Annotated in this window: 46 protein-coding genes; 22 read left to right on the top strand and 24 right to left on the bottom strand. The window is 71.3% G+C overall.

All coding sequences use genetic code 11. The features are described from left to right. Nucleotides 1–55 precede the first annotated feature (55 nt). From AB0B85_RS27785 to AB0B85_RS27770, 4 genes are all read right to left on the bottom strand, one after another. Nucleotides 56–1216, bottom strand: coding sequence for a zinc-binding dehydrogenase (locus tag AB0B85_RS27785; protein ID WP_357411912.1), 1161 nt, complete (start codon nt 1214–1216; stop codon nt 56–58). Continuing rightward, entirely contained in the window at nt 1213–2667 is a 1455-nt protein-coding gene (locus AB0B85_RS27780; protein WP_357411911.1) for an aldehyde dehydrogenase family protein, read from the bottom strand. The genes AB0B85_RS27785 and AB0B85_RS27780 overlap by 4 nt, the downstream gene beginning before the upstream one ends. Before the next feature lie 92 nt (nt 2668–2759). Further along, nucleotides 2760–3416: a TetR/AcrR family transcriptional regulator C-terminal domain-containing protein gene (locus AB0B85_RS27775; RefSeq protein ID WP_357411910.1), complete on the bottom strand. Its 657-nt coding sequence runs from the start codon at nt 3414–3416 to the stop codon at nt 2760–2762. 2 nt (nt 3417–3418) lie between these two features. Next, nucleotides 3419–4870 (bottom strand): hypothetical protein, encoded by a 1452-nt coding sequence (locus AB0B85_RS27770; protein WP_357411909.1) that lies wholly within the window; start codon nt 4868–4870, stop codon nt 3419–3421. Between the two features lie 152 nt (nt 4871–5022). Between AB0B85_RS27770 and AB0B85_RS27765 the strand changes: the two genes are divergently transcribed. Beyond that, the gene (locus AB0B85_RS27765) at nt 5023–6195 is read left to right on the top strand and encodes an acyl-CoA dehydrogenase family protein (RefSeq protein WP_357411908.1); all 1173 of its coding nucleotides are present in this window, start codon (nt 5023–5025) and stop codon (nt 6193–6195) included. 7 nt (nt 6196–6202) lie between these two features. Here AB0B85_RS27765 and AB0B85_RS27760 read toward each other — a convergent pair whose 3' ends face one another. Next, nucleotides 6203–7240 carry an aminotransferase class V-fold PLP-dependent enzyme gene (locus AB0B85_RS27760; RefSeq protein WP_357411907.1) on the bottom strand — a complete coding sequence of 346 codons (1038 nt, stop codon included), beginning with the start codon at nt 7238–7240 and terminating at the stop codon, nt 6203–6205. A 170-nt stretch (nt 7241–7410) separates the two neighbouring features. Further along, nucleotides 7411–9600 carry an FUSC family protein gene (locus AB0B85_RS27755; RefSeq protein WP_357411906.1) on the bottom strand — a complete coding sequence of 730 codons (2190 nt, stop codon included), beginning with the start codon at nt 9598–9600 and terminating at the stop codon, nt 7411–7413. Nucleotides 9601–9764: 164 nt separating this feature from the next. Here AB0B85_RS27755 and AB0B85_RS27750 point away from each other — a divergent pair, with 164 nt between their 5' ends. Then, the gene (locus AB0B85_RS27750) at nt 9765–10637 is read left to right on the top strand and encodes a DUF4231 domain-containing protein (protein WP_357411905.1); all 873 of its coding nucleotides are present in this window, start codon (nt 9765–9767) and stop codon (nt 10635–10637) included. A 3-nt stretch (nt 10638–10640) separates the two neighbouring features. Here AB0B85_RS27750 and AB0B85_RS27745 read toward each other — a convergent pair whose 3' ends face one another. The 3 genes from AB0B85_RS27745 to AB0B85_RS27735 form a co-directional block, all read right to left on the bottom strand. Continuing rightward, complete coding sequence (locus AB0B85_RS27745; RefSeq protein WP_357411904.1) at nt 10641–12467, bottom strand: alpha-galactosidase; 1827 nt, start codon at nt 12465–12467, stop codon at nt 10641–10643. A 216-nt stretch (nt 12468–12683) separates the two neighbouring features. Then, on the bottom strand, nt 12684–17777 hold the full coding sequence (locus AB0B85_RS27740) for a phospholipase A2 (protein WP_357411903.1): 5094 nt from the start codon (nt 17775–17777) through the stop codon (nt 12684–12686). Nucleotides 17778–18398: 621 nt separating this feature from the next. After that, nucleotides 18399–19790 (bottom strand): cation:dicarboxylase symporter family transporter, encoded by a 1392-nt coding sequence (locus tag AB0B85_RS27735; RefSeq protein ID WP_357411902.1) that lies wholly within the window; start codon nt 19788–19790, stop codon nt 18399–18401. Between the two features lie 99 nt (nt 19791–19889). On the opposite strand from AB0B85_RS27735, the gene AB0B85_RS27730 reads away from it, so the two are divergent. The 3 genes from AB0B85_RS27730 (at nt 19890) to abc-f (ending at nt 24138) form a co-directional block, all read left to right on the top strand. Continuing rightward, nucleotides 19890–21476: a sensor histidine kinase gene (locus AB0B85_RS27730; protein WP_357411901.1), complete on the top strand. Its 1587-nt coding sequence runs from the start codon at nt 19890–19892 to the stop codon at nt 21474–21476. Beyond that, entirely contained in the window at nt 21473–22168 is a 696-nt protein-coding gene (locus tag AB0B85_RS27725) for a response regulator (protein ID WP_357411900.1), read from the top strand. The genes AB0B85_RS27730 and AB0B85_RS27725 overlap by 4 nt, the downstream gene beginning before the upstream one ends. A gap of 332 nt (nt 22169–22500) precedes the next feature. Continuing rightward, nucleotides 22501–24138: a ribosomal protection-like ABC-F family protein gene (gene abc-f / locus AB0B85_RS27720; protein WP_357411899.1), complete on the top strand. Its 1638-nt coding sequence runs from the start codon at nt 22501–22503 to the stop codon at nt 24136–24138. A gap of 141 nt (nt 24139–24279) precedes the next feature. Here abc-f and dnaE read toward each other — a convergent pair whose 3' ends face one another. Further along, on the bottom strand, nt 24280–27810 hold the full coding sequence (gene dnaE / locus AB0B85_RS27715) for a DNA polymerase III subunit alpha (protein WP_357411898.1): 3531 nt from the start codon (nt 27808–27810) through the stop codon (nt 24280–24282). 315 nt (nt 27811–28125) lie between these two features. Here dnaE and AB0B85_RS27710 point away from each other — a divergent pair, with 315 nt between their 5' ends. After that, nucleotides 28126–29547 (top strand): hypothetical protein, encoded by a 1422-nt coding sequence (locus AB0B85_RS27710; protein WP_357411897.1) that lies wholly within the window; start codon nt 28126–28128, stop codon nt 29545–29547. Between the two features lie 89 nt (nt 29548–29636). Here the strand turns inward: AB0B85_RS27710 and AB0B85_RS27705 are convergent, their stop codons facing one another. Next, complete coding sequence (locus AB0B85_RS27705) at nt 29637–30011, bottom strand: hypothetical protein (protein WP_357411896.1); 375 nt, start codon at nt 30009–30011, stop codon at nt 29637–29639. A 169-nt stretch (nt 30012–30180) separates the two neighbouring features. Between AB0B85_RS27705 and AB0B85_RS27700 the strand changes: the two genes are divergently transcribed. The 3 genes from AB0B85_RS27700 to AB0B85_RS27690 all read left to right on the top strand — a co-directional run bounded on the left by AB0B85_RS27700 (nt 30181) and on the right by AB0B85_RS27690 (nt 32054). Continuing rightward, nucleotides 30181–30801, top strand: a complete 621-nt coding sequence (locus AB0B85_RS27700) for an L-threonylcarbamoyladenylate synthase (RefSeq protein ID WP_357411895.1) — start codon at nt 30181–30183, stop codon at nt 30799–30801. Nucleotides 30802–30899: 98 nt separating this feature from the next. Continuing rightward, the gene (locus AB0B85_RS27695; RefSeq protein WP_357411894.1) at nt 30900–31445 is read left to right on the top strand and encodes an RNA polymerase sigma factor; all 546 of its coding nucleotides are present in this window, start codon (nt 30900–30902) and stop codon (nt 31443–31445) included. Nucleotides 31446–31463: 18 nt separating this feature from the next. Further along, entirely contained in the window at nt 31464–32054 is a 591-nt protein-coding gene (locus AB0B85_RS27690; RefSeq protein WP_357411893.1) for a hypothetical protein, read from the top strand. Nucleotides 32055–32144: 90 nt separating this feature from the next. Here AB0B85_RS27690 and AB0B85_RS27685 read toward each other — a convergent pair whose 3' ends face one another. Then, nucleotides 32145–33530, bottom strand: a complete 1386-nt coding sequence (locus tag AB0B85_RS27685; protein ID WP_357411892.1) for a serine/threonine-protein kinase — start codon at nt 33528–33530, stop codon at nt 32145–32147. Between the two features lie 131 nt (nt 33531–33661). Here AB0B85_RS27685 and AB0B85_RS27680 point away from each other — a divergent pair, with 131 nt between their 5' ends. The 7 genes from AB0B85_RS27680 to AB0B85_RS27650 all read left to right on the top strand — a co-directional run bounded on the left by AB0B85_RS27680 (nt 33662) and on the right by AB0B85_RS27650 (nt 39886). Beyond that, nucleotides 33662–34261 carry a hypothetical protein gene (locus AB0B85_RS27680; protein ID WP_357411891.1) on the top strand — a complete coding sequence of 200 codons (600 nt, stop codon included), beginning with the start codon at nt 33662–33664 and terminating at the stop codon, nt 34259–34261. A gap of 116 nt (nt 34262–34377) precedes the next feature. Next, entirely contained in the window at nt 34378–34719 is a 342-nt protein-coding gene (locus AB0B85_RS27675) for a PadR family transcriptional regulator (protein WP_357411890.1), read from the top strand. Further along, nucleotides 34716–35666, top strand: a complete 951-nt coding sequence (locus AB0B85_RS27670; RefSeq protein ID WP_357411889.1) for a permease prefix domain 1-containing protein — start codon at nt 34716–34718, stop codon at nt 35664–35666. The genes AB0B85_RS27675 and AB0B85_RS27670 overlap by 4 nt, the downstream gene beginning before the upstream one ends. Before the next feature lie 119 nt (nt 35667–35785). Continuing rightward, nucleotides 35786–37138 (top strand): sensor histidine kinase, encoded by a 1353-nt coding sequence (locus AB0B85_RS27665; RefSeq protein WP_357411888.1) that lies wholly within the window; start codon nt 35786–35788, stop codon nt 37136–37138. After that, nucleotides 37135–37854, top strand: a complete 720-nt coding sequence (locus tag AB0B85_RS27660) for a response regulator transcription factor (protein ID WP_357411887.1) — start codon at nt 37135–37137, stop codon at nt 37852–37854. The genes AB0B85_RS27665 and AB0B85_RS27660 overlap by 4 nt, the downstream gene beginning before the upstream one ends. An 80-nt stretch (nt 37855–37934) precedes the next feature. Then, nucleotides 37935–38828 carry an ATP-binding cassette domain-containing protein gene (locus AB0B85_RS27655; RefSeq protein WP_357411886.1) on the top strand — a complete coding sequence of 298 codons (894 nt, stop codon included), beginning with the start codon at nt 37935–37937 and terminating at the stop codon, nt 38826–38828. Beyond that, nucleotides 38825–39886 (top strand): ABC transporter permease, encoded by a 1062-nt coding sequence (locus AB0B85_RS27650; protein ID WP_357411885.1) that lies wholly within the window; start codon nt 38825–38827, stop codon nt 39884–39886. Before AB0B85_RS27655 ends, AB0B85_RS27650 begins: the two co-directional genes overlap by 4 nt. Nucleotides 39887–39944: 58 nt before the next feature. Here AB0B85_RS27650 and AB0B85_RS27645 read toward each other — a convergent pair whose 3' ends face one another. After that, nucleotides 39945–40589, bottom strand: a complete 645-nt coding sequence (locus AB0B85_RS27645; protein ID WP_357411884.1) for a DUF402 domain-containing protein — start codon at nt 40587–40589, stop codon at nt 39945–39947. Nucleotides 40590–40754: 165 nt separating this feature from the next. On the opposite strand from AB0B85_RS27645, the gene AB0B85_RS27640 reads away from it, so the two are divergent. Further along, nucleotides 40755–41252, top strand: coding sequence for a hypothetical protein (locus AB0B85_RS27640; RefSeq protein WP_357411883.1), 498 nt, complete (start codon nt 40755–40757; stop codon nt 41250–41252). A 48-nt stretch (nt 41253–41300) separates the two neighbouring features. Here the strand turns inward: AB0B85_RS27640 and AB0B85_RS27635 are convergent, their stop codons facing one another. After that, the gene (locus AB0B85_RS27635) at nt 41301–42053 is read right to left on the bottom strand and encodes a YebC/PmpR family DNA-binding transcriptional regulator (RefSeq protein ID WP_357411882.1); all 753 of its coding nucleotides are present in this window, start codon (nt 42051–42053) and stop codon (nt 41301–41303) included. 289 nt (nt 42054–42342) lie between these two features. After that, nucleotides 42343–43029 (bottom strand): NADPH-dependent FMN reductase, encoded by a 687-nt coding sequence (locus tag AB0B85_RS27630; RefSeq protein ID WP_357411881.1) that lies wholly within the window; start codon nt 43027–43029, stop codon nt 42343–42345. Nucleotides 43030–43130: 101 nt separating this feature from the next. Between AB0B85_RS27630 and AB0B85_RS27625 the strand changes: the two genes are divergently transcribed. Next, nucleotides 43131–43985: a helix-turn-helix transcriptional regulator gene (locus AB0B85_RS27625; protein WP_357411880.1), complete on the top strand. Its 855-nt coding sequence runs from the start codon at nt 43131–43133 to the stop codon at nt 43983–43985. 7 nt (nt 43986–43992) lie between these two features. Here AB0B85_RS27625 and pdxT read toward each other — a convergent pair whose 3' ends face one another. The 6 genes from pdxT to pgsA all read right to left on the bottom strand — a co-directional run bounded on the left by pdxT (nt 43993) and on the right by pgsA (nt 49082). Further along, the gene (gene pdxT, locus AB0B85_RS27620; RefSeq protein WP_357411879.1) at nt 43993–44598 is read right to left on the bottom strand and encodes a pyridoxal 5'-phosphate synthase glutaminase subunit PdxT; all 606 of its coding nucleotides are present in this window, start codon (nt 44596–44598) and stop codon (nt 43993–43995) included. A gap of 7 nt (nt 44599–44605) precedes the next feature. Next, entirely contained in the window at nt 44606–45523 is a 918-nt protein-coding gene (gene pdxS / locus AB0B85_RS27615; RefSeq protein WP_357411878.1) for a pyridoxal 5'-phosphate synthase lyase subunit PdxS, read from the bottom strand. A gap of 160 nt (nt 45524–45683) precedes the next feature. Beyond that, entirely contained in the window at nt 45684–46187 is a 504-nt protein-coding gene (locus AB0B85_RS27610; protein ID WP_357411877.1) for a hypothetical protein, read from the bottom strand. An 84-nt stretch (nt 46188–46271) separates the two neighbouring features. Beyond that, nucleotides 46272–47432, bottom strand: a complete 1161-nt coding sequence (locus AB0B85_RS27605; RefSeq protein WP_357411876.1) for a glycosyltransferase family 4 protein — start codon at nt 47430–47432, stop codon at nt 46272–46274. 50 nt (nt 47433–47482) lie between these two features. Then, nucleotides 47483–48421 carry a phosphatidylinositol mannoside acyltransferase gene (locus tag AB0B85_RS27600; RefSeq protein WP_357411875.1) on the bottom strand — a complete coding sequence of 313 codons (939 nt, stop codon included), beginning with the start codon at nt 48419–48421 and terminating at the stop codon, nt 47483–47485. A gap of 31 nt (nt 48422–48452) precedes the next feature. After that, nucleotides 48453–49082, bottom strand: coding sequence for a phosphatidylinositol phosphate synthase (gene pgsA / locus AB0B85_RS27595; RefSeq protein WP_357411874.1), 630 nt, complete (start codon nt 49080–49082; stop codon nt 48453–48455). A 249-nt stretch (nt 49083–49331) separates the two neighbouring features. Here pgsA and AB0B85_RS27590 point away from each other — a divergent pair, with 249 nt between their 5' ends. Further along, nucleotides 49332–51485 (top strand): elongation factor G-like protein EF-G2, encoded by a 2154-nt coding sequence (locus AB0B85_RS27590; protein ID WP_357411873.1) that lies wholly within the window; start codon nt 49332–49334, stop codon nt 51483–51485. 192 nt (nt 51486–51677) lie between these two features. Here AB0B85_RS27590 and AB0B85_RS27585 read toward each other — a convergent pair whose 3' ends face one another. Continuing rightward, nucleotides 51678–52736 carry an aldo/keto reductase gene (locus AB0B85_RS27585; RefSeq protein WP_357411872.1) on the bottom strand — a complete coding sequence of 353 codons (1059 nt, stop codon included), beginning with the start codon at nt 52734–52736 and terminating at the stop codon, nt 51678–51680. Nucleotides 52737–52833: 97 nt separating this feature from the next. Here AB0B85_RS27585 and AB0B85_RS27580 point away from each other — a divergent pair, with 97 nt between their 5' ends. After that, complete coding sequence (locus tag AB0B85_RS27580) at nt 52834–53316, top strand: hypothetical protein (protein WP_357411871.1); 483 nt, start codon at nt 52834–52836, stop codon at nt 53314–53316. A gap of 34 nt (nt 53317–53350) precedes the next feature. Here AB0B85_RS27580 and AB0B85_RS27575 read toward each other — a convergent pair whose 3' ends face one another. Beyond that, nucleotides 53351–53863, bottom strand: coding sequence for an HIT domain-containing protein (locus AB0B85_RS27575; RefSeq protein ID WP_357411919.1), 513 nt, complete (start codon nt 53861–53863; stop codon nt 53351–53353). 177 nt (nt 53864–54040) lie between these two features. Between AB0B85_RS27575 and AB0B85_RS27570 the strand changes: the two genes are divergently transcribed. Beyond that, nucleotides 54041–54769 (top strand): D-Ala-D-Ala carboxypeptidase family metallohydrolase, encoded by a 729-nt coding sequence (locus AB0B85_RS27570; protein WP_357411870.1) that lies wholly within the window; start codon nt 54041–54043, stop codon nt 54767–54769. 126 nt (nt 54770–54895) lie between these two features. Here the strand turns inward: AB0B85_RS27570 and thrS are convergent, their stop codons facing one another. Continuing rightward, nucleotides 54896–56905, bottom strand: coding sequence for a threonine--tRNA ligase (thrS, locus tag AB0B85_RS27565; protein WP_357411869.1), 2010 nt, complete (start codon nt 56903–56905; stop codon nt 54896–54898). 176 nt (nt 56906–57081) lie between these two features. Here thrS and AB0B85_RS27560 point away from each other — a divergent pair. After that, nucleotides 57082–57671 (top strand): DUF1775 domain-containing protein (locus AB0B85_RS27560; RefSeq protein ID WP_357411868.1); only part of this gene is annotated, 590 nt, incomplete at its 3' end.

Below are 57671 nucleotides of genomic sequence, written 5' to 3'. Positions count from 1 at the left end.
GTCCGGAGTCAGCCCAGGGCACCTGGCCAAGCCCGCCACGTGTCCCACGCCCGGCTCAGTCCAGAGTGACCACCCAGCGGGCGCCCTCGCCCCGGGCCAGCCGCGCGAACGCCGTGGGCGCGTCGTCGAGCGAAACCGTGCCGCTGACCAACGCGCGCAGATCAAGCGCGCCATCGGCCAGCTCGGCAGCCAGCGCCGGCACCTCCCGGTCCGGGTCGGACGAGCCGTACACCGAGGAACGCAGGGTGCGGGCGGAGTGGAAGATGTCGAGCGCGCCGAGGCTGACCATGTCGTCCTTGGCGCCCATCCCGACCACTGTCACCACTCCCCCACGTCGGGTCAGCCGCCAGGCGGCGCGGATGGTGGCGGCGCGGCCGACGCACTCGAAGGCGTGGTCCACGCCCCGGCCCTCGGTGCGCGCCCGCACCTCCTTGGAGAGCCGGTCGTCGGAGAGCAGGAAGTCGGTCGCCCCGGCGGCGAGCGCCAGGTCCCGTTTGGCCTCGGCGACGTCGACGGCGAGGATCGTGGTGGCGCCGGCCCGGCGGGCGGCGGTGAGCACGGCGAGCCCGACCCCGCCGAGCCCGATCACCGCCACCGAGTCGCCGGACGCCACCCGGGCCGTGTTGTGGACCGCGCCGACACCGGTGAGCACCGCGCAGCCCAGCAGCGCGGCCCGCTCCGGTGGCAGACCTGCGGGGATCGGGATGACGGCGTTCTCGGGCACCACCACCGCCTCGGCAAGCGCGCCGAGGCCGAGGGTCAGGTGCAGCGGGAGGCCGTCGTCGGTCTCGCCGCGCGGCACCGTCGGCGCGGTGGTGTCGGCGCAGAGCCACGGCTCGCCGTTGCGGCACCACCAGCAGGCCCGACAGGCCGGTGCCCAGTTGAGCACCACCGGGGTGCCGACCCGCAGGGCACTGCCCGGCCCGACCTCGGCGATCACGCCGGTCGCCTCGTGCCCGAGCACCAACGGGAACCTCGCGGCGATGGTGCCGTTCACCATGGACAGGTCGGAGTGGCAGACGCCGGCGGCCCGGATCGTCACCCGGACCTCGCCGGGGCCGGGCGCGGACAGCCGGATCCGCTCGATTCGCAGCTCGGCGCCGGCCCCGCGCGCGACAAGCGCGCGGACCGTGACCGGCTCGCCGCCGCCCGGCCCGGCCGGGTTCGGCGCGGCGGGGCGCGGCGGCCCGGCCGGGAACGACTCGGGGGCGCTCATCGCTGGATCGCCTTCAGCTCGCAGAACTCGGCGAGCCCGTGCACGCCCAGCTCCCGGCCCAGGCCGGACTGCTTGTAGCCGCCGAACGGGGCGAGCGGATTGAACGGGGCGCCGTTGATGTCGACAGCGCCGGTGCGCAGCCGCCGGGCCACCGCGAGCGCGGCCTCGGTGTCGGCGGACCAGACCGCCCCGGCCAGCCCGTAGCGCGAGTTGTTGGCGATGGCGACCGCCTCGTCGGTGTCGTCGAACGGGAGGACGGCGAGGACCGGGCCGAAGACCTCCTCCTGGGCGAGCGCGCTGTCGGGGTGCACGTCGGCGAAGACGGTCGGGGCGACGAAGTGCCCCTGGGCCGGCACCGGGGCCTCGGGCCCGCCGACGACCAGCCGGGCGCCGTCGGCGAGGGCTCGGTCGATGTGGCCGCGTACCCGCTCGGCCTGCGCGGCGGAGACCAACGGGCCGAGGCGGGTGACGGGGTCGAACGGGTCGCCGAGCCGGTAGCCGGCCACCGCCGCGGCGACCAGGTCGAGTGCTTCGGCGTACCGGTCGCGGTGCACGAGCATCCGGGTCCACGCGGTGCAGGTCTGCCCGGAGTTGAGCAGGGCGTTGCCGACGCCCACCTTGACCGCGGTGGCCAGGTCGGCGTCGGCGAGGATCACGTTCGCGGACTTGCCGCCCAGCTCCAGCGCGACCCGGGCGATCCGGTCGGCGGCGACCCGCATGATCCGCGCGCCGGTGGCGGTGGACCCGGTGAACGAGACGAGGTCGACGTCGGGGTGTGCGGCCAGGGCCTCGCCGACCACCGGCCCGGTGCCGGGGACCAGGTTGAGCACCCCCGGCGGCAGCCCGGCCTCGGTGACCGCGTCGAAGAGCAGGTACGCGGTCAACGGGGTCAGCTCGCTGGGCTTGAGCACCACAGTGCAGCCGGCGGCCAGCGCGGGGGCCAGCTTCGCCAGCACCTGGTGCAGGGGGTAGTTCCACGGGGTGATCGCGCCGACCACGCCGATCGGCTCGCGGACCACGAGGGAGTTGCCGATGCTCTCCTCGACCGGCGGGCGCGCCGCGAGCGTGACGTGGTCGCGCAGGACGGTCAGTGGCAGCCCGACCTGCACCCGGGTGGCGAGCTTGAGCGGTGCGCCCAGCTCGACGGCGATGGTGCGGGCCAGGTCGTCGGCGCGGGCGGCGAGCGCGGTGTGCAGCCGGTCGAGGTGCGCGGAACGCTCGGCGGGAGCGGTAGCGGCCCAGCCGGGGAAGGCGGCGCGGGCCGCGGCGACGGCACGATCCACGTCGGCCGGGGTGCCGGCCGGCACCTGCCCGACAGGTGCGCCGGTGCTCGGATTCTCCACATCGAGCAACTCGGTCCCGGCGGGAGAGGTCCACTCGCCGCCGATGTGCAGGTGACGCCGGAGGCGCAGGGTGTCGGGCAACTGCGACGGCGGGGCGGCGAGGTCCATGGCGTCCCTTCGGGGGTGGGCGACGGGTGGGGGCGACGGGTGGGGGCGACGGATCGCGGCGGACGATGAAACTAGCGCTGGGAGTTTGGACGCTACCCGCTCGGCCGGGCGGACTCCACCGGCTCGACGGTGCGGGCGTACTCGGCGGCCAGGCCGTGCAGCAACGCGTCCAGGCCGAGGGCGAAGGCGCCCTCGTCCACGCTCTGCTGGTGCTCGGCGAGCCGGTGCGCGTCACGCAGGTGCGGGTAGTGCGCGGCGTACAGCTCGGGGTCCTCCACGAAACCGCGCGCGAACGAGCCGAGCGCCGACCCGGCCACGAAGTAACGCAGGGCGGCGCCGATGTGGGTGGCCCGGGCGGGCGGCCAACCGGCGCGGACCAGGCCGCCGTAGACCGCGTCGGCCATGGCGAGGGCGGCCGGCCGACGGCCCGGTCCCTGCGCCAGGTACGGCACGATGTTCGGGTGCGCGGTGAGCGCCCGCCGGTACGACCAGGCCCAGTCGCGCAGCGCGGTGGCCCAGTCCCGGCCGGCGAAGCCACTGGTGTCGACCGCGCCGGTGACAGTGTCGGCGACCGCGTCGAGGATCTCGTCCTTGGTGGCGAAGTGGTTGTAGAGCGAAGGGCCCTGCACACCCAGGGCGGCGGCGAGTCGGCGGGTGGAGAGCGCGCCGAGCCCGTCGGCGTCGATCAGCGCGAGCGCCGTCTCGACGATCCGGTCGCGGTTGAGCAGAGCCCGTCGGGGGCGCGGCACGGTCAGCCCTCCCCGGTCGATGGTGTCACAGTGACGCCCGCACCCGGGACCCCCGCCTCGGCGAGGATCCCCTCGATCATTTCGATGGGCAGCTTGCGGTTACCGGCTGCCGCGCCGGCTGTGGCGGGATCATCCAGCAACTCGGCCACCCGGTCGGGGCCGAGGCGGGGATCGGCGGCTGTCCAGGCCCGAACCCCGTCGTCTGGATCGCGGCTGAGTCGGTCGATGAGTTCCGCAGGGGCGTCCGGGTCGTACCTGACGAGCCTGCGTGCCCGAGGGTCGGCCGAGTCGGCCAGCCGGGCCAGCCCGACACGCGGGAAGTTCGGCCGCTGGATCAGCATGCCCGCGGTGATCACCCGTGCTTGCAGGTAGGTGGCGAGCAGCACCTCCCCCGGAACCGCGTCGTGGTTCTCGCAGAGCAGCAGCCGGACCGCGAAGTCCTCGTCGGCGGCGAGTCGCGCGACCTGATCCGGCCGCAGGTGCCGGCTGTACGCGGCGCTGCGCCGCAGCCCGACGTGGGCCGAGCGGACGGCCTCGTCGAGCGCCTCGGGGTCGTCGAGGTGGGCGAGCACCCAGCGGGCCGGGGAGATCCGGTCGGTGGGACGCACGCGGTAGTCGATGGCTCCACGTTCGGCCTCGGTCAACCCCGGACGCACTGACAGCCGCAGCCGGACCTTCGGCTCGGGATCGACGGCCAGGGCGTCGACGAGGTCCGGGGGGAGGTGCGGGTTCTCGGCCACCGCCGCGCGCACCATCGGGTCCTCGTGGCGGGCCAGCCGTTCGGCCGACGCCCGGTCCAGGGGCGCGTCGACGGCCACGGCGGCCAGGTGCCAGCCATCGGACCACGTGGTGTCGAGCACACCGGGCAGCAGGCCGGGCCGCCGCCGGCAGGCGTGCCGGGCCACCACCCGGCGGACGCCCTCGTCCGGGTCGGCGAGCAGCCGGTCGGTGACCTCCTCCGGCGGGTCGGCCCACCGGGCGTACGCGGTGCTCCGCACCACCGGGTCGGGGTCGTCGGCCAGCCGGGCCCGGACCTGCTCCGGGCACTGCCGGGAGTCAGCCAGCGCCTCCCGGACCCGCCGAACGGGATCCGCGGCGAGGCGGGCGTACGCCGCTTCGGGCAGCGGGTCGGGCGTGCCGCGGAAGAGATCCGGACCGGCGGCGAGCGAGGTGCGGATCGTCGGCTCGGGGTCGTCGACCAGCAGGGCACGCTGCTCCCCGGTGGCGGATCCACAGTCCGCCAGGGTCAGCCGGAGCTGCCTGTCCGGATGCGCCGCCACCGCGCGGCAGACCTCGTCGGGCAACGCCCCGCGGAAGATCAGGACTGCCAGACCGGCCGGGCGGTGATCAAGCATCCGCACCAGCAGGTCCGGCGGCGTCGCCGGGTTGCCGGCGATGCCGCGTACCCGTTCCCGGACCAGCTCCAACAAGCCGTCCTCCCTCGTCGGAATCACCTGTTCGCGCACCCTATCCGGAACCACCTGCGGTCACCGCCTCACCACGGGTGGCGGAGAAGGGTCTGGACGGATGAAAACTTACACCGCTAGTTTATGAATGACCGCTGTGCCCGCAGCGGCGCACCGTCACGCACAACCAAGGGGGAACCGTGGACTTCGCACTGTCCGACGAGGAACGCGCCGTCCGGGACACCGTGCGCGCGTTCGTGACCCGCGAGGTGATGCCCCTGGAAGCCGAGGTGCTCCGCCGGGAACGGGCGCACCAACCGGGCCTGGACCACTCCGAGGTACGCGAACTGCAACGCAAGGCGCGCAAGTTCGGCTTCTGGGGCCTGGCCACCCCCGAGGAGTACGGCGGGATGAACCTGCCGGCCGTACTCCAGTCGTTGATCTGGACCGAGCTGGGCCGCACGTTCGTGCCGTTCCGCTTCGGCGGCGAGGCGGACAACATCCTGTTCCACGCCACCGAGGAGCAGAAACAGGAGTTCCTCATCCCGACGATCGAGGGCGAGCGGCGGTCCTGTTTCGCGATCACCGAACCGGGCGCCGGCTCGGACGCGGCCAACATCCGGCTCTCCGCCCGCCGCGACGGCGACGACTGGATCCTCGACGGCGAGAAGACCTTCATCACCGGTGGCCACGACGCCGACTTCGCCATCGTGGTCGCGGTGACCGACCGGGAGAAGGGCGCCCGCAACGGCGGGGCCACCGCGTTCCTGGTGGACCGGTCGATGGGTTGGCGGTCGGAGTTCATCCAGACCATGGGTGAGGGCGGGCCGGCGTCGCTCATCTTCGACGGCGTACGCGTGCCGCACCGCAACATCCTCGGCGAGGTCGGGCAGGGCTTCACGCTGGGCATGGAGTGGATCGGCAAGGGCCGATACACCATCCCGTCACACGCCATCGGCATCGCCGAGCGGGTCCTGCAGATGGCCATCGACCACGCCAACACCCGGGAGACGTTCGGCACGAAGATCGGCACCAACCAGGCCATCCAGTGGATGATCGCCGACTCGGAGACCGAGCTGGAGGCGGCCCGCTGGCTGGTGCTGCGCTCGGCGTGGACCGTCGATCAGGGCCTCGACCCGCGGCACGCGTCGTCGATGGGCAAGCTCTACGGCGCCGGGATGGTCAACCGGGTGGTCGACCGGGCGCTCCAGATCCACGGCGGCATGGGCTACACCCGGGAGCTGCCCATCGAGCGCTGGTACCGGCAGGTCCGGCTCTACCGGATCTTCGAGGGCACCGACGAGATGCAGCGGCTGATCATCTCGCGGGACCTGCTGCGCGGCTACACGAAGATCGGTGGTCACCTCGCCTGATCGGGGGTCACCCCGTCAACGCCGTCAACGCGTCGTCCACGTCGGCCTCGGTGGAGTAGACGTGGAACGAGGCGCGGACCCGCCCGGCGCGGACCGCCGCGCGGATGCCGGCCGCCGCCAGGCGCTGCTCCGCGTCCGGCACGTCCACGCTGACGATGGCGCTCTCCCCCGGCGGCCGGCCCAGCCCGGTCAGGAACCGGTTGGCAAGTGCCACGTTGTGCGCCCGGATCGCCGGCACGCCGATCTCGGCGACCACCTCCATCGCGGGCGCCGCGCCGACCCAGCTGAACCAGGCCGGTGAGATGTCGAACCGGCGGGCGTCGTCGGCCAGCCGCAACGGCGGGCCGTAGTAGGAGGCGTGCGGGTCGCGGCCCGCGTACCAGCCGGCGGCGTCCGGGCGCAGCCGGTCGCGCAGCGCCGGGGCCAGATAGGCGTACGCGGTGCCGCGCGGGTTCATCAGCCACTTGTAGCCCCCGACGGCCACCACGTCGGCCCGGCTCCCGTCGAACGGCAGCCAGCCGCACGCCTGGGTCGCGTCCACCACCACCAACGCGCCGTGTGCACGGGCCGCGGTCACGATCTCGTCGTACGCCGCCACCGCCCCGTCGGCCGACTGCACAAGGCTGAACGCGACAACGTCGGTGTCGGAGTCGATCGCGTCGACCACGCCGCCCACCGGCACCGTCCGGACCTTGACCCCGCGCTCCTCCTGCACCAGCCACGGGAACAGGTTCGAGGTGAACTCGACCTCGGGCACCACCACCGTCGCCCCGGCCGGCAGGGCCGCCGCGACCGGCGCGAGGATCTGCGACACGGCAGCGCCGACCGCGACGTCACCGGCCGGCACCCCGATCAGGTCGGCGAACGCGGTACGGGACCTGTGCACCGCCTCGCCCCAGCCCTCCCACGACGTGCGGCCGACCCGCCACGCCCCCAGGGCATCCTGTAGTGCCGTCCACGCCGGCTCGGGCGGCAACCCGTAGGAGGCGGTGTTCAACCAGCCGGGCTCCGGCTGCCACAACTTCTGCGCCTGCTCGATCTCCATTACGCCGACGCTAGGCGAGGCGGCGTCGAACGGGCACTACCAATCCGCGAGCGGCGGCCTGTCAGATCCGGACACAGTCCTGGCCGAGCGCCGCCGCAACCTGGTAGACGCACGGGCGTCCGGCGTCTCGACAACGGAGACGTCCAGGGCGCCGCGTCGACCGCCTTTCGTCACCGCACCCCGCGCCGGTCGCCCGGCTCGCTGTCGCCGGGCGGGTGGATCCGCCCAACACTGTTCGCGAGACCGGTGAGCCACCTGTCGACCTCCACGAGGTGCCGGACCGACCGGGAGTCCTTCTCCCCGAGCAGCGGACGGATCCGGACCAGGTCCTCGGCGCAGCCCGTCGGGTCGGGCCTCGGGCCCGCGGCACGGTCGTGCGCCACCTCGCGGGCGACGTCGTCGTACGCCGAACGCAGGCGCGCGGTGGAGTCGGTCAGCACTGCCGCTGCCGCCGGCCAGCCGGCGAGGCAGCCGGGCGGGTTACGACGCAGCAGCGACTCCGCGCCGGGCAGCACGTGGTGCCCGGCGCTCAGCACGGCGTCCCAGTTCACCTGCTGTCGGTGCGGATGGTGCCGCTCCGCGTGGTACTGCCCGTACGACGAGGCGACCAGGGCCATTCGACGCCGGACCCGGTCGAAGGCCCGCTCGGGAGGCGCCCCGCCGCCGAGGATCGCCTGCACGGTCTGCTCGACGGCGTCCGCGCTGGCCGCCAGGTAGCAGGTCGCGTTGTGCCGCAGATCGTGGCTCGCGCCGCTCGGCCACATCGCCACCCCGGCGAGCACGCCGATCACCGCGCCCAGCAGCACGTCGATGAGGCGGGTCTCGGCGAGCCGCCACCCTTCAGGGTTGAGCTGGGCGAAGACGACAGTCAGCAGCACGGTGAACAGCGCCTGCTGCCACACCGGACCGAGCAGCTGACCGACGCCGAAGGCCAGCATCAGGGTCAGCGGCAGGACGATCGCGTACACGATCGGCTTGTCGATGACGAGCATCAGCGCACCGCTGACGACGGCACCGGCGATCGTGCCGAGCACGGCCGGCCGCAGGGCGGTGCGCGTGTCGGCGGCCGAGGTACGCAGGACGGTGAGGGTGGCAAGCAGCACCCAGAAGCCGTGGTTCAGGTGCAGCAACCCGGCGGCGACGCGGGCGATGGCGAGCGCCACGGCCACCCGGAGCGAGCTGTGCAGGTGGGCCGAGCGGGGTGCCAGGTGCGAGCGGAACTGCCACCAGTACAGCCGCCACGGGCCGTGCCGCGCGTACTCGAAGAGTCCGGTGCGGGCGTCCTCGGTGCCGGGCCGCGACCCGGTGGCCACCCGGACGCCGACGGCGAAGGCCCGGCTGTGGTCGGCGAGGGCCAACGCCGTCGCGTCCCGGCACAACCGGGGCACGTCCGGCGGGTCGTGGCCGTCGCCCGTTCCGGCGTGGTACGCCGTCTCGGCCCGCTCGATCGCGGCGTCCAGGTCGTCGAGACCCACCTGCGGGGCACCCGATGTCAGGGTCCGGCCGGCGGCCCGGGTGGTGTCCGCGCAGGAGCGCAGCAGACCCGCCGCCGCCAGGTCTCCCAGCGGTTCGGGTGGCGCGTCCGTCGCCAACCGGTCCGCCTCGGCGAGTGCCTCGCGGAGCGCGGCGGCGCAGATTCGCAGCGCCCGGTCCTGGACGCCCGCCGCGCTCGGTGCCCACTCCGGCGGGTTGCGGCCCAGTTCGGCGGCGGCCACCAGCTCGTAGGCCCGCTCCCGCCGCGGGTCCCGACCGGCCGGGGCGGCGTGTGGGTCGGTCAACCGCTGGGCGGCGACATCGAGGAACGCCGCGACGCCGTCCGCCGCGGCAGTGAGGCGTTGCCGGTAGGTGACCGGTACCGGATCGGGCCAGAGGAGCACCTCCGTCGCGGCGAGCAGCACGATGGCGAATGTGACGCCGCCGAGTCGCTCCGGCAGGGTGCCCGGCTCGTACGGTGGGAAGGACGCCAGGATGTAGAAGAGTTGGAACGCGCTGGCCAACCCCACCAGACGTGGGTTGCCAACCCCGGCGAACGCCACCACGAACCCGATGACCAACATGCCGCCGGCCGCCGACCACGTGCTCCCCGCCAGCAGGGTGCCGGCGGCGATCAGCACCCAGACCGCCGGCAGTGCCGTGACGAGGATCCGCGCCCGTTGCGGCGCCGGGCCGGGCAGCTGCGCGAACGCCCCGGCGGCGATCGTGCCGAACAGGCCGTAGGTGGCAAGCGTCGAACTGCCCGCACCGTAGCGGCAGACGTAGAAGACGACGGACGCGACAAGTGTCAGCCGGGCCGCCCGCCGCAGCACGGCATCTCCCGGGTCCCGGCGCCGGAGGCGGGCGAGGATGCTGGTTGCGGGCACGCCTGCACCCCCGGTTCGTCGCAGCACCCCTTCCCGACCAACCATTCTCGCCCGGAGCCCGCTGGTGGTGGTGGGTTTCGCGGTGAATCACCGCGGCGAGGGCCGACCGGACATAGACGCTGCCCCCTACTGTCTAGTCAGGGTTCTGTCGGGAGGTCAACGCCATGCTGAACGTCGAGGATCTTCCACCGTTCCAGCGGGCCGTGTCCGACGAGTCGCAGCGCGGGCAGCGGATGTCCGCATGGCTGATGGCCCTGCGGCTGTCCCTGCTGCTGCTGGCCGCTGTCGCGGGAGTCGCCACCTGGACACTCGACGACCTCGTCCTGGGTCCGGCGCTGGCGGCCGGCGCCTTCGCCGCCACCTCGATCGTCGAGGTCTTCCTGCTCACCAACCGTCCCACCGAGCGGTGGTACGTCGGAAGGGCCCTCTCAGAGTCCATCAAGTCCCTGACGTGGCGGTTCGCCACCGCCGCGCATCCGTTTCCGCAGTCGCGCGGCGACGCGGAATGTGTTGACGACTTCACCAGTCGCCTGTTGGGCCTGACCGGGGACATGTCCGCCGCCGGGCTGGCGGCCCCCGCCGTCTCCGGCCGGCAGGTCACCGACGGCATGCTGGCACTGCGCGCCGCCTCGCTCGCGGACCGCCGGGCCGCGTACCTCACCGGTCGGCTGGAGGGGCAGCGGGCCTGGTACGCCGAACGGGCACTGTCGAACCGGGCCCGCGCGTCACGGTGGTCGGTAGGCATGCTCGTGCTGGAGATCGTGGGCGTGACCCTGGCGACGTCGAAGGCCGCCGGGCTCATCGATGTCGACCTGCTGGGCATAGCCGCGGCGGCGGTCGCCGCCGGTGCGGCCTGGACCCAGCTGCGCCAACACGGTGCGGTGGCGACGGCGTACGCCCTGGCCAGCCAGGAACTCGCCGCCATCGGGTCACTCGCCAGCCGGATCGCTTCGGACGCCGACCTGTCGCAGTTCGTCAACGACACCGAGACAGCGATCTCGCGGGAGCACACGATGTGGCGGGCCCGCCGCCGCTGAGCCCTACGCGGTGGTGCGTCGCCATTGTTGGCTGGTGCCGGTGCCGCAGGTCCACTGCACGGTCTGAGCCCCGTCCGCGGTGGCGGCGTTCAGCACGTCGAGGCACTTCCCGCTGTGGCGGGCGACGAGCCTGACGTAGCCGGTGCCGAGGTCCTCGACGCGCCACTGCTGGTTGGTGCCGCCGTTGCAGGCCCACTGGATGACCCGGACGCCGTCGGCGGTGGCACCCGCGCCGCCGTACACGTCGAGGCACTTGCCGCTGCTGATGCTTGTCACGGTGGCGTAGCCGTCACCGGTCTCCTGGAACCGCCAGCGCTGGTTGGGCTGGCCGTTCGCGCCCCACTGCACCACGTTGGCACCGTCCGCGGTGGACGCGTTGAAGACGTCGAGCAGCTTGCCACTGTGCCGCGCGGCCACCGTGTAGGTGGTCGGCGTGGGGGTGGTGGTGAGCGGCGCCAGCCGGTACAGCCCGCTGCCGTGGGCCGGGAGGGACCGGGTGAGCGTGCCGGTGGCGGTGCCGAGGCCGGTGCCGGACCACAGGTCGGTGACGGTGGCCGAGCCGATGCCCAGATCGGCCAGGTTCACCGAGACGTTGGCGGTGGCGCTCTCGCGGTTGAACAGGGCCACGTACCGGTGGTCGCTGCCGGGCACGTCGGCGGTCCACACCTGCCGGGTGCCGCCGACGAGCTGGCGGTTGTTGGCGCTGTTCTGGTCGACGGCGAGCACCGCCGGGTTCGTCATCAACGCCAGCTCGGCGGCGCGGTTCTCGACCAGGTTGCCGCCCCACATCAGCGGTGCCCGGTTGATCGCCCACAGGGTCATGAGCGTGCGCTGCTCGTCGGCGGTGAGCGCGGAGTAGCGGGGTGAACCGACCGGGCCGTACTTGGACAGCCGCCCGATCGGAATCATGTCTGGATCGGGCCAGGCGCCCGTCGTCCGGTACGGCGTCCAGTTGCGCAACTGGTCGAAGAGCGCGTCGAGCGACGACCAGTTGTCCCACAGGTCGTTGACGATCCGCCACATGTGCGCGTTGTCCCGCACGTGCCCGCCGCTGGCCAGCGGCGTCGCGCCGGGCGAGAGGCTCAGCACCATCGGCCGACCGCTGCGCTGGATCGCCGTCCGGTAACCCTCGACCTCGGCCTGCCGGTAGGTGGGCGCCGCGATGTCGTCCACCTTGACGTAGTCGACACCCCAGCCGGCCAGGAGTTGGAAGACCGAGTCGAGGTACGCCTGCGCGCAGGCGTTTGACATGTTCAGGCCCCACATCAGGTTGAGCCAGGCCGCGGTCGTGCTGTTGTTGATCTGGTTGGCTCGGCAGTTGGTGCCGAGGATGGGCACGTTGTCGGCGACCGCCTGCCGTGGGATGCCGCGCATCAGGTGGACGCCGAACTTCAACCCCTGGGCGTGCACGTAGTCGGCGAGCGGCTTGAACCCGTTGCTGCCCGCCGCCGAGGGGAACCGGGTGGTGTCCGGTAGCAACCGACCGTTGGCGTCCATCCGCAGTCGGGGGTTGAGGTTGGCGTCCTGGTTGGGGCTGTTGTTGTGCTGGCCGGGGTAGTACCAGGCCCAGTCGATGACGACGTACTGCCAGCCGTGCTGGCGCAGGTTGTCGCGCATGTAGTCGGCGTTGGCCCGCACGTCCGCCTCGGTGACCCGCCAGTTGAACGAGTCGTAGCTGTTCCACCCCATCGGTGGGGTGTCCGCCGTGCCGTTGTCCCAGGCCGCCGCCGGCTTCGGGGAGATGGCCGAGAGGCCGACGCTGAGCACCACGATCAGAGCCGTGAGCCCGGCTATCCGCCGTGCGGTGCAACGCGCGAGGACGAGCGTCATCGGACCTCCAACGGGAGCGCCGACCAGTGCGGCAGGTAGTGGTGGTTGTCGATGTTAACGCTCACACATCGCCTGTCAAGTACAGCCGACACCCGGGCTCCGCCGGTCAGCCGTGGAGGGCCGACCGGCGGAGCCGTGGATCACGATGAGTCGGTGCTCACCGGCGCTCGACCGGATCGCGTCATGCTCGGGTAGACGCGAACGGCCGACCGCTTCCTACCATTCGATCCACCCGAAGTTGTAAACGGCGTAGTAGTAAATCGATGCGTTGGATTTGCACTTCCCTACATCCCGCGCACGCTGGGAACAGAGTGCGTTCATGTCATAGCGGAAGGTGCTGTCGATGGCCTCCTTGTTGCCCCAGGTGGAGTGGTTGCGGTACCCGAAGTCATGCCGCTGGCAAGCCTGGAAGAAGAAGTCGTCCCCATACGTCAGGTCCGGGAGCCGATCCGGGCTGCTGCAGCCGTTGTCTTCCCAGTCGAACCCGTACGGCATCTCTGGGCCCGGGTTCGCGTTCGCCTTGTGGAATTCGCTGGAGGATTCGACGGTCGGCTGGGTGAAGTAGTGATATTGATCAGCCTTGTGACGTTTGGGGACGACCCCCACCACCGCACTCGACGTCTGACCGGTGAAGTTCAGCGCTATCACCCGGAGGTCGTATCGGTCACCACCCTTGAGCCGAATGGTGTTGTGGAACAGATCGGTTCCCGAGTAGAGCTTCGTCCACGAACCCGACGCCGACACGTTGCGATAGTGGACCTCGTACCAGACCGCGGTGTTTGTCACCTTGCTCCAGGACAGGCCGACCCAGCTGTACTCGCCACCGTCGGTCACCCAGGTATTGACAGCGAGGTTCGTCGGCGCGTTCGGAAGCGGCGCCATGGGCTTGGCGGAGGCGATGTTGCTGCCCGACGCGGTGCCGGCCACATTTGTCGCCAGCACCCTGAAGTCGTATGTCGCCCCGTTGGTGAGCAGGTTGAGCGTGAAGGAGCAACATCCGACCGGGTAGGGCAGTCGCTGCCAACCGCCACCGTTGGCGCGCATCTCGATGTAGTACTGCACGCCACTCGTCGCGCTCGCGGTCCACCTCAGGCTGACCTTGGCGTCACCTGCGGTGGCGGTGAGACCCGACGCGTTCGACGGGAACGGCGGCATCGGCCGGGCCGACGCGACGTTCGTGGTCCCGGACTCCCCGGCCAGGTTGGTGGCCCGAACCCGGAACTCGTACGTGGTGCCGTTTGTCAGCAGCGTCTGGGTGAACGTGCAGCAGGTGGTCACCGGGTACGGCAGCCGCTGCCAGGAGCCCCCGACCGGCCGGTACTCGATCAGGTACCAGACATTGCCGGTGTTACTGGCCCCCCAGTACAGCGAGACCTTTCCGTCGCCGGCGACGGCCTGGAGGCTGGTCGGCGCCTGCGGCACCGGCGGCATCGGTTTCGCCGAGACCACGTTGGAGGGGGAGCTGTCTCCGGTCAGGTTGTTCGCCCGGACCCGGAACTCGTAGGTGTGTCCGTTGTTCAGATAGCTGATGGGCATGGCCGTCGCGTCGACCGGGTCCTTCAGCCTGGTCCAGCCCTGCCCCGCAGTGACGTCACGCATCTCGATCCAGTACCACACGTTGGCCGTGGCGCTGGCCGTCCACCTGAGATTGACCTTGCCGTCTCCGGCGGTGGCGGTCAGCCCGGAGGGAGCCTGCGGTGACGGCGGCATGGGCTTCGCCGACGCCGTGGCGGTGGGTGCGCTCTCGGCACCGGCGTTCGAGGCCGCCACCCGGAACTGGTACGTGTGCCCGTTGGTCAGGTATTCCATCGCCTGCGACGTCGCGGTGGTGGGATACGGCGTCCGCTGCCAGGACTGACCGTTCGTGGCGTCGCGGTAGTACACGACGTACTCCACGTTCGCCGTCGGGCTGGCGGCCCAGGCCAGGGTGGCCCGACCGTTGCCGGCCGTGGCGGTCAGGTTGGTCGGCGGCGCGGGCACGCTGTATCGCGCCGTGACCTGGATCGATGCCGAGGTCGGCCCCTCACCGCCGGCGGTGAGCCCGGCCACCTTGTACTCGTAGACGTGGGCGTGCTGGAGGTACTCCATGGTGATCGACGTCTCGGCGGTCAGGTATTCCACCCTGGTGAAGGTGGTCTGGCCGGCGGTGACGTCACGCCAGTAGATCGCGGAGTAGGCACCCGCCGCGGGTGCGTCCCAGCTGAGTCCGATCTTGCCGTCGCCCGCGGTGGCACCCCGGAGGTTGGTGGGTGCCGAGGGCGCCGCGATCCTGGCAGTGGCCCGAGCCGCCGCACTGGACGGGCCCTCGCCGCCGGCATTCGTCGCGGCCACCTTGAACTCGTACACGTGCCCGTTGGTCAGGTACTGGGCAAGCGCGGTGGTGCCCTCGGTGACCGGCAGCGGCCACTTGGTGAAGGTCGACTCGCCGGCGGTCACGTCCCGCTGGTAGATCACGAACCACACATTCGGGCCCGGCGCCTGCCAACTCAGCCCGATAGTGCCGTCGGCCCGCGCGGTGGCGGTGAGGTTGTTCGTCACTGCCGGCTTCGGCGGTACGGGGGTGACCCGGACGGTGTTGCTTGCCGTGCCCTCACCGGCCTGGTTCGTCGCGGCGACCTTGAACTCGTACTCGTGCCCGTTCACCAGGAGGGTGGCCGTCGCGCTGGTGCCCGTGGTCACCGGGTAGGGCCACGCGGTGAACGTCGTCTCCCCTGCCGTCACGTCCCGCTGGTACACCCGGTGCCAGACGTTCGGCTCGCCGGCGGTCCAGTTGAGGGTCACCTGGGCGTCACCTGCGGTCGCGGTCAGCCCGGACGGCGCCCGCGGCAACTGGTAGCCGGCGGTCGCACGGGCGGTGTTCGATGCGCTGGACTTGCCCGCGTAGTTGCTGGCGACCACCCGGAACTCGTACTCGTGCGCATGGGTCAGGTATTCGGCCACCGCACTGGTGCCCTCGGTGACCGGGTACGGCCAGGCAGTGAACGTCTGCTCTCCGGCGGTCACGTCCCGCTGGTAGATCTCGTGCCATACCGGGCTGGCGGGCGACGCCCAGGCCAGCTTGACCGTTCCGTCGGACTGCGCGGTGGCGCTCAGGCCACTCGGGGCCGCCGGCACCGGGTGTGTCGACGTCGCACGGGCCAGGCCGGAGGCCGCGGACTCGCCTCCCTGGTTGGTGGCGGTCACCTTGAACTCGTACTCGTGCCCGTGGGTGAGGTACTGAGCCACCGCGGTCGTGCCCTCGGCCACCGGCAACGGCCACGCGGTGAACTGCGTCTCCGCGGCGGTGACATCCCGCTGGTACACCCGGTACCAGACCTGACCGGCCTGGCCGGTCGGAGCTGTCCAGGACAGCTTGATCGAGCCGTCGGCCTGGGCCACAGCGGTCAAACCGGACGGCGCACCCGGCAGGGCGTAGCTGGCGGTGGCGCGCGCCAGGTTCGACGGAGGCGACTCCCCACCCAGGTTGGTGGCAACGACCTTGAACTCGTACTCGTGGCCCGAATCGAGGTACTGAGCCACCACTGAGGTGCCTGCGGAGACCGGGAACGGCCAGACGGTGAACTGCGCCTCGCCGGCCGTGACATCCCGCTGGTACACCCGATGCCAGACCTGACCGGCAGGGGCCGTCCAGGACAGCTTGATGGTGCCGTCGGCCTGGGCGAGGGCGGTCAGGCCGGTCGGCGCAGCCGGCACGGCGTAGACCGCAGTCGCGCGGACCAGGCTCGATGTCGCACCTGGCCCCGCACCGCCCACCGCCCGGACCCGGAACTCGTACACATCTCCGTTGACCAGTTGTGTAACGGTGAGGTTGGTCTTCGACCCGTTCGGGTGGGCGACCGGGGAGAACTCGGTCTCTCCGGCCGTGACGTTGCGCTTTTCCACCTCGTAGTACCAGGCCAGATCGACGGCACCCCAGGTCAGGCGCACGTCGCCGACCGTGCCGGCGGTCGCGGTCAGGTTGCCGGGCGCTGCGGGCGGTGGCACCGAGGCCGTCGCCGAGGCCACCGCCGAGGCAGTGCCTTCGCCAACCGCGTTCTCTGCCCTGATCTGGTACTGGTACACACGCTGATTCCGCAGCCCGGTCAGATCTATCGAGGTCTGGGCCGTCGACTGCGGCAACCGCGCCCACTGCATCTGCCCGGCCGTCGTGTCCTTCTGGTAGACCCAGTACTTGAGGTTGGCCCCCGACGGGGCGGTCCAGGAGAGCCGGACGCCGCCCACCTGGTTCGCGACAGCCGCCAGGTTGCCGGGTGCCGACGGAAGTTGGGACTGGTCCGGTTGCGGGCGCGGCCAGTCCACCTCGATGAACCGCGGGCGGTAGATCGAGGCGTCATCCAGATTGTCCTGGAAGTTCAGGCTGTTGACGTTGTAGGAGATCAGCAGCTTTCCGTCACGCGCCAACTCCTGGTGCAGGTCCGCGTCATAGACCATGATCGGCCGGCTGTCGTTGACCTCGGGCGCGCGGGCCAACTCGATCGGCCCGCCGAAGGGCCCGGTCAGGGCACTCGCCGTGTAGGCGACCACAGCGGAGTTGAAGGGCAGGTGCCCCTCGACAGTGACCAGGAGGTAACGCCCATCGATCTTGTGTACGGCGAAGGCCGTGCCGACACCGCTGGCGATCCGCGTCGAGGCGCCCTCCTGGCTGGACCAGCCCGAGCCCGTCCAGAATTGCCACTGCCCGGCCAGGCCACCCTCGGGCACCCTGGCCAGGTGCACGAACTTCATGTCCTGCGCGTGCTCTGATCCGTAGATGTAGGTGAACCCGCCCTCATTGACGAGCTCCTGCCCCCAGGTGATCGACGCGCCCAGCGGCAGTTGCTGGACGCTCTGCACGGACAGCGCGGGAAGGGACAACGTGACAAGCGCGGAGCCGGTGGGCTTGACATCCAACGCACCCGGGCCGGTCGACGCGTAGTTGTTGACCAGGACCCGCACGGTGGAGCCGTCGACTATCGCGTCGGCCACCCAGCAGCCGAGCCCCACGCTGTCGTCACACATGAACGATGTGGGCTCCGTCGGCGTGCCGCCGTAGCGGGTTTCGACAAGCCCGCTGTCGTCCTGCACCACCAGAGCGTTGTGGATCATCGCGCTGGGCGGGCGGGAGCCATCCCCGTTCACAGTGCCGAGGTAGGTGTCCGAGAAGAGCCAGGCCACCCGCCCGTCGGGCAGTGCCACGGAAACGGTGCGGTCACCACCGGTCCAGTGGCGGCCCACCGAGTTGCCGTAGGCAGTCCACATCGCGTTGGCCCCGGCTGCCGACATCGGCGCGACGGTCGACACGGCCCGGGCCGGCGCCGCTGCCGTCAGCATCAGCACGAGGCTCGCCACCACCGACGCGGCGGACACCCCTCGCCCCAGGCCACCGCGCGTCCAGCCGCGGCGTCGACGACCGGTCAACCGACGACGCCAGGCTTGGGAACCACGTCCGGATGCGAAGGGCGGCATCAGGTCTCCTAGATCAGGGCACGGCAGTGCGACCGCTCCCGGGATGGGAGACGACGTGAGGCGGGAACAGGAAGACGTTGGTCCATGATGGACAGTGATCTTTCTAGGGCCATCGTAACTGTCGACGCCGGACGTAGCTGCCCCGTTTACCTGGCTCTTTTGCGGACACCTGGGCAACGCGCCCGGGATTGACGGGGATCGGCTACTTGCCTCGTTAGCCGGAAGTGGACGGCTTGCAGCCGACATAAGCCGGCGAACGGGACGCTCAGGTCACAGCGCGCCCCATGACAATTCGTGTGCCACCAATCCGTCCGGGTCCGGCTGTTGTGGTCGATAAATGGCACCCGCCCTCCTGCTGGGCTATCCGCGCGGTGTGGCGCTCTCCGTGCCGGCGGGGTGGTGGGTCGGTTCGCCAACGAGTCGCCCCCTGCCCCGCGACAGGGGGCAGGGGGCTCGGCGTATCCCCGGCTCGGTCGCCGCCGTACCTCAGGCGGACGACCCGGCCGGCGCGGGCGTCTGCGCACCCGAACGCGGCGCGTCCGCCTCACTCTCGTCGCCGTGCTCGTCCAGCATGGTGGCCTCGTCGAACGGGTCGTCGCCGCGCATGACGCCGAGCGCCCGATCCCTGTCGAACTCGCCGGTCCACGTGCCGACCAACACGGTCGCCACCGCGTTGCCGGCGAAGTTGGTAAGCGCCCGCGCCTCCGACATGAACCGGTCGATGCCCACGATCAGCCCGACCCCGTCCACCAGGTCCGGCCGGTGCGACTGAAGGCCACCGGCCAGGGTCGCGATGCCGGCGCCGGTCACGCCCGCCGCACCCTTCGACGCGATGATCATGAACAGCAGCAGCGAGATCTGCTCGCCGATGGAGAGCGGGTTGCCGAGCGCGTCGGCGATGAACAGCGACGCCATGGTCAGGTAGATCGCCGTGCCGTCCAGGTTGAACGAGTAGCCGGTCGGCACCGTGATGCCCACCACCGGCTTGCTCACCCCGAAGTGTTCCATCTTCGCGATCAGCCGGGGCAGCGCCGACTCCGACGACGAGGTCGACAGGATCAGCAGGAACTCCCGGCCCAGGTAACGCAGCAGCGAGAAGATCGAGATCCGGGCCACGAACCAGAGCAGCGCGCCGAGGAACACCAGCACGAAGATCAGGCAGGTCGCGTAGAAGCCCAGCATGATCTGCGCGAGGCTCTTGAGGGCGTCCACGCCGGTCGCCCCGACCACGGCGGCCATCGCACCGAACGCGCCGACCGGCGCCAGCCACATGATCATGGCGAGGACCTTGAACACCACCCGCTGGATGACGGCGATCGCGCCGAGCACCGGCTCACCGCGCCGGCCCATGGCCTGCACCGCGAAGCCGACAAGCAGGGCCACCAGCAGCGTCTGGAGCACCTCGCCCTCGGTGAGCGCGGAGAGCATCGTGGTCGGGATGATGCCGAGCAGGAACTCCGCCGTACCGGCGGCTTCGTCGCCGGCGGCGGCCTTGCCCGCGCCCGCGAGGTCCGCGCCCAGGTTCAGGCCGGAGCCGGGGTGGATGAGGTTGCCGACCACCAGGCCAATGGCGAGCGCGACTGTCGACATGGTGAGGAAGTAGCCGAGGGCGAGGCCGCCGACCTTGCCGACCTTCGCGGCCTGCCGGACGGAGCCGACGCCGAGCACGATCGTGCAGAAGATGACCGGGCTGATCATCATCTTGATCAGGTTGACGAAGCCGGTGCCGATCGGCTTGAGTTCCTTGCCGAAATCGGGGGCGACCAGGCCAACCACGATGCCGGCGAGCACGGCCACGATGACGGCCAGGTAGAGGTAACGGGTACGGTCCCGGCGGACCGCCGGTGCCGGTGTGGTGGCGGATGCGGTGGTGTCCATGTCGACAATGTGAAGCGCATCTCATCCGTTGACAGCCTTGCGGTCATTCTGTTCACCGCGAACGACAACGGCAGCGACGCACGAAGGAGGTGGTGGAAGGTGGTCCGACGGCAGTGGAGCATCGCGGGGCAGCTCTTCGCCCTCCAGGCGATGGTGGTGACGCTGCTCGTGCTGGCCGGAGCGGCGGGCGCGTTCTGGCTGGCCCGTAGCGACTCCCGCCAGGCCGCCCAGGAGGAGGTACTCGCGGTCGCGCAGACCGTGGCCGGCTCCCCCGACGTCCGCGCGGCCCTCACCACCGCCGACCCGACCAGCATCCTGCAGCCGTACGCCGAATCGACCCGCGAGGCGACGGGCACCGACTTCGTGGTGGTGATGGCCCCCGACCGCACCCGGTACTCCCACCCCACCCGGGAGCGGATCGGCGAGCCGTTCGTCGGCGACATCGGGCCCGCCCTGGCCGGCCGTCCGTTCACCACCACGAACGTCGGGACGCTCGGCGAGTCGGTGCGCGCTGTCGTTCCCGTGTACGACGAGCAGCGGCGGATCGTCGGCCTGGTCTCTGTGGGCATCAGGACCCGCGCGATCGACCGTAAGTTGCTCGGCCAGCTGCCGGTGCTGCTGGGCGTCGCCGCACCGGCGCTCGCGCTCGCCGCCACCGGCTCCTGGCTGCTCAGCCGCCGCCTGCGCCGCCAGACACACGGTCTCGGTCCGGCGCAGATGACCCGGATGTACGAGTACTACGACGCGGTCCTGCACTCGGTGCGCGAGGGTCTGGTGGTGCTGACCACCGACCGGCAGGTGGCGCTTGTCAACGACGAGGGCCGCCGCCTGCTGGGGCTCGACGCGGACGCGCCGGTCATCGACCAGCCGGTCGCCGGGATCGACCTGCCGCCCGCGGTGGCCGAGCTGCTCGACTCCGGGCGCGACGCCCGCGACGAGCCGATCCTCGCCGGTGACCGGGTGCTTGTCGCCAATCAGCGGACCACCCGTTTCGAGGGCGCGGTGCTCGGCACCGTGTTGACCCTGCGCGACCAGACCGAGCTGCGCACCCTGGCCAGCGAGCTGGACTCGGTGCGCGCGCTGACCGAGGCGTTGCAGGCGCAGACCCACGAGTCGGCCAACCGGCTGCACACGGTGCTGACGCTCGTGGAGTTGGGCCGCCCCGACGAGGCCGTCCGGCTCGGCACCCGGGACCTGGCCCTCGCCCAGCAACTGACCGACCAGGTGGTCGGCGCGGTGACCGAACCGGCCCTCGCCGCGCTGCTGCTCGGCAAGTCGGCACAGGCCGGCGAGCGTGGGGTGGACCTGGTCGTCGAGCCGGACTGCCGCCTCGACGACAGTCCACTGCCGACCAGCGACCTGCTCACCGTCGTCGGCAACCTGGTCGACAACGCCCTGGAGGCGGTGGCGGGCACGCCCGCGCCACGGCAGGTACGGGTCTTCGTCGGCGAGGTCGACGACGAGTTGCTGGTCCGGGTGGCCGACAGCGGCCCCGGGCTGGCCCCGGAACGGGTGGCCGACGCGTTCCGGCGCGGCTGGTCCACCAAGAGCACCGGCCGGGGCCTCGGGCTGGCGCTGGTCGGGCAGGTGGTCCGGCGGCACGGCGGCAGCTACGACGTGAGCCGCTCGGACGACGGCGGCAGCCTGTTCACAGTCCGTCTGCCGAGTGGAGGTGAGCGTTCGTGACCGGAATCCGGGTGCTCGTCGTCGAGGACGAGCCGCTGCTCGCCGAGGCGCATGCCGCGTACACCGAGCGGGTTCCCGGTTTCGTGGTGGTCGGGATGGCGCACACCGCGCGGGCGGCGATGGCGGCCCTGCGCGCCAACGACGGCGGCGACGTGGACCTCGTACTCCTTGATTTTCGGCTCCCTGACCTGCCCGGCCTGGACGTCTGCCGGGCGCTGCGGGCGGCCGGCAGCAGCGTCGACGTGCTGGCGGTGACCTCCGCCCGGGACCTGGCGGTGGTGCGCACCGCGGTGTCCCTCGGGGTGACCCACTACCTGCTCAAACCGTTCACGTTCGCGGCGTTCCGCGACAAGCTGGAGCGCTACGCCGACTACCGCGCCCAGGCGCTCGCCGACGGTGAGGTGGCCGCCCAGCACGACGTGGACCGGATGTTCGCCACCCTGCGCGGCACCGCCGGAAACAGCCTGCCCAAGGGGCTCGACGCGCAGACCCTCAATCGGGTACGCGCGGCGCTGGCCGACGGTTCCGACCCGCGGGCGGGGTTGTCCGCGACCGAGGTGAGCGTGGCGACCGGCATCTCCCGGGTGACCGCCCGCCGCTACCTGGAGTATCTGGTCACCATCGACCGCGCCGTCCGCAACCCCCGCTACGGCACCCCCGGCCGCCCCGAGGTCGAGTACCGTCCGCGCTGAGCCCCCTACCCCGTCGATCATGGAGTTGTGGTGCCTGACGAATGGTGCGTTCAGGAACTTATCGACCGCCAGAACTCCATGATCGACGGCGTGGGCCGGGAACCCGGTGGCGGGGTGAAGATCCGTTGTTAGACTTGGCGCGTTGGGTTAGCGGTGCGACAAGGGAGACCAGACATGGCGGGTGACGACGACATCTCCGGGTGAGACCGGACATGTTCGGCCATCGGTTCGGCGCGTGTAGGCGCCGCCACCGTGGCCATGCCGTCGTTCCCCAGGTCCCCGTGTCGTCGGGCGGCTTAGGCACGCCCACCCCACCCTCTGAGGTCACTCGCATGTCTGATGCGTTCATTGTCTGCTCGAACCTGTCCTTCTCCTGGCCGGACGACACCCCGGTCTTCTCGGAGCTGTCCTTCACCGTCCCGGGCGGTCGCACCGGGCTCGTCGCGCCCAACGGCGCCGGCAAGAGCACCCTGCTGCGGCTGATCGCCGGGGAACTGCGGCCCACCGGCGGCAGCGTCACCGTCGACGGACTGCTCGGCTACCTCCCGCAGACCCTCCCCCTGGCCGGCGACCTGGCCGTGGCGCAGGTGCTCGGCGTCGCCGAGCGGATCGCGGCGCTGCACGCCATCGAGGCCGGCGACGCCAGCGAGGCGCACTTCGCCACCATCGGCGACGACTGGGACATCGAGGAGCGCACCGGCGCCGAACTGGACCGGCTCGGCCTCGGCGACCTGGAACTCGACAGACGGCTGCACACCCTCAGCGGCGGCCAGGTGGTCTCCCTCGGGCTGGCGGCGCAGCTGCTGCGCCGCCCGGACGTACTGCTGCTGGACGAGCCGACGAACAACCTGGACCTGGCGGCCCGGCACAAGCTCTACGACGTGCTCACCGACTGGTCGGGGTGCCTGCTGCTGGTCAGCCACGACCGGGAGCTGCTGGACCGGATGGACCGCATCGCCGAGCTGGAACGAGGCGAGATCAACTGGTACGGGGGCAACTTCACCGCGTACACCGAGGCGGTGCAGGCGGCGCGGGAGGTGGCCGAGAGCAACCTGCGCAACGCCGAGCAGGAGGTCAAGCGGGAGAAGCGGGAGATGCAGCAGGCTCGCGAGCGTGCCGACCGGCGGGCCAGCAACGCCGCCAAGAACCTGAAGAACGCCGGCCTGGCCCGGATCGTGGCCGGCGGGCTCAAGCGCAGCGCGCAGGAGTCGGCGGGAAAGGCGCAGGAAACGCACGCCGGCCGGCTCGGTCAGGCCAGGGCCCGACTCGACGAGGCCGGGCGGGCGGTCCGCGACGAGGACCGGATCACAGTGGATCTGCCGGACACCACCGTTCCGGGCGGGCGCACTGTCTTCTCCGGCCAGGGGATGCGGGCCCGCTTCGACGACCGGGAGCTGTTCGGCGGCGACGGCGCTGACCTGGTGATCCGAGGGCCGGAACGGATCGCGCTCACCGGGGCGAACGGCGCCGGCAAGTCGACACTGCTGCGCCTGATCAACGGCGACCTCGAACCGTCCGGTGGCGAGCTGAAGCGCGGCGACGGGCGGATCGCGTACCTGTCGCAGCGGCTGGACCTGCTGGACCTCGACCGCTCGGTGGCGGAGAACTTCGCCGCGTACGCGCCGAGCCTGCCGGACGCCAAGCGGATGAACCTGCTGGCCCGGTTCCTGTTCCGGGGCAGCCGGGTCAACCTGCCGGTCGGGGTGCTCTCCGGCGGGGAGCGGCTGCGCGCCACGCTCGCGTGTGTGCTCTGCGCCGAGCCGGCGCCGCAACTGCTGCTGCTCGACGAGCCGACGAACAACCTGGACCTGGTCAGCGTCGCCCAACTGGAGAGCGCGCTGTCCGCGTACCAGGGTGCGTTCGTGGTGGTCAGCCACGACGAACGGTTCCTCGCCGAGATCGGCGTGCAGCGCTGGCTGCGGTTGGCCGACGGCCAACTGCGGGAGATCAGCGCCCCCGACCGGGCCTGAGCCGCAAGGCCCCCACCAGCTCCGTCGATCATGGAGTTGTGGTGCCCGTTAAGCGCAACGATGGGCGCTTTGTCACCCACCACAACTCCATGATCGACGAGGCGCGCCGGCGGCGACGGGCCGGGCCGTGGCCTGGCCTGGTCAGCCCACGTTGGCAGGGCCGAGGACGCTCTTCAGGTCGCCCATGAGCGCTGTCGTCGCCGCCACCCGGAACGGACCCAGCCGCAGGGTGGTGGTACGGCCGCCGTTGAGCAGCTTGACGTGCACCTCGGTGTCGCCGGGGTGCAGCACAAGCGTTTCCTTGAGCTTCTCCATCAGCGGCGGCGTGCAGCGGTGCACCGGGATGGTGAGGGTGACCGGCTTGTTGGTGGCGCTGGTGCTGACGTCCGGCATGGACATGTCCATCGCCATGATCCGCGGGGTGTCGTCGCGGCGGTCCACCCGGCCCTTGACCACCACGATGGCGTCCTCGGCGATGTACTGCCCGATCACCTCGTAGGTGTTGGGGAAGAACAGCGTCTCCACACCACCGGCCAGGTCCTCCAGGGTGGCCGACGCCCAGGCGCGGCCCTGCTTGGTGACCCGGCGCTGCACCCCGGAGAGGATGCCGGCCAGGGTGACGACAGCCCCGTCGGGCACCGCGCCGTCCTCGGCGAGGGACGCGATGGTGGTGTCGGCCGCCGCGCCGAGGATGTGCTCCAGGCCGAACAGCGGGTGGTCGGAGACGTACAGGCCGAGCATCTCCCGCTCGAACGCCAACTTGTCGCGCTTGTCCCACTCGCTGTCGCCGATGGTCGGCATCACCGTGGTGCTGCCGGTGTCGGCGTCACCGAAGCCCGCGCCGAACAGGTCGTACTGGCCGACCGCCTCCTTGCGCTTGACATCGGCGTACGCGTCGATGGCGTCGGCGTGCACCGCGAGCAGCCCCTTGCGGGGATGGTTGAGCGAGTCGAACGCGCCCGCCTTGATCAGCGATTCGATCGTCTTCTTGTTGCAGACCACCGCGTCCACCTTGGACAGGAAGTCGTAGAAGTCGGTGTAGTCGCCCTTCTCCTGGCGGCACCGCATGATCGAGGCGACCACGTTCGCGCCGACGTTGCGCACAGCGGCCAGGCCGAAGCGGATGTCCTTACCGACCGGGGTGAACGGCCCGGCCGAGGTGTTCACGTCCGGTGGCAGCACCTGGATGCGCATCCGGCGGCACTCGGACAGGTAGAGCGCCATCTTGTCCTTGTCGTCGCCGACACTGGTGAGCAGCCCGGCCATGTACTCCGCCGGGTAGTGCGCCTTCAGGTACGCCGTCCAGTAGGAGACCAGACCGTACGCGGCGGAGTGCGCCTTGTTGAAGGCGTAGCCGGCGAAGGGCACCAGGACGTCCCACACCGCCTGGATCGCCTCGTCGGAGTAGCCGCGCTCGCGGCAGCCGTCCCGGAACGGGATGAACTCCTTGTCGAGGATCTCCTTCTTCTTCTTACCCATGGCCCGACGCAGCAGGTCCGCCTGACCGAGGGTGTAACCGGCGAGGATCTGCGCGGCGCGCTGCACCTGCTCCTGGTAGACGATCAGGCCGTGGGTGGGTGCCAGGATCTCCCGCAGCGGCTCCTCCAGCTCCGGGTGGATCGGGGTGATCTCCTGGAGGCCGTTCTTGCGCAGCGCGTAGTTGGTGTGCGAGTCGACGCCCATCGGACCGGGCCGGTACAGGGCCAGGACGGCGGAGATGTCCTCGAAGTTGTCAGGCTTCATCAACCGCAGCAGCGAGCGCATCGGCCCACCGTCGAGCTGGAACACGCCAAGGGTGTCACCGCGGGCCAGCAGCTCGTACGCGGCCGGGTCGTCCAGCGGTAGGGCCAGCAGGTCGAGCTTCAAACCGTGGTTCAGCTCGATGTTCTTGACGGCGTCGTCGATGATCGTCAGGTTGCGCAGGCCGAGGAAGTCCATCTTCAACAGCCCGAGCGACTCGCACGTCGGGTAGTCGAACTGCGTGATGATCGCCCCGTCGGCGTCCCGGCGCATCAACGGGATGTGCTCGATGATCGGCTCGGCGGACATGATGACGCCGGCGGCGTGCACACCTGTCTGCCGGATCAGCCCCTCGATGCCCTTCGCGGTGTCGATCACCTTGCGGACGTCCGGGTCGGAGTCGTACAGGCCGCGGATCTCGCCGGCCTCGGCGTAGCGGGGGTGCTTGGCGTCGAAGATGCCGGTGAGCGGGATGTCCTTGCCCATCACCGCCGGCGGCATCGCCTTGGTGATCCGGTCGCCGACCGCGTACGGGAAACCGAGCACCCGAGCCGAGTCCTTGATCGCGGCCTTCGCCTTGATCGTGCCGAAGGTGGCGATCTGGGCGACCTTGTCCTCACCCCACTTGTCGGTGACGTACTTGATCACCTCACCGCGCCGACGCTCGTCGAAGTCGATGTCGACATCCGGCATCGAGACCCGCTCGGGATTCAGGAACCGCTCGAAGATCAGACCGTGCTGGATCGGGTCGAGGTCGGTGATGCCCAGCGCGTACGCGACGAGCGAGCCGGCGGCCGAACCACGGCCCGGACCCACCGAGATGCCCTGGCTCTTGGCCCACTGGATGAAGTCGGCGACCACGAGGAAGTACGACGGGAAGCCCATCTGGTTGATGACGCCCAGCTCGTACTCGGCCTGGACGACGTGCCCCTCCGGGATGCCGTTCGGGTAGCGGCGGCCCAGCCCGGCGAAGGTCTCCTTGCGGAACCAGGACTCCTCGGTCTCCCCCTCGGGCACCGGGAAGCGCGGCATCAGGTTGTGGAACTCGAACATGCCCTTCGGGTCGACCTTCTCGGCGACCAGCAGGGTGTTGCGGCAGCCCTGCTGCCACAGCTCGGAGGAGTCGACAGCGCGCATCTGGTCGGCGCTCTTGACGAAGTAGCCGCCACCCTCGAACCGGAACCGGTTGGGGTCGTCGATGTTGCTGCCGGTCTGCACGCAGAGCAGCACGTCGTGCGCGGTGGCCTGCGCCTCGTGGGTGTAGTGCGAGTCGTTGGTGACGACCGGTGGGATGTCCAGCTTGCGGGCGATCTCGGTGAGCCCCTCACGGACCCGGCTCTCGATGGAGAGGCCGTGATCCATGATCTCCAGGAAGTAGTTGTCCTTGCCGAAGATGTCCTGGTAGCTCGCCGCGACCTTGAGCGCCTCGTCGAACTGACCCAGCCGCAGCCGGGTCTGCACCGCCCCGGACGGGCAACCGGTGGTCGCCATGATCCCCTCGGCGTGCTCGGCGATCAACTCCATGTCCATCCGGGGCCACTTGACGTAGTGCCCCTCCATGGACGCCCGCGAGTTGAGGGTGAACAGGTTCTTCAACCCCTGCGCGTTCTTCGCCCACATGGTCTTGTGGGTGATCGCGCCGTTACCGGAGACGTCGTCGCTCTTCTGTTCCGGCCGACCCCACTTGACCCGCGCCTTGTGATAGCGCGACTCCGGCGCCACGTACGCCTCGACGCCCAGGATCGGGGTGATCCCGGCGGCCATCGCCTGGTTGTAGAAGTCGTTCGCGCCGTGCATGTTGCCGTGGTCGGTGATCGCCACCGCCGGCATGCCCAGCCGGTTGGCCTCGGCGAACAGGTCCTTGAGGCGGGCCGCTCCGTCGAGCATCGAGTATTCGGTGTGCACGTGCAGATGCGCGAACGAATCGGCCATGCCTGGCGCCCCCCGGCGGTGTGGATCTTGGTGGTCGGAGCCGACCGGGACCTACCCTACCGAGGTGATCTCGACGGCTCCACCGGCCGCGCCGAGGGTCGTGGCCCGCGTCTCGTCCAGCGATCTTCACGGCCGCTCCCGGCTCGCCAGCACGAACCCTCGGACGGCTCCGCGGCCCTGACGGCAGACGTTCGGCCATGATCGATTAGGGTGCGACCCTGGCGACGTGGCAGCGCACCTACGGCGGTACGGGTGGCAGGGGCCGCGTCCGTCGCGCCCGGTCGTATGTTCGGCGAACTGCGCTGAGGAGCGGCAATGAGCGGTTGGGACATTTCGGTCCATGCGGCATATGCGGGCGGGCTCGCCACGCGCGTAGCGGAGCTACGGAGACGCTTCCCGGACGCTCTGCTGACATGTGACCTCCACGACGAGCGTCCCGGCCCCGAACTCATCTGTTGGGACGGGCATCCGCAGGAGATCTGGGTGTGGATCTTCGAGCCCGATGACCCGGCGGGGGCGCGACGTGCCCAGAACCGGCTGGAGCAACTCCTCGCGAATCCGTACGAGCTGGCCCGCATCGTGAACAAGCCCGTGGTGGCCGGTCCCAACAGCATCTTCGAGCAGGATTGTGTGACGGCGTCCAGCTACTTCGACGTGGACGGGCGGATCGAGGTCCGCAGCGGCCCTGACGACGGCATCCAGCTGTACCGGGCGTTCGGCATCGACGGCGAGGATGACTTCGAGGAACGACTGGCGATCAACCTGGCGCTCGGCGCCGCCCACGAGGCGGACCGTGACTCCCGAAAGGCGCTGGGTTTCCAGGACGAAAGCGAAGACGCTGCCGACCAGCCGTCCTCGCCCAGGACCAACTCGGATGGTCGGCCCTGGAAGCGGCCGGAAAGCGTCGACCTCCTGCTCACCATCGACCTCCCCGACGGCGACAACGAGAAGGGACGCGTCGTCCAGGAATGGTTTGAATCAGCTCGGAACTTCTTTGCCGAAATCCTGCCATCCGATGCGCTCGCCGGGGCAGCTCGCGGAGGCACCTGTGGGATCGAGGCGGTCATCGGGGCGGCGGACGGCGACGAGCAGCGATCATGGCAACTTCCCTTCTTCAACGACGAGGAATGGCGGTCGTTCGTCGGGCAGGTCGACTGGCGGACGCACGACTTCCAGTACCTGCGTGTCGGTGCTGCCGACGGTCAAGGGACCCCTGGGGTGGCTGTGCTCGACGAGGGGTCACTCGAGGTGGAGTTCTGGCAGTACCCGATGGACGGCCGGCGACGAGCGGTGCTCGGAATCACGCTGCCCCGGGCCGTCTTTGTCAGGTTCAGCGAGCGGGCGCACGCGTTGCTGCGTCGGGCCGCCGAGCACGGTGCGCTCTTCGGCATGGTCGGCATCAGCTACGGCGTGAGGCTCAAGACCGGGCTCGAGTACGCGCTCTATCTGCACTCGTCGGAGACGGTGCGATCCGTGGAACACACTCTGCCTGGCTATTCGTGGATCACGATCATTTCCGAGTCGATGGCACGGCGCCTGGGTGGCGCCGAACGACTGCGCAAGACCGGCGCGTTCGTGCGGGTCGACCATCTCGCCGGTGGCGGCTGGTGGCTGCAGGCAGCGGAGACCTTCGATGACTACACCGACGTCGCAGCCGAGCAGGTCTACTCAGCGCTGCGCCCGGCACTGCCCGAGGGCACCTACCCGTCCACCTTCAAGGACGAGTGGCGCGACTGAGCGCGGTCACGGCATGTCAACTCTCGATCATCTGGGCAGGACTCCGCGGACGGCCTCGGTGGCCTGGCACACCACTTCGGGCCAGGGCTTCACCACTCCTCCTCCGGGAAGTGGGTCGAACCGAGGAACAATCCTTCATTCAGCAGAATTAGTTGATACTCACCAGATCCCTTCATGACTTCGTAGAGACGGACCGCAATTGACTTTCCGTCCACATCATCGGCCGCGTCGACGATGATCTCGTAGGGATGACTCTGGTAAGGCTCGGTGGGCTCGTCGACGCCGTTCACATCGAACTCGTCGTTCACATAGACGCGGTGATCACCCAACTCGCCCCAGAACCGGCGACTACCCTCGGGCATCTCCCGAAGGCGGACGCCCAGAGTCTCCCCCACCTCCTCAAGCAAGCGAGGCAGATCGACAGCACCCTCCACCCGACCCACCAGAATCCCGAAGTCGCTCATCGGTCACCGACCCATCCATCCACGACCTGGCAGTGCTCGACGCTGGGATCGCAAGATAGCGCTTCCTTCCGGCTTCCTGGCGGGCACCGGTCGCCTACCGCGAACCCCGCTCAGGATCCACCCCGGGCCCGCGTCCGGTCCGCACGAAGAATGCGCCTAGGCTCGCAACATGGCCAGGTACTACGACGTTCACCCGGAGAACCCGCAACCCCGGATCATCGGCCAGGTCGCCGACCTGATCCGCGGCGGTGGGCTGGTCGCCTACCCGACGGACTCCTGCTACGCGCTCGGCATCCAGCTGGGCAACCAGGACGGGCTGGACCGGATCCGCCAGATCCGCCAGCTCGACGACCGGCACCACTTCACCCTGGTCTGCCGGGACTTCGCACAGCTCGGCCAGTTCGTCCAGATCAGCAACTCGGTCTTCCGCCTGGTCAAGGCGTCCACCCCGGGCAGCTACACGTTCATCCTGCCGGCCACCCGGGAGGTGCCGCGCCGGATGCTGCACCCGAAGAAGCGGACCGTCGGCGTCCGGGTGCCCCGGCACACCGTCACCCAGGCGCTGCTGGCCGAGCTGGGCGAGCCGCTGGTGTCCAGCACGCTGGTCCTGCCCGGCGACGACGAGCCGATGACCCAGGGCTGGGAGATCAAGGAACGGCTCGACCACCAGCTCGACGCGGTGCTCGACGCCGGCGACTGCGGCAAGGAACCGACGACCGTGATCGACCTGTCCGGGCCCGAGCCGGAGATTCTGCGCCGGGGCGCCGGGGACGTGTCGCGCTTCGAGTAGCGCGCCGGTCCGGGTCGGGTGCCGGACCGTACCGGGGCACACCGGCCGCGCCGGTCGTACGCTCGGGGATCGGCACCGGCGAGCATTGGACACCCGGCATGCCCGACGCGAACGATATCGACGCGCTGGCCTGGTCCGCCGCACGCGGCGACCCGGCGGCTCTGGACGCCCTGCTGCTCGCGGTACGCCCCGAGGTGTTGCGGCTGTGCGCCCGGTTCCTGCCCAACCGGGAGGACGCCGAGGAGGCCTGCCAGGACACCCTGCTGGCGCTGGCCAACGGCATCACCCGGTTCGAGGGACGCTCCTCGTTCCGCACCTGGCTGCACCGGCTGACCGCCAACCGGGCCCGCTCGACGTACCGCGCGCTGCGCCGCCGCTGCCGGCTGGAGGCCGGCGGGGTGCCCGTCCCGGACCGGGCCGACCCGCGGCGGACCAGCGTGGTCGCCGGCACCCGCCTCGACCTGCTCGACGCCTTCGACGCGGTCCACCCCGAGCTGGCCGAGGTGGTGGCCCTGCGCGACGTCCTGGGGCTGAGCTATCCCGAGATCGCCGCACTCATCGACGTGCCGGTGGGCACTGTGAAGTCCCGGCTGCACCTGGCCCGCCGGCAGGTGCGGCAACGGCTCGGCGTCGACCAGGGCTGAGCCGGTCGGTCGGCGGTGATGACCAGGGAGCGGGCCGCGATGATCTCGCTGCGCCGTGCCGTCACCGGTGCCGTCATCGCGGTCGCGGCCACCGTGGCGGTCACCGCCTGCGGCAGCGACGCGGTCTCGCCGCTGCCCGTCCAACCCGGCCGGCCGCCCCCGTCGACGTCAGCGTCGACACCACCGAAACCGGCGACGCCGATGACGACACCTCCGGCGACATCCCACCCCGTCGGGTCGCCGTCCCGGCCGCCGTCGACAGCCGGGCGGCCCGTGCCGATGCCGCCCACACCGACGATCGGGAGGGGTACGCCCCGAACGACTCCCCCGTCGACCGACGCGCCCGCCGCGTGTCAGGGCGCGGTCCGCTACGACCTGCCACTTGCCGAGACCGAGCTCAGCCTGTTGGGCTCGCTCTGCTTCGCCACCGGCGCGGTGCTCCGGATCCAGGGCATCGGCCCCGGCCTGGTAACTGTGGACCGTCCGGAACTGGTCAGCCAGCACTACGAGGCAGGGGTGGTGGACATCAGGTTCGTCCGCCCCGGCACTGTCGACGTCACGATCCCGCAGCCGGACCGGGCGTACACCATCACGGTGGTGGTCCGCTGACCCGGGGATGGTGCCACCGGTCACCGGCTCATGATTCTCCGCCACCGGGACAGCTACACACCTGCGGCGGCCGGGCGCGTTCAGCCGCACCTACCGCAGGCGTACGCCGGCGAGCAGAACGTCCACGAAGTCGGGTGCACCGTCCACGGGTGGCACGATCTGCGCGTACAGCAGAGCGGCGCGGCGGGGATGCCGCCCGGCGGCCTCGACGATCCGCGGCCGGCCCCGGTCGCAGCGGTAGGTCACCACTGTCCACTCGACGCCGGCCTGCCGGGTGGTGCGCGCCGCCGTGTCGGCGCAGTCCCCGTGCGTGCGTTCGGCCAGGAACCCGGCGGGTGTGGTGCGCGCGGCCACGCTGACGGAGACGCCGACGAACGCGCCGGGCACCCGGGGATCGGCGGCCCACCGGCGGGGCTGCGGCGACATCACCAGAGCCGGATCCGCTTCGCCGTCGGCGCCGTACTGACCGGCCCAGGCCGTACCGGTCGCCGACCAGCCGTCCGGCAGTGTCACGCTGAGCGGTCCGGCGGTGTACGTGCCACCACCGGGCGGCCCGGCCCCGACGCCGCCCGGCTCGGGACCCACCACCACGACGGCCGCCACCACCGCCACGGCCAGCGACAACCGGTGGCGGCGACGGGTCACCGGTACCGGTCGCGGCGACTGCCGCACCGGGTTGGTGGCCCGGTTCAGCGCGGCGTGCAGCGCTGCGGCGTCCGGGTACCGGTCGGCCGGCCGGTGGGCGGTGGCCCGCAGGAGCACCGCCGCCACCGGTGCCGGTACGCCGGCGCGCAGTCGCAGGACGCCGCCCGGTCGGGGCGGGTCGGGCGGGACGCCGTGGGGATCGGCGGCGAGCAGCCGGATGCCGAGCCGGCCGAGCCCGTACACGTCGGCGCGGGCGTCGACAATCGCGCCCGGATCGTCCTGCTCCGGTGCCATGTAGCCGGGGGTACCGGCCGGTGCGGTGAGGCCGGAGGCCGTGGCCAACGCCTTGGCGAGACCGAGGTCGGCGATCAGGACGCGCTCGGTGCCGGTGCCCGCGCCGGTGGAGTGGAACAGGATGTTGCCCGGGGTGAGATCGCGGTGGACGACGCCGTGCCGGTGCAGCACTGTCACGCCCGCGCAGACCTCGCCGAGCAGGCGCAGCGCCGTCGGGCCGGGCATCGGGCCGCTGGCCAGCCGGTCCCGCAGGCTGCCCCCGTCCGCCCAGGCCAGCACCGCGTACGGCCGGCCGTCGGGCAGTTCACCGACGGCGTGTACCCGGACCAGCCGCTCGTGCTCCAACTGCCGCAGCAGTCGGGCCTCGTCGCGGAAGCGTTCCCGGACCCGCAGGTCGTGGCTCCAGTTCTCGGCCAGGACCTTGATCGCCACGTGCGCGTCGAGCGCCGGGTCGTAGCCCAACCAGACGGTTGCGAACGAGCCGACGCCCAGCAGCCGTTCGACGGCGTAGGGCCCGATCCGCAGCGGAGCGGTCACCGTGTCACCCCCGCCGCACTGTCGGTAGGCGTTTCTCTGCACAGTAGACCGGCTCGGTCGGCAACCCGACGAACCATTGGCCACCGCGCGGTGACTAACAGGGCAGGAGACCCATCACCGAAGGAGCCACCATGAACCGTCTCTGGATCGTCCTCACCGCCACCGCCGCGCTGGCGTCCGGCACACTTACCGTCGCCGGTCCGGCCCCGGCGGCAGCGGCGGCCGGCAACACCGCGCCAGCCTCGGCGCGTGCCCCGTACGCCGCCGCGATGACCACCGAGCACGGTCACCCGCGGGTGCTCGGCGTCGGCGGCGCCGGGGTGTACCGGATCGGCGCCAGCCTGGCGGCGTTGACCGCGGCCGGGCGGATCGACTGGACCGCCCCGGGCTGCGCCGGAGTGGTGAACGCCGGCGTGGCCGGTTCCTGGGCCGGCGTGCTCCTGCTGGCCTTCCGCGACGGCCGACTGGTGGAGGTCGGCACCGCCACCGCGCCGCCGCGCTCCCCCGCCGGGGCCTCGGTTGGTATGTCCTTCGACGAGTTGGAGGCGATCTACGGATCGCGGGGCGCGCTGATCCGCAACGACGCGGGGACCGCCGAGGCGTACCTGGTCCGGCTCGGTTCGCGGGTGGAGCTGTTCACCGGGCACCCGATCCGGCCGGGTGTGGGCTACTTCCAGGTCGGTCTGGCCAGCTACGTCGAGCGGAACTTCCGGCAGGGCGGGACCTGCTGAGCAGCGTCTGGGGCGGGGCGTCCGGTGTCGACCGGGCGCCCCGTTCGCGCATGCCGCGCCAGATACGTTGTTATCGGCGTAGACAACACTGTGTGGCACACAGTATGGTGTGACACATGGTTAGCGAGGACGTTCTACGGACGCACCTGCAGGAGTTGCGTCGAGGCACCGTCGTGGTGGCCAGCCTGGTCGCGCTACGCCGACCGGACTACGGCTACGCACTACTGCAACGGCTCACCGACCACGGCTTCCCGGTGGACGCCAACACGCTCTACCCGCTGCTGCGCCGGCTGGAGGACCAGGGGCTGCTGACCAGCGAGTGGAACACCGAGGAGAACCGGCCGCGCAAGTTCTACCGGACCAGCGACGAGGGCGAGTCGATGCTGAGCCGGCTGCTCGACGACCTCGCCACCGTGCAGGCCTCCATCGCCGGGCTGATCCAAGGAGTGAACCGATGAACACCCTGACCAACCGCTACCTCGCCGCCACCCTGCGCTCGGTGCCCGCCCAGCGTCGCGACGAGATCGCCACCGAGCTGCGGGCCTCCATCGACGACATGATCGAGGGCCGGACCGACGGTGGCGCGGACCCCGCCACCGCCGAACGGGAGGTGCTCACCGAGCTGGGCAACCCCGACGTGCTGGCCGCCCGGTACGCCGACCGCCGGCTACAGCTCATCGGCCCGACCTACTACCTGCTCTGGCTGCGACTGCTGAAGCTGCTGCTCAGCTTCATCCCGGCGCTCGTCGGCACGATCGTCACAGTGGTCGAGGCGGCCGAAGGAAAGGGCTTCGGGGCCATCGGGCCGGGCATCGTCGCGGCCATACAGGTGGCCGTGCAGATCGCCTTCTGGCTCACCCTGACCTTCGCCATCATCGAGCGCACCCAGACGGCGGTGGACCTGCCGGAGTGGACTGTGGACCAACTGCCCGACGCCCCGGCGCACCGGCGCATCCCCCTCGCCGACACCATCGCATCGGTGGTCATGTTGGTGCTCACCATCGGCTACCTGCCCTTCCAGCACTACAACTCCTGGGTGCACGAGACCGACGGCGGCAACATCCCGATCCTCGACCCGGCGCTGTGGTCCTTCTGGCTGCCGGCGCTCATCGTCGTGCTGGTCGCCAGCGTGATCTTCGAGGTCGTCAAGTACCGGATCGGGCGCTGGACCTGGGCCCTGTTCGGCACCAAGCTGCTGCTCGACCTGGCGTTCACGGTGCCGGTGGCGTGGCTGGCGCTCTCCGACCGCCTGCTCAACCCGGCCCTGGCCGAGCGCCTGAGCTGGGTGGCGGAGGCGGACAACCGGCACTCCCTCGGCCTGGCCATCGCGGTGGGCGCGGTCGCGATCGTGGTCTGGGACCTGGTCGACACCGCCCGGAAGACCCGCCAGCAGACGACCTCATGAGCGACACCAGAGCAGGCGGCCCGGCGCGTACCCGCGTCGGGCCGCCGCCCGCTCACCGGACCCGCCGGCACGGGTCGCCCGCTCGACCGGCGGCGCGGGCGGCGTGGCATCGTTCCTGGATGACCGTGGCACCGCGAGACGACTGGCGCCGACCGGGCCCCACCACCCAGCAGCGCCGCAACGACCTGTGGATCGGGCTGGCGGTGACCGGGTTGGCCCTGGTCAGCCTCACCCTGGCGCGCAGCACGGGGGCGTTCCTGCTGGGCCCGCCGCCGTCCGGGCCGGAGCAGTTGTTCTGGACCGTCACGGTGACGCTGCCGCTGGTCTGGCGACGACGCTGGCCGGTCGCCACCCTGCTGGTCGTCGCCGTGGTGTTCATCGCCGCGCAGGCACGCTCGGCCCCGGAGACCCAGTTCTCCGCCTGGGCGCTGTTCTGCGCGCTCTACACCGCCGGTGCCTGGGGCACGGATCATCAGCGGGCCCGCCAGGTGCGGCTCGGCGTGATCGCCACCATGTTCGCCTGGCTGGGCATCTACTACGCCGTGATGATCGACCACATTCCCGCCGACGCCTTCGACGAGGCGGTCGGTCCGGTGCCACCCGTGCTCGCCGCCATGGTCACCGGAGTGCTTGTCAACCTGCTGACGCTCGGTTTCGCGTACTTCTTCGGTGAGACCGCCTGGGTGGCCGCGCGCCGCGAACACGAGCTGCGTACCCAGGCCGAGGACCTGCGTCGGTCGCAGGCCGAGTCCCGGGAACGGGCGGTGCTCGGCGAACGGGTCCGGATCGCCCGGGAGCTGCACGACGTGGTCGCCCACCACGTGTCGGTGATGGGAGTGCAGGCGTCCGCCTGCCGCCGGGTGTTCGACCGCGATCCCGGCAAGGCCCGCACCGCGCTCAGCGCCATCGAGCAGAGCGCCCGCACCGCTGTCGACGAGCTGCGCCGGATGCTCGGCGTGCTGCGGACCCCCGGCGCGGCCGACGCCGGGCCGCCGGCCGGCGGCGACGTCGACCGGATCGGTGAGCTGGTCGAGCGCGCTCGGGCCGCGGGCCTGACGGCAACCCTCGGGGTGTACGGCGCACCCGTCACGCTGCCCGAATCGGTCTCCCAGGCGGTGTACCGGGTCACGCAGGAGGCGGTGACCAACACCCTGAAGCACGCCGGCGCGGACCTGCTGGACGTGCGGGTCCGCTACCTGGCCCGGGAGGTGGAGGTCGACGTGACGGACAACGGGCGAGCCGGCGGCCGGGTCAACGCCGTCGGGCTGGGCCTGATCGGGATGCGCGAACGGGTAGGCGCGCACAACGGCGACCTGGAGGCCGGGCCCCGAGCCGGCGGCGGATGGCGGGTACGCGCCCGCTTCCCGCTGGCGACGGCCGAGCCGCTGGCCGACGCGGAACGGGAGCCGCACCACGACCGGGAGCCAGCCGTCGTGCGGGAGCCAGCCGTCGGCACGGGACACGCGGCATGAGCGCCACGCCAGCCCACCAGAGGTCGGGCCCGGGTCAGCCCATCCGGGTGCTGCTCGCCGACGACCAGCACCTCGTCCGCACCGGCTTCCGGGTCATCCTCGAGGTGGAGGACGACATCGAGGTGGTCGGCGAGGCCGCCGACGGTGAACGGGCCGTCGCCATGGCCCGAGCCACCCGCCCCGACGTCGTACTCATGGACGTGGAGATGCCCCGGATGGACGGCCTGGAGGCGACCCGGCAGATCACCGCCGACGGGCCCGGTGGGCCGGCGGTGCTGATCCTCACGACCTTCGACCGCGACGACTACCTGTTCGCCGCGCTGCGGGCCGGGGCCAGCGGGTTCCTGTTGAAGAACGGCACACCGGAGGAGCTGATCGAGGCGATCCAGGTGCTGGCCAGGGGCGATGGTCTGCTCGCTCCGGAGATCACCCGGAGGGTGATCTCCACATTCGCCCGACCCGGAGACCCGGCGGGCACCGCCCACCGGGGGCCGGAGGCGGACGCCGCGCTGGCCGGGCTGACACCACGGGAACGGGAGGTGCTTGTGCTCCTCGCCGCCGGATCGAGCAACGCGGAGATCGCCACCGCCATCCACCTGGGCGAGGCGACGGTGAAGACCCACGTGAGTCGGGTGCTTGCCAAACTCGGCCTGCGCGACCGGGTGCAGGCGGTGGTGTTCGCCTACGAGAACGGGGTGGTCCGGCCCGGCGGCTGAGCGCCGTCCGTCGCGCGGCGGACCCGCCGCTCACCCACCGGGCGGACGGCGGGGCCGGAGATTCGATCTAGCGTGGGTGCGTGACCAGAACGCTTCGTCTCGACGGCATCGACCGCAGCTTCGGCGACCGGCAGGTGCTCAAGAACGTGTCCTTCGAGGTGGCCGCCGGCCGGATGACCGGCTTCGTGGGCGCCAACGGCGCCGGCAAGACCACCACCATGCGAATCATCCTGGGCGTGCTCGCCTCCGACGCCGGCGAGGTGAGCTGGGGCGGTGCCCCGCTGACCCGGCAGGACCGGCGACGCTTCGGCTACATGCCGGAGGAACGCGGCCTCTACCCCAAGATGACCACTCGGGAGCAGGTGACCTACCTGGGCCGGCTGCACGGCCTGGACGCACCCGCCGCCCGGCGGGCCACCGACACCCTGCTGGACCGGGTCGGTCTCGGTGAACGCGGCGACGACCTGCTGGAGACGCTGTCGCTGGGCAACCAGCAACGCGCGCAGATCGCGGCAGCGCTTGTGCACGACCCCGAGGTGCTGGTGCTCGACGAGCCGTTCTCCGGCCTCGACCCCCTCGCCGTCGACACCGTCGTCACAGTGCTGCGGGAACGGGCCTCGGCCGGCGCACCGGTGCTCTTCTCCAGCCATCAGCTCGACGTCGTGGAACGCCTCTGCGACGACCTGGTGATCATCGGGGACGGGGTGATCCGGGCCGCCGGCAGCCGACAGCAGCTACGTGACTCGTACACAGTGCCCCGCTACGAGCTGGTGGTGGCTACCGACGCCGGTTGGGTACGCGACCAACCCGGGGTGACCCTTGTCGAGCTGGACGGCCCGCGGGTCGTCTTCGACCTACCGGCCGACGCCGACGAACAGACAGTGCTACAGGCCGCCCTGGCGCGCGGTCCGGTCCGCGCGTTCCGCCCGGTCAGCCCCTCCCTCACCGAGATCTTCCGAGAGGTCACCCAGTGAACATCACCCAGGCCACCCGGCTCGTCGCCGAACGGGAGATCCGGGTCAAGCTGCGCGACCGTACCTTCCTGTTCGGCACCCTCTTCTTCCTGCTGATCGCGGCGGCGGGCACCATCCTGCCGCCACTGCTCTCCGGTAGCCCGGACACGGTGGCGGTCACCCAGCAGGCCGCCGGGCCGCTGCGGGACGCCGGACTCGACGTCCGCGTGGTGGCCGACGACCGCGCCGCCGAGCAGGCCGTCCGCGACGGTGACGTGGACGCGGCGGTGGTCGCCGGTCCGAAGGTCCTCGCGATGGACGAGCCCCCCACCGACGTGGTCCAGGCGTTGAGCAGCTCGCCGCCGGTGCAGTTGCTCGACCCGGACGCGGTGGACCCGGTGGTGGCGTTCCTGGTGCCGTTCGTCTTCGCGTTCGTCTTCTTCATCACCTCGCAGACGTTCGGTCTGCAGATCGCGCAGAGCGTCGTCGAGGAGAAGCAGACCCGGATCGTGGAGATCCTGGTCGCGGCGGTGCCGGTGCGGGCGCTGCTGGCCGGGAAGGTGGTAGCCGGCGCCATCCTGGCGTTCGCGCAGATCGCGTTGATCGCGGTGGTGGCGGTGATCGGGCTCCAACTCGGCGACAGCGGCGGTCTGCTCACCCTGCTCGCCCCGGCGATCGGCTGGTTCGTGCCGTTCTTCCTGCTCGGTTTCGTGCTGCTCGCGGCGATGTGGGCGGCGGCCGGGGCACTTGCCAACCGGCAGGAGGACATCTCCGCCGTCTCCACGCCGGTACAGCTCGCTGTCATGCTGCCGTTCTTCGCGGTGATCTTCCTGAACGACAACGACACGGCGATGCGGGTGCTGTCCTACCTGCCGTTCTCGTCGCCCACGGCCATGCCACTGCGGCTGTTCACCGGTGACGCGGCCGGCTGGGAGCCGTTCGTCTCGCTTGTCATCCTGCTGCTCGCCGCCGGGGCGTTCGTGCTCGCCGGGGCTCGGGTGTACGAGGGGTCGCTGCTGCGCACCAATGGCCGGACCTCCCTGCGGACCGCCTGGCGGGAGCGGGAGACGATCGGCTGAGCCGACGGTTCGGCCGCGGGCGTCGGTGTCCTGATCGGACGCCGACGCCCGTTCGGGCTCAGCGGGCGGGCGGCACCCGGTCCCAGCCGGCGGGCAGCGGCGGCGCCGACCAGGAAGGGTCCGGCTGCCACTTCGCCCACGCCGGGTCCCACCAGCGCTCGCCCGCGTCGAGCAGCGCCGCGATCCGGTCACCCTCGGCCCGGATGGCGTCGCCCATGCCCGGGTAGCGGCCCTCGACGAGACGCTGGGCGAAGATCTCCACGTCCTTCCAGACATACCGGTCGGCATCCGCGCCCCACCACAGGTCCAACTCGTGGTCGAGGGTGTCCACCCCGATGGCCGTACGCCGTACCGGGTCCTGGAGGTTGAAGTACCAGCCGGCGAAGTCGCGCCCGGGGCCGGTCCAGAAGACGTCGACGGAGTGCGCCTCGCCGGGGCGTTGCAGCATCAGCTTGCCGTGCCCGGACCAGGAGCGGTGCCCAGCGGTCTCCCACGGGTGACGCCCGCACGGGAAGACACCCGCCGTCGGGAAGCCGAACTCGGCCCCCGGTGGGAGGTAGAGGGCGAGCAGGTCGGGTGAGTCCTCGACGACGATCGTCGGGCAGCCGAACCACACCTCGCCGCGCAGCACCTCCCGCCGCACTACCGCGTCACCCGGCGCGAACCGGTGCACCACCATTTCCGCCGGCACGTCCTCGCTCACCGAGGCAGCGTACCCGCTGGCGGGGTGCCGACCCGGCGTGGGCGCTCGGGCGGGATGAGTCGGAATTCCGGGGACGACCGTGCGACATCAGCTGTCATAGCATCCCCGGGTGACAGCCCATATCGTGCCCGAGGGCCGGTCCGCACGATCCACGAAGGAGGCCTGGTGGAGCCGATGCGCGACCCTCGGGCGGCGCTCAACCACATCACCGAGGCGCTCGTCTTCGGCTACCGATGGGACCAGCAGCGCCGGACGTTCATCCTGGTCACCGAGTTTCCGGTGCGGTCGGCGGGCAGCATCCGAGAGTTCGCCGCGTTCGTCTTCACGGACGTCGACGTCGAACGCCTGGCCGGGGACCTTCCCGCCTACCAGCGGTTTCAGGAGGCGTACGACGGTGTCGGGCCCGGCGGCATGGTCGTGCAGGACGTCCAGCAGCGCGACGTCGAGCCGGATCGGCACCAGGTAGAGCTGTGGTTCGGCGACAACTTCGGCGGCGTGGTCGTCGTCTTCAGCGCGCTGGCCGGCTACACCCGCGGGTCGACGGCCGAGCAGGTCGGGCCGCGCCAGTGGGTCTACCGGGACGTCCACACCGACGAGCGCTTCGACATCGACTTTCCGTTCCCGGCCCTGGTCGGCCCGACAGCGCGCGGCGGGGGCCGCTGACGTCCACCGGACGCCCGGCCCGGCGGACGGCAGCGGCAACCGCGCGGGTCAGGCGTCGACCGCCGCCATCACGTCGTCGCTGACGTCGAAGTTCGCGTAGACGTTCTGCACGTCGTCGCAGTCCTCCAGGACGTCGATCAGCTTGAAGATCTTGCGCGCGCCCTCCTCGTCCAGCGGGATGTTCATGCTGGGAACGAGAGACGACTCGGCCGACTCGTACTCGATGCCGGCGTCCTGCAGCGCGGTCCGCACCGGGATCAGGTCGGTCGGCTCGGACACCACCTCGTACGCCTCACCGAGGTCGTTGACCTCCTCGGCACCGGCGTCGAGGACCGCCATCATCACGTCGTCCTCGCTGGTGCCCTCCTTGGGCACGATCACCACGCCCTTGCGGGAGAACAGGTACGACACCGAGCCGGCGTCGGCGAGCGAACCGCCGTTGCGGGTCAGCGCGGTGCGCACCTCGGTGGCCGCCCGGTTGCGGTTGTCGGTGAGGCACTCGATGAGCATGGCCACGCCGTTGGGCCCGTAGCCCTCGTACATGATCGTCTGCCAGTCGGCGCCGCCAGCCTCCAGGCCGGAGCCGCGCTTGACGGCGCGGTCGATGTTGTCGTTCGGCACCGAACTCTTCTTCGCCTTCTGGATGGCGTCGAAGAGCGTCGGGTTACCGGAGGGGTCGCCACCGCCGGTCCGCGCGGCCACCTCGACGTTCTTGATCAGCTTGGCGAACATCTTGCCGCGCTTGGCGTCGATGACGGCCTTCTTGTGCTTGGTCGTCGCCCACTTTGAGTGGCCGGACATCTTCTACCTCCGTTGCTACCCGCCGTCTGCATCGACCGCACCGCGCACGCCCCGCTTCCGCCGGCGCACGCGGAGGCGCCGGTCAGCCCTGGTGGAAGCCGTGGCGGGCAGATGGCCCTGCCGAATCTCCGCAATCCTACCGACGTCCCCGGGGTCGCTGTCATGCACCGCGCGCCACCGCTTTCCCCACACCCGCCCGAAACGGGCAGAAACGAGGAAAAGCGAATCAGACCGCGAAGCCGTACGACCCAGCACCGTGCACTCGACCACCGAGCGCTCGTCGCATCGGTCATCCAGCCCGGCCCGGTAGCGCTGGAACGACTCCATTCCGGGCAGCGGGCCGGGCAGGTCCGGGCCGGTCGGCCGAGCGAAGTGCTCGGGACCAGGTCACGACCTCGGCGAGCATCCTCGACAGCTCCGCCTCCCTGCCGTCACCGGGCGCGAAGCGGCCGGCGTTGCGATCACCAGGGTCGGCCCCGGAGAAGTCGAAGTCGGTGAAGATCGACAGTGCCACTCCCGTCGGCACCACCACGCAGCGCACCTCGGTCAGAATCGCCCCAAGGTGGTCGGCGGCCCGGTTGCCGCCCTGCACGCCGTAACTCAGTACCCCGGCCACCTTGTCGGCCCACTCCGCGTACAGGTAGTCGATGCCGTTCTTGAGCGCGGCCGGTATCGAGCGGTTGTAGTCCGGGGTGACGAAGACGAAGGCGTCGCAGGCGTCCACCACGGCCGCCCACCGCCGGGTGTGCGGACGCCGGTAGTCGCCGAACAGCGCGGGCACCGGCTCGTCGAGCAGCGGCAACTCCTGCTCCGCGAGGTCGACTAGCGTGACGACGGCGTCCCCTGCGCGTACCATTTCGTGCCGCTCGGCCACCTCCATCGCCCAACGGCCGATCGCGGCGCCGCGCCGGCCAGGACGGGTGCTGCCGACGATCAGACCGATCCGCAGTGGTCCTGCGCTCTGTGCGTTAGTCATGACCACGATCCTCTGGGCGACGGGACGGGCCGGGGAGACCGCGGCGAGGATGGCCTTGCCAGGGCCACCCACCGGCCGGTGCCGACTGCCAGACTGGGTCGATGATGGACGGAGAGCTGGGCGCGTTCCTGCGCAGTCGCCGCGAGGCACGACGGCCGGCCGAGGTCGGCCTCACCGAGGGACCCCGTCGACGTACGCCCGGGCTGCGCCGGGCCGAGCTGGCGACGTTGGCGCAGGTCAGCGTCGAATACCTGACCCGGCTGGAGCAGGGCCGCGACACCCGGCCGTCGCCGGAGATCCTCGCCGCCCTCGCCGACGCCCTGCTACTGGACAGCGCCGACCGGGCACACCTGCGGCAGCTCGCCTCGGCCCAGCACGCCCGGCAGCTCTGCTCGGGCGACCGGCCAACGGTGTCCCGCACCGTCCGGCCGACCGTCCACGCCGTGCTCGACGCGCTGCGCGACACCCCGGCGTACGTGCTCAACCGGCTCGGCGACGTGCTGGCCTGGAACGAGCCGTTCGAGCTGGTGGCCCGCCCACTGGGTCTCCTGGACGGGTCGCGACCGAACCTGGTCTGGTACGTGCTGACCGACGCACGCGCCCGCGAGCACTACCCGCAGTGGTCGGCGCTGGCCGACCAGCAGGTCGCGGACCTGCACCTGCTGCGCCATGGCGACTCCGCCACCGACGTCTTCGCCGAGCGGCTGGCCCGCACCGTGGGCGCGCCGTTCACCGACCGGTGGCAGCGGCGACCGGTGGGCGCCACGCGTACCGGACTGTTGCGGATCCACCATCCGGCGGTGGGTCTGCTGAGCCTCAACTACGAGACGGTGGAGCTGGCCGAGGCCGACGCGCAACGGTTGGTCGTACACCTGCCCGCCGACGCCGCCACCGCCACCGCGCTGGACCGGTTGGCGGGCCGCCGCCCCGGCCACCTGCACGCGGTCGCCAGCTGACGGACCGTCACCTGGCGGTGCGGACCAGGTCCACGAAGTACGCGTGCACGCGCAAGTCACCTGTCAACTCCGGGTGGAACGAGGTGGCCAGCAGGTTGCCCTGGCGGACCGCCACGATCCGGTCGGCCGCCGGCCCGCCGGTCACCGACCCGATCACCTGAACGCCGGCACCGACCCGCTCGACCCACGGCGCCCGGATAAACACGGCGTGGAACGGCTCCCCCGGCACCCCGGTGATCTCCACCGGCGCCTCGAATGAGTCGACCTGCCGGCCGAACGCGTTACGCCGCACTGTCATGTCGATGCCGGTAAAGCCCCGCTGGTCTTGTCGCCCGTCGAGCACCTCAGCCGCCAGCATGATCATGCCCGCGCAGGAGCCGTAGACCGGCATACCGTCGGCGATGCGTTTGTCGATCGGCTCGCGCATCTCGAAGATGTCCGCGAGTTTGCTGATGGTGGTGGACTCGCCGCCGGGGACGACCAGGCCGTCCACCGCGTCCAGTTCCGCCGGCCGGCGGACCGGGCGGGCGTCCGCGCCCGCCGCGGACAGCGCCGCCAGATGCTCCCGGACGTCCCCCTGGAGCGCGAGCACACCGATCACGGGTACGGCCATCCGTCGGTCACCAGCCCCGCTCGGCCAGGCGGTGCGGCTGCGGGATCTCGTCGACGTTGATGCCGACCATGGCCTCGCCGAGACCGCGGGAGACCTTCGCCAGCACGTCCGGGTCGTCGTGGAAGGTGGTGGCCTTGACGATCGCGGCGGCCCGCTGGGCCGGGTTGCCCGCCTTGAAGATGCCCGAGCCCACGAACACGCCCTCGGCGCCGAGCTGCATCATCATCGCCGCGTCGGCCGGGGTGGCGATCCCGCCGGCGGTGAACAGCACCACCGGCAGCTTGCCGGTCTCGGCGACCTCCTTGACCAGCTCGTACGGGGCCTGCAACTCCTTGGCCGCGACGTACAACTCGTCGGCCGGCAACGACGACAGCCGGGCGATCTCCTGGCGGATCTTGCGCATGTGGGTGGTGGCGTTGGAGACGTCGCCGGTGCCCGCCTCGCCCTTGGAGCGGATCATCGCGGCACCCTCGGTGATCCGGCGCAGCGCCTCGCCCAGGTTGGTCGCGCCACACACGAACGGCACGGTGAACGCCCACTTGTCGATGTGGTTCGCGTAGTCGGCCGGGGTCAGCACCTCGGACTCGTCGACGTAGTCCACGCCCAACGACTGCAGGATCCGCGCCTCCACGAAGTGGCCGATGCGGGCCTTGGCCATCACCGGGATGGAGACCGCAGCGATGATCCCGTCGATCATGTCGGGGTCACTCATCCGGGAGACCCCGCCCTGCGCGCGGATGTCGGCGGGCACCCGCTCCAGGGCCATCACCGCTACCGCGCCGGCGTCCTCAGCGATCTTGGCCTGCTCGGCGTTGACCACATCCATGATCACGCCGCCCTTGAGCATCTCGGCCATGCCACGCTTCACGCGGGCGGTGCCGACGACGGGGGCGCTACCGGTGTTCGAGGCGGTGTTTTCGGGCACGGGTCATCGCTCCTTGGACGTGCGCTGGGGGTGACAGCGAAAATGCTACGCGTGCGACAACGCCGCACCGACAGCCAATCAGACCCCCGGTGGCCTGCCCTGTGGCCCTGATCACCGGCCCGTCCGACGGGCCGCGCCGGGGGCCGCGCGGAGTGCCGGGTCAGGTGGCGGGGACGTCCGCCGGGACGGTGAGTGTCGGGTCGTCGATGTCGAAGTAACGCGGCCACTCCCGGCCCCGTCCCATCCGGAACAACCGCACCAGCGGCCGGCTCCGCGCCGAGCGGGCGTCGCGGACCAGGTCGGTGTGCACCTGCCGGGACAGCGCGAGCCGGCGACTGGCGGCGATGACCGCCGCACAGTCCGCGTCGCCCGGATCCAACTGCACGCCCCGCAGCTGCCGGGTCAGGTCGTTCTCCGCCGCCTCCCGCTCGTCCGGGCCGGCGTCCAGGGCGATCCGGGCCGCCGCGTACAGCTCCACACCGAAGCGCCGCTCGGCCAGCACGGCAGCCGCCGCGGCCCGGCGCAGCAGGTGGGCGTCGAGGGCCCGGGCCGCCAGCTCCGCACGGCCCTGCAATCGCTCCACCCGGCCGGCGGTCCAGACGAGGTACGCCGCGACCAGCCCCAGGACCACGATCGCGGCCACCACCCACCACATGTGCGGCATCGTAGTGCTGCTCCGTTTCGCCTCCGATTGGGCGCGGCCCCACCGGTCACCCCGGTCGTCGTCCGCACCATCCGTCACCCCGGCTCAGCCCAGCCCCACCCACTCCTGGTCGATGACCCGCCCGTCGGTCGCCTCGATCGCCGCTGCGTATACCTCCAGAACACGGCGAGCAACCACCGGCCAGTCGAAATTCGCCACCACCTGATCGCCGCACGCGCTCAACGCGGCCCGCCCGGCCGAGTCGTCGAGCAGCTCGGTCACCGCGTCGCGCAGCCCCACCGGGTCACCTGTGGGAAAGAGCCGACCGGCCCGGCCACCGTCCAGCACCCGCCGGAACGCGTCCAGGTCGCTGGCGACCACGGTGGTCCCCGCGGCCAGCGCCTCGGTGAGGATCATGCCGAACGACTCGCCGCCGGTGTTCGGTGCCACGTAGAGGTGCACGCTGCGCAGCATCCGTGCCTTGTCCGGTTCGGTGACCAGGCCGAGGAACGTGATCCGCTCGTGCAACTCGGCCGGGAACTGGTCGAACAGGTCGTCCGGGTCCCCTGGGCCGGCGACGAGCAGCCGCAGCCCGGGCCGGGTCGCGGCCAACGCCACGAACGCGTCACGCAGCACCGGGAAGCCCTTGCGTGCCTCGGTGAAGCGGCCCAGGAAGCCCAGGGTGCCGCCGCTGCCCGGGGCGCACTCCCCCGGCCAGCCCGGCAACGGCTCGGCGTCGGCGAACTTGGCCACCGCCACCCCGTTGGGGATCTCCACCGCCCCGCCGTCCATGTGCTCGACCTGCACCTTGCGGGCCAACGCGCTGACCGCGATGCGGGCGGTGATCCGCTCCAGCACGATCTGCAGCACGCCCTGGGCGGCGGCCAGCACCCGGGAACGGGTCATCGCGGTGTGGAAGGTGGCCACCACCGGGCCGCGCGCCGAGAGCACGGCCAGCAGCGACAGGCTCAGCGTGAGCGGCTCGTGCACGTGCAGCACGTCGAAGTCGCCGTTGATGATCCAACGCCGGACCCGGGCGGTGGAGACCGGGCCGAACGCGATCCGGGCCACCGAGCCGTTGTACGGCAGCGGCACGGCCCGACCGGCGGACACCACGTACGCCGGCAGCGGCGAGTCCTCGTCGGCCGGGGCGAGCACGCTCACCTCGTGGCCGAGCGCGATCAACGCCTCGGCCAGGTCCATCACGTGGTTCTGCACCCCACCTGGCACATCGAAGGAGTACGGGCACACGATGCCGATCCGCATGCGTCAGCGCCCCCTGTCCGTGATCGTGGGACACCATCCCACAGTGCCCATCACCCCTCAGGCTGGCCGGCGGCCGGGGCTGGCGGCGTCGTGCCGTCCCCCGACCTCCGCTGGTCCAGCCACATCCGCTGCAACATGTGCCAGTCTTGCGGATGTCGGGCGATACCCGCCGCCAGACGGTCGGCGATCAGCTGGGTCAGCGACCGGACCCGCTGGTCCAGCGGCCCGGACTCGGGCCCCGGCACCGGCAGCGGGCCGGCGAGCGACGCGCACGCCGCATCCGATTCGTACCACATCGAGGCCACGTAGAGCGGCGCACCGGTGTGCAACGCGAGCAGCGCCGGCCCGGCGGGCATCCGGGTCTTCCCGCCGAAGAAGTCCACCTCGACCCCACGGGCGGACAGGTCCCGGTCGGCCAGCAGCGGCACCACCGCACCGGCGCGTAACCGGTCCAGCAGCACGTCGAACGCCGGACGCGCCCCACCGTGGGTCGGCAGGATCTCCATGCCGAGGACCTCGCGGAACGCGAAGAAACGCTTGTACACGCCCTCCGGTTTGAGCCGCTCCATGACCGTGGTGATCGGCCAACCGGTGGCCGCCACCCAGGCGCCCGCGGCGTCCCAGTTGCCGGCGTGCGGCAGCGCCACCACGGCACCCCGACCGGCGGCCACGTCGGCGGCGAGCAAGTCCGCGCCGTCGAGTCGGAAGCCGGCCAGGATCTGCGCCCGGCTCAACGTGGGCAGCCGGAACGCCTCCATCCAGTACCGGGCGTACGAGCGCAGCCCCCGCTTGACGAGGTCCTCCAACTCGGCGTCGGGCAGCTCCGGCCCGACCACCCGGCGCAGGTTCGCGCGCAGTCGGGCCGTACCCCCGCCCGGGCGGCGATAGGCGCGGTCCGCGCCCGCCTGGAACGCCGCTGCCACCAACGGCCGAGGTAACGCGCGGACCACCCGCCAGCCGGCGACGTAGCCGAGCTCGGTGAGGTTCACGCGGCCCGGCCGCCGATCGCCACCGCGGCGCTCACGCCTGACCGTCCGGCTGGCGCTGCTGGGCCTGGCGGTAGACGTGCGCCATCCGCTGCGCCACTGTGAAGATCGACACCGCGGCGAGCAGCCAGAGCGCGATTTCCAGCGCCGGCTTCACGTTCAGGCCGGTGAGGATGCCGCCGACCCCGACGATCAGCAGCCGTTCGGTGCGCTCGGCGATGCCGACGTTGCAGGTCATGCCGAGCCCCTCGGCCCGCGCCTTGACGTAGGAGACCAGGCTGCCGGCGGCCAGGCAGATCAATGCCGCCGCCACCCCGGAGTGGTCACCCTGGGTGGCCAGCCAGTACGCGACAGCGCCGAAGACGGCGCTGTCGGCGACCCGGTCCATGCTTGAGTCGAGGAACGCCCCGAACCTGGTGGAGCCGCCGCTCATCCGGGCCATCGTCCCGTCGAGCAGGTCGGTGAGCGCGAAAACGGTCACGATCAACGCGCCCGCGACCAGGTGGCCGCGGGCACCGAAGCCGAGCGCGCCGACGAGCACACCAACGGTGCCCGCGACGGTGACGGCATTGGGGGTGACGCCCGCGCGCAGCAGGGCGCGGGCAATCGGCTCGACGACGCGGGTCATCCCCGCGCGGGCCGACACTTGGAAGATCTTCGCCATGGCGGTCCCCACGATAACGGTCCGCCCAGGTCCGGCGATACGGCCGCCCCTGCGACCCGCCCGGGAGAGGCTTGTGCCTACCCGACAACGGGTGTGAGATCGAACCGGAAGGTGAGCCAGCTCACCCGCCAACCCGTCCCGTTCCCGTTGTGCACGAGACCACCGGAGGATACTGCCGCGCACTCGCCCCGGGCCGCTTACCGTCGCGCGGCGGTCGCCACCCACCACCGGCTGAGGGAGGTGCGCCCCATGGCGCAGAAGCATGAGAAGGGTTCCACCGGCGGCACGCCGGTGGTGACCGAACCCGCGCGGGTTCGCAACGTGGTGCTCGTCGGGCACTCCGGAGCGGGCAAGACGACACTTGTCGAGGCCCTGCTCGCGGCGACCGGCACGATCGGCCGGGCCGGCGCCGTGGTCGACGGCACGACTGTCGGCGACCACGACCCCGCGGCCGTACGCCAACAGCGGTCGGTCAGCCTGTCCTGCGCGCCGCTGCTGCACAACGGCATCAAGGTGAACCTGCTGGACACCCCCGGGTACGCCGACTTCGTCGGCGAACTGCGCGCCGGACTACGGGCCGCCGACGCCGCCCTCTTCGTCGTCTCCGCCGCGGGTGGCATGGACGCGGCCACCGTCGCGCTCTGGGAGGAGTGCGCCGCTGTCGACCTGCCCCGGGCGGTCGCGGTCTCCCGACTGGACCAGCCCCGCGCCGACGTCGACGAGACGGTGGCGCTCTGCCAGCGCCTCTTCGGCGACAACGTGATGCCGCTCTACCTGCCGATGCTCGGCGACGACGGGGTGTCCACCGAGGGCCTGCTCGGTCTGATCACCCGCCGGGTGTTCGACTACAGCGCCGGTCTGCCCGCCGACGTCCGCGACCCCGACCCGGAGCACCAGCGGGCCATCGACGAGTCCCGTGACGAGCTGATCGAGGGGATCATCGCCGAGAGCGAGGACGAGACCCTGATGGACCGCTACCTCGACGGCGAGGAGATCAGCGACGAGGTGCTCATCGACGACCTGGAGAAGGCCGTCGCCCGGGGGCACTTCTACCCGGTGGTGCCGGTCTGCGCGCAGACCGGGGTCGGGTTGGACGTGCTGCTGGAGGTGCTCACCGCCGCGTTCCCGTCGCCGCTGGAGCACGAGTTGCCGGCGGTGACCGGCGTGGACGGCTCGCCGCGTCCGCCGCTGACCTGCGACCCGGACGGGCCCCTCGTCGCCGAGGTCGTCAAGACCACTGTCGACCGGCACGTCGGTCGGGTCTCACTGGTCCGGGTCTTCTCCGGGACGCTGCGCCCCGAGCAGACGGTGCACATCTGCGGGCACGGGATGGCCGAACGCGGCCACCCCGATCACGACGCCGACGAGCGGGTGGGGCACATCTACACCCCGCTGGGCGCCAGCCTGCGGGAGGTGCCGCTCTGCGTGGCAGGCGACATCTGCGCGATCACCAAGTCGGGCACCGCCGAGACCGGCGACACCATCGCGGCCAAGGACGACCCGCTGTTGATCGCCCCCTGGGAGATGCCGGAACCGCTGCTGCCGGTGGCGGTCGTCGCCCACAGCCGCGCCGACGAGGACGCCCTGGCCCGCAACCTGGCCCGGCTGGTCGCCGGCGACCCCACCCTGCGGCTGGAGCGCAACCCGGAGACCCACCAGCTGGTGCTCTGGTGCATGGGCGAGGCGCACGCCGACGTGCTGCTCGACCGGCTGCGTGCCGGCGGTGTCGAGCTGGACACCGAGCCGGTCAAGGTGTCACTGCGCGAGACGCTCACCGTCCCCGCGAAGGGGCACGGCCGGCACGTCAAGCAGTCCGGCGGGCACGGCCAGTACGCGGTCTGCGACATCGAGGTCGAGCCCCTACCGCAGGGCGGTGGCTTCGAGTTCGTCGACCGGGTCGTCGGTGGCGCGGTGCCGCACACCTACATCCCGTCCGTGGAGAAGGGCGTCCGCGCCCAACTGGAGCGCGGCCTGGTGGCCGGCCACCCGGTGGTGGACCTGCGGGTGACCCTGGTCGACGGCAAGGCGCACAGCGTCGACTCCTCCGACGCGGCCTTCCAGACCGCCGGCGCGCTGGCCCTGCGGGATGCCGCCGACCGCGGTCAGCCCGCGCTACTGGAACCGATCGACGAGGTCACCATCCGGGTGCCGGACGGCTCGGTGGGTCCGGTGCTCGGCGACCTGTCCGGCCGTCGCGGCCGGGTGCTCGGCACCGAACCCGACCCGGACACCGACGGCCGCACCCTGGTCCGCGCCGAGGTGCCGGCCACCGAGCTGCTGCGCTACGCCGTCGAGCTGCGCTCCCTGACCGCCGGCATCGGCACCTTCCGCCGGCAGTTCGTCCGCCACGACCCGATGCCCGCCCACCTGGCCGACCAGTTCCGCAAAGAACAACTCCCGTAACCCCGCCCTCCCCGCCCCGCCCCGCCCGCCCCTCCCCGGTCGACCCTCCCCGGTCGATCATGGACTTGTGGTGGGCGGTACAGGAGGATGTGACCCTTTTGCGGGCACCACAACTCCTTGATCGACCGCGGGGGGGGGGGGGGGAAGGGCGGGAAGGGCGCGGGGTGTTGGGGTGGGGCAGGGGTGGGTGGGTCAGGGGTGGATTTTGGGGTGGGTGGGGCTGGGCCAGTGTGGGCGGTCGGCGTCCCGTAGGGCGGCGGTACGCAGGGCTGCCAGCTGGCGCTCCACCTCGACGAACTGGTCCGCCGGCAACGGACCCCACCGCAGCGCGGCGGCGTTCTCCTCGACCTGGGCGACAGTACGGCAGCCGGGGATCGGGATGGTGCGGCCGCTGCGGGCCCAGATCCAGCCCAGCGCACCCTGGGCGAGGGTGCGCCCGTCGGCGGTGAGCGCGGCACGGACCGCGGCGACCCGACGCAGCCACTCCGGCGCGGGCCGACCGCCACGGAACCACTCCAACCAGCCGGGGGTCAGCCCGCGGACGTCGTCGCGGGGCAGCACCGACCCGGCCACGTACTTGCCGGTGAGCAGCCCCATGCCCAGCGGGCCCCGGTTGACGCTGGCCAGGTCGTACTTGTCGCAGACGGCGAGCAGCTCCGGAGCGTCCCGCAGCACGGACAGGGTGTGTTGCACGGCGGTGCCACAGGTGGCGGAGTGCCCGAACGCGGTGGCCCGGTCGGGACGGTCGGTGCTCCACCCGTACGCCCGGATCAGGCCCTCGGCGACCAGGTCCTCACAGGTGCCGATCAGTGCCTGCGCCCGCGGCACCGACAGGTCGGCGAGGTGCAGCTGGTAGAGGTCGATCCGGTCGGTGCCCAGCCGGCGCAGCGAGTCGGTCACGGCCCTGCGCAGGTACCCGGGCGACGCGTCCTCCCCGGTGGCCTGTCGGCTCGCCTCGTCGAAGGTGTAACCCCACTTGGTGGCGATCACTGCCTCGTCCCGGTGGCCGGCGAGCGCCCGGCCGAGGACCCGCTCACTGTGCCCGGCGCCGTACGTGTCGGCGGTGTCGAAGAGGGTGACGCCCTCCTCGAGCGCCCGGCGGACCGTACGCACCGACTCCTCGTCGTCGACAGCACCCCAGCCCAGCGGTTGGGTGCCCTCCGCCCAGGGGCCGCCGATCGCCCAGCAGCCCATACCGAGGGCGCTGACCTCGATGCCGCTGCGTCCCAACGTCCGTGTCGTGACTGCCACCGGCCGATCGTGCCACCTCCACGGGCCCGGACGTAGCAGATCCCGAGGCCGAAATCGCGGATGCGAGCCGACCGGCCCGTGCGGCATGATCGGCCGCATGCGGAGGCTGGGCGTGGACATCGGTGGCGTACTCATCGAGCCGGCCGACGAGGACGCCGACACCTCGTTCTTCGGGGCGCACTACCTGCGTACACCTGCTGTCGACGGGGCGTTCGACGCGCTCGCGGCGCTCGGCCCGGCGTTCGACGAGGTGCACCTGGTGTCCAAGTGCGGGGAGAGCACCGAACGCCGGACCCGGGAGTGGCTGGCCCACCACGACTTTCCGGCGCGCACCGGCATCCCGGTGGAGCGGGTCCACTTCTGCCGTACCCGTCCGGCGAAGGCACCGATCGCCCAGCGCCTCGGGCTGACCCACTTCGTTGACGACAAGCTGGAGGTGCTCGGCTACCTGGAGTCGGTGCCGCACCGCTTCCTGTTCCGGCCCCGCCCGGCGCAGGTCGCCGCACGCGCGGCGCTGCTGCCGCTCGTACACCGGGTGGAGAGCTGGCCGGAGCTGACCCCGCTGCTGCGCGCCGACTAGCCGGACCGGCGCGGGCCCCGCGTGTCGCCGACGGTCAGGACGGCCAGGCCCGGGCCAGCAGGTCGCGGGTGTCGTGCAGCAGTTGCGGCAGGACCTTGGTGCGGCCGATCACCGGCATGAAGTTCGCGTCACCGCCCCAGCGGGGCACCACGTGCTGGTGCAGGTGGGCGGCGATGCCCGCGCCGGCCACCCCGCCCTGGTTCATGCCCAGGTTGAAGCCGTGCGCGTTGCTGACCTTGCGGATCACCCGCATCGCGGTCTGCGTGTACGACGCCAGCTCGGTGGTCTCCGGCAGGTCCAGGTCGGTGTAGTCGGCGACGTGCCGATAGGGGCAGACCAGCAGGTGCCCAGGGTTGTACGGATAGAGGTTGAGCACCACGAACACGTGCTCGCCGCGGGCCACCACCAGGCTCTCCTCCGGTGGCAGTTGCGGGGCCCGGCAGAACGGACAGCCGGTCGGCTGCTCGTAGCCCTCGGCCGGGCGGTCCTCACCGGAGATGTAGGTCATCCGGTGCGGCGTCCAGAGCCGCTCCAGGCCGTCCGCCATGCCGCCGCTGTCCGTGTGCCGTTCCGCCCCTGTCACGAGCCGATCCTACGGAGCCGGCCAGGCGGGCCGCGACACCCGTCGCCGGGAAAACCCGTTGCTGCAAGTTCTTGACGGATCAACACCGAAACATGAAGATTCTATGCATCCAAGAACTTCCATGCATTGATGGAGGGCTCCATGATCCGACGGCTCGGCCGGCTTCTCGCGGCACTAGCCCTGACCGCCGCCACCACAGTGGCCGGCGTCACAGTCACCGCCGGCGCCGCACAGGCGGACGGCTGCTACACCTGGGGCCGGACCCTGGCCCAGGGGGCGTCCGGCGAGGACGTCCGGCAACTCCAGATCCGGGTCGCCGGCTATCCCGGCTACGGCGCGGTGCTCGGCCTCGACGGCGCGTACGGCGCGGCCACCCGGTCGGCGGTGATCCGCTTCCAGCAGGCGTACGGGCTGCCCGCGGACGGGATCGCCGGACCGCAGACGTTCAACCGGCTCTACGCCCTCCAGGACGACGACTGCACACCTGCCAACTTCAGCTACGCCGAACTGAACAAGTGCAACAGCGACTGGTCCGGTGGCGCGGTCTCGGCGAGCACCGCACGGTTCAACGCGCTCGTCTCGATGTGGAAGCTCCAGGCCATGCGACACGCCCTCGGTGACGTGTCGATCGCGATCAGCAGCAGCTTCCGCAGCTACTCCTGCAACAGCGCTGTCGGCGGCGCGTCGAACAGCAGACACCTCTACGGCGACGGGGTCGACCTGGTCGGGTCCCCGTCGTTCTGCCGGCTGGCCCAGCAGGCCCGCTACCACGGCTTCGGGCAGATCCTCGGCCCCGGCTACCCGGACCACAACGACCACACCCACGTGGCGGCGGTCGGCGGCTGGTCGGCACCGAACTGCGGCATCTGACACCCGGCGTCGTCGCCGCCACTGGGTGATGATCGCGCTCGAACATGGAAGTAGTGGCCTCCCGGCGTCGGGAGGCCACTACATCCTGGATCGAGCACGATCAAGCGGGCGGGGAGCCCGTGCGGGCTACTCCGCGGCGGCCGAGGGGCCGACGTTGGTGCGGGAGCTGACCACGTCCAGGATGTGGGTCACCGCCTCGGCGACCGGCACCCCGTTGCGCTGCGAGCCGTCGCGGTAGCGGAAGGACACCGTGCCGGCGGCCACGTCGTCGTCACCGGCGATCACCATGAACGGGATCTTCTGCTGCTGCGCGGTACGGATCTTCTTCTGCATCCGGTCGTCACCCGCGTCCACCTGGGCCCGGATCCCCTCGGCGCGCAGCGCCGCGACGAAGCCGTGCAGGTAGTCGGTGTGGTCCTCGCGGATCGGGATGCCCACCACCTGCACCGGCGCCAGCCAGGCCGGGAACGCCCCCGCGTAGTGCTCGGTGAGCACCCCGAAGAACCGCTCGATCGACCCGAACAACGCCCGGTGGATCATCACGGGTCGCTGCCGGGTGCCGTCGGCGGCCTGGTACTCCAACCCGAACCGCTCCGGCTGGTTGAAGTCGACCTGGATGGTGGACATCTGCCAGGTCCGGCCGATCGCGTCGCGCGCCTGCACGGAGATCTTCGGGCCGTAGAACGCCGCGCCACCCGGGTCCGGCACCAGGTCCAGGCCGGAGGTCTCGGCGGCGGTCCGCAGCGCCTCGGTGGCCTCCGCCCAGTCCTCGTCGGCGCCGATGAACTTGGGCGAGTCGTCCCGGGTCGACAACTCCAGGTAGAAGTCGTCCAGCCCGTAGTCGCGCAGCAGGTCCAGCACGAAGCTGAGCAGCGTGGACAGCTCACCGGCCATCTGCTCGCGGGTGCAGTAGATGTGCGAGTCGTCCTGGGTGAGGCCGCGCACCCGGGTCAGGCCGTGCACCACGCCGGACTTCTCGTACCGGTAGACGGTGCCGAACTCGAACATCCGCAGCGGCAGCTCCCGGTACGACCGCCCGCGCGCCCGGAAGACCAGGTTGTGCATCGGGCAGTTCATCGCCTTGAGGTAGTAGTCCGCGCCCTCCAGCTGCATGGGCGGGAACATGGTGTCCGCGTAGTACGGCAGGTGACCGGAGGTCTGGAACAGCTGCGCCTTGGAGATGTGCGGGGTGTTGACGAACTCGTACCCCGCCTCCTCGTGCCGCCGCCGCGAGTAGTTCTCCATCTCCCGACGGATGATGCCGCCCTTGGGGTGGAAGACCGCCAGGCCGGAGCCGATCTCGTCGGGGAAGCTGAACAGGTCGAGGTCCGCACCGAGCTTGCGGTGGTCGCGGCGGGCGGCCTCCTCCAACAGCTTCAGGTACGCCTTCAGCTCGTCGCGGGTCGGCCACGCGGTGCCGTACACCCGCTGGAGTTGGGGGTTCTTCTCCGACCCGCGCCAGTACGCGGCGGCCGAGCGCATCAGCTTGAACGCGCCGATCAGTCGGGTGGTCGGCAGGTGCGGGCCCCGGCACAGGTCCGACCAGCAGACCTTGTCCTCCTTGGCGTCGAGGTTGTCGTAGATGGTCAGCTCGCCGCCGCCCACCTCCATCACCTCGTCGGTGTCCAGGCCCTCGCCCTTGACCTCGATCAACTCCAGCTTGAACGGCTCGTCGGCCAGCTCGGAGCGCGCCTCGTCCAGGCTGCCGAAGCGGCGACGGCGGAACCGCTGCCCGGACTTGATGATCTCCTGCATGCGCTTCTCGAGCTTGCTGAGGTCATCGGGCTGGAACGGCTTGTCGACGTCGAAGTCGTAGTAGAAGCCGTTCTCGATGGGCGGGCCGATGCCCAGCTTGGCCTCGGGGAAGACGTCCTGGACGGCCTGGGCGAGCACGTGCGCGGTGGAGTGGCGCAGCACGTTGAGCCCGTCCGGCGAATCCAGGCTGACCGGCTCGACGGTCGTCTCCTCGGCCGGCGCCCAGTCCAGGTCGCGCAGCTGACCCTGCGGGTCGCGGACCACGACGATCGCCTTGGGGCCGTTCGCGGGCAGTCCGGCCGCGGCCACCGCGTCGGCCGCCGTCGTCCCGGCGGCGACGACGACGGGGTCGGCCACGGCGGGGGTACGGGGTGCGGACACGATGACTCCTCCAAGCGGTACGAAACGGTGCCGGTCCTCGGCTCCTGCCGATGCTATCGGTCGCGGCGTCGCCGCCTTCCGGACGGCTCGCGTTGAACCTTTCGCGCCCCGCAGCCGAACTACCAGGTGTGGCCGGAAACCGGTGCCGGCCACGCGGACACGGATGGGGGCACGAGATGGCGAGCAGGCACGGTGGCGGACGTCCGCGGCGGATCGCGGCGGTGACGGCGCTGACCGCCGCCGGGCTGCTGCTCTGGCCCGGCGCGGCACGGGCGGCGGACGTGAGCACCACCCCGACGGAGGCGCGGCAGGGCGACGCCGTACGGCTGGAGTTCACAGTTCCGGAGGAGCGGGCCGGCACCAGGACCACCCAGATCGAGGTCCGGATGCCTGTCGACGCGCCGATCGGCGAGGTCTACCCGATGTCCGTGAACGGTTGGGCGCCCCGGATCAGCTCCCGCACCCTGGACAAGCCGGTGGCCGGCATCCACGCCTCCGGGGTGAGCACTGTGACCACCGCGGTGACCTGGGTCCGGGTCGGCGAGAGCGACCCCGGCCCGGCCCGGTTGGCGCTGTCCATGGGACCGATGCCGCAGACCGAGCGGCTCACCTTCGAGGTCGTCCAGACGTACGCCGACAAAACGGTGGTCCGGTGGGCGGACGCCGCCGGACCGCACCGGGCTCCGACGCTGACGCTGCTGCCGGCGGCCCCGGGCGCCGCCGGACCGGCAGCGCACGGCGGCGGCCACGGTGCCCCGGGCGCCGG

Source organism: Micromonospora sp. NPDC049044, assembly GCF_040649215.1.
Lineage (GTDB): Bacteria > Actinomycetota > Actinomycetes > Mycobacteriales > Micromonosporaceae > Micromonospora.
The sequence above is the reverse complement of the archived record's forward strand: the minus strand, read 5'-3'. Positions and strand labels throughout refer to the sequence as shown.

Coding starts and splice junctions, on each gene's coding strand:
- abc-f (WP_357411899.1), top strand. CDS start 22,501: ATGTCTGATGCGTTCATTGTCTGCTCGAACCTGTCCTTCTCCTGGCCG.
- AB0B85_RS27625 (WP_357411880.1), top strand. CDS start 43,131: ATGATGGACGGAGAGCTGGGCGCGTTCCTGCGCAGTCGCCGCGAGGCA.
- AB0B85_RS27695 (WP_357411894.1), top strand. CDS start 30,900: ATGCCCGACGCGAACGATATCGACGCGCTGGCCTGGTCCGCCGCACGC.
- AB0B85_RS27690 (WP_357411893.1), top strand. CDS start 31,464: ATGACCAGGGAGCGGGCCGCGATGATCTCGCTGCGCCGTGCCGTCACC.
- AB0B85_RS27760 (WP_357411907.1), bottom strand. CDS start 7,240: ATGGAGATCGAGCAGGCGCAGAAGTTGTGGCAGCCGGAGCCCGGCTGG.
- AB0B85_RS27665 (WP_357411888.1), top strand. CDS start 35,786: ATGACCGTGGCACCGCGAGACGACTGGCGCCGACCGGGCCCCACCACC.
- AB0B85_RS27610 (WP_357411877.1), bottom strand. CDS start 46,187: ATGCCGCACATGTGGTGGGTGGTGGCCGCGATCGTGGTCCTGGGGCTG.
- AB0B85_RS27785 (WP_357411912.1), bottom strand. CDS start 1,216: ATGAGCGCCCCCGAGTCGTTCCCGGCCGGGCCGCCGCGCCCCGCCGCG.
- AB0B85_RS27575 (WP_357411919.1), bottom strand. CDS start 53,863: ATGGCGGACGGCCTGGAGCGGCTCTGGACGCCGCACCGGATGACCTAC.
- AB0B85_RS27750 (WP_357411905.1), top strand. CDS start 9,765: ATGCTGAACGTCGAGGATCTTCCACCGTTCCAGCGGGCCGTGTCCGAC.
- AB0B85_RS27590 (WP_357411873.1), top strand. CDS start 49,332: ATGGCGCAGAAGCATGAGAAGGGTTCCACCGGCGGCACGCCGGTGGTG.
- AB0B85_RS27605 (WP_357411876.1), bottom strand. CDS start 47,432: ATGCGGATCGGCATCGTGTGCCCGTACTCCTTCGATGTGCCAGGTGGG.
- pgsA (WP_357411874.1), bottom strand. CDS start 49,082: ATGGCGAAGATCTTCCAAGTGTCGGCCCGCGCGGGGATGACCCGCGTC.
- AB0B85_RS27700 (WP_357411895.1), top strand. CDS start 30,181: ATGGCCAGGTACTACGACGTTCACCCGGAGAACCCGCAACCCCGGATC.
- AB0B85_RS27580 (WP_357411871.1), top strand. CDS start 52,834: ATGCGGAGGCTGGGCGTGGACATCGGTGGCGTACTCATCGAGCCGGCC.
- AB0B85_RS27705 (WP_357411896.1), bottom strand. CDS start 30,011: ATGAGCGACTTCGGGATTCTGGTGGGTCGGGTGGAGGGTGCTGTCGAT.
- AB0B85_RS27675 (WP_357411890.1), top strand. CDS start 34,378: ATGGTTAGCGAGGACGTTCTACGGACGCACCTGCAGGAGTTGCGTCGA.
- AB0B85_RS27710 (WP_357411897.1), top strand. CDS start 28,126: ATGAGCGGTTGGGACATTTCGGTCCATGCGGCATATGCGGGCGGGCTC.
- AB0B85_RS27735 (WP_357411902.1), bottom strand. CDS start 19,790: ATGGACACCACCGCATCCGCCACCACACCGGCACCGGCGGTCCGCCGG.
- AB0B85_RS27635 (WP_357411882.1), bottom strand. CDS start 42,053: ATGTCCGGCCACTCAAAGTGGGCGACGACCAAGCACAAGAAGGCCGTC.
- AB0B85_RS27660 (WP_357411887.1), top strand. CDS start 37,135: ATGAGCGCCACGCCAGCCCACCAGAGGTCGGGCCCGGGTCAGCCCATC.
- AB0B85_RS27680 (WP_357411891.1), top strand. CDS start 33,662: ATGAACCGTCTCTGGATCGTCCTCACCGCCACCGCCGCGCTGGCGTCC.
- AB0B85_RS27670 (WP_357411889.1), top strand. CDS start 34,716: ATGAACACCCTGACCAACCGCTACCTCGCCGCCACCCTGCGCTCGGTG.
- AB0B85_RS27780 (WP_357411911.1), bottom strand. CDS start 2,667: ATGGACCTCGCCGCCCCGCCGTCGCAGTTGCCCGACACCCTGCGCCTC.
- AB0B85_RS27630 (WP_357411881.1), bottom strand. CDS start 43,029: ATGACTAACGCACAGAGCGCAGGACCACTGCGGATCGGTCTGATCGTC.
- AB0B85_RS27570 (WP_357411870.1), top strand. CDS start 54,041: ATGATCCGACGGCTCGGCCGGCTTCTCGCGGCACTAGCCCTGACCGCC.
- AB0B85_RS27745 (WP_357411904.1), bottom strand. CDS start 12,467: ATGACGCTCGTCCTCGCGCGTTGCACCGCACGGCGGATAGCCGGGCTC.
- dnaE (WP_357411898.1), bottom strand. CDS start 27,810: ATGGCCGATTCGTTCGCGCATCTGCACGTGCACACCGAATACTCGATG.
- pdxT (WP_357411879.1), bottom strand. CDS start 44,598: ATGGCCGTACCCGTGATCGGTGTGCTCGCGCTCCAGGGGGACGTCCGG.
- AB0B85_RS27740 (WP_357411903.1), bottom strand. CDS start 17,777: ATGCTGACGGCAGCGGCGCCGGCCCGGGCCGTGTCGACCGTCGCGCCG.